At 40.5% G+C, this 55,991-nt stretch carries 64 protein-coding genes and 1 tRNA gene (1 of these 65 running past the window's edge); 54 read left to right on the top strand and 11 right to left on the bottom strand.

Going from position 1 to position 55,991, the window contains the following annotated elements; all coding sequences use genetic code 11:
- The 47 genes from nusG to B4C08_RS01620 form a co-directional block, all read left to right on the top strand.
- Positions 1-327, top strand: the 3' portion of a protein-coding gene (gene nusG, locus B4C08_RS01850) for a transcription termination/antitermination protein NusG (protein WP_296662308.1). It extends 231 nt beyond the left edge of the window; the window shows 327 of its 558 coding nt (coding positions 232-558); the start codon falls outside the window, past its left edge; it ends in the stop codon at positions 325-327.
- Positions 328-523: 196 nt separating this feature from the next.
- Positions 524-958: a 50S ribosomal protein L11 gene (gene rplK / locus B4C08_RS01845; RefSeq protein ID WP_013702578.1), complete on the top strand. Its 435-nt coding sequence runs from the start codon at positions 524-526 to the stop codon at positions 956-958.
- Positions 958-1,635 carry a 50S ribosomal protein L1 gene (gene rplA, locus B4C08_RS01840; RefSeq protein WP_294014553.1) on the top strand — a complete coding sequence of 226 codons (678 nt, stop codon included), beginning with the start codon at positions 958-960 and terminating at the stop codon, positions 1,633-1,635. Before rplK ends, rplA begins: the two co-directional genes overlap by 1 nt.
- Positions 1,635-2,231: a 50S ribosomal protein L10 gene (gene rplJ, locus B4C08_RS01835; protein ID WP_273353404.1), complete on the top strand. Its 597-nt coding sequence runs from the start codon at positions 1,635-1,637 to the stop codon at positions 2,229-2,231. Before rplA ends, rplJ begins: the two co-directional genes overlap by 1 nt.
- A 166-nt stretch (positions 2,232-2,397) precedes the next feature.
- Positions 2,398-2,772 (top strand): 50S ribosomal protein L7/L12, encoded by a 375-nt coding sequence (gene rplL, locus B4C08_RS01830; RefSeq protein ID WP_013702575.1) that lies wholly within the window; start codon positions 2,398-2,400, stop codon positions 2,770-2,772.
- 240 nt (positions 2,773-3,012) lie between these two features.
- On the top strand, positions 3,013-6,570 hold the full coding sequence (gene rpoB / locus B4C08_RS01825) for a DNA-directed RNA polymerase subunit beta (RefSeq protein WP_296662305.1): 3,558 nt from the start codon (positions 3,013-3,015) through the stop codon (positions 6,568-6,570).
- Positions 6,563-11,047: a DNA-directed RNA polymerase subunit beta' gene (gene rpoC / locus B4C08_RS01820; protein ID WP_296662303.1), complete on the top strand. Its 4,485-nt coding sequence runs from the start codon at positions 6,563-6,565 to the stop codon at positions 11,045-11,047. Before rpoB ends, rpoC begins: the two co-directional genes overlap by 8 nt.
- Positions 11,048-11,195: 148 nt before the next feature.
- On the top strand, positions 11,196-11,570 hold the full coding sequence (gene rpsL, locus B4C08_RS01815; RefSeq protein WP_013702572.1) for a 30S ribosomal protein S12: 375 nt from the start codon (positions 11,196-11,198) through the stop codon (positions 11,568-11,570).
- A 15-nt stretch (positions 11,571-11,585) separates the two neighbouring features.
- Complete coding sequence (gene rpsG, locus B4C08_RS01810) at positions 11,586-12,056, top strand: 30S ribosomal protein S7 (protein ID WP_277299596.1); 471 nt, start codon at positions 11,586-11,588, stop codon at positions 12,054-12,056.
- Positions 12,057-12,715: 659 nt separating this feature from the next.
- Positions 12,716-13,903, top strand: a complete 1,188-nt coding sequence (gene tuf / locus B4C08_RS01805) for an elongation factor Tu (RefSeq protein WP_013702570.1) — start codon at positions 12,716-12,718, stop codon at positions 13,901-13,903.
- A gap of 48 nt (positions 13,904-13,951) precedes the next feature.
- Positions 13,952-14,260, top strand: coding sequence for a 30S ribosomal protein S10 (rpsJ, locus tag B4C08_RS01800; RefSeq protein ID WP_013702569.1), 309 nt, complete (start codon positions 13,952-13,954; stop codon positions 14,258-14,260).
- Positions 14,261-14,341: 81 nt separating this feature from the next.
- The gene (gene rplC / locus B4C08_RS01795) at positions 14,342-14,962 is read left to right on the top strand and encodes a 50S ribosomal protein L3 (RefSeq protein ID WP_013702568.1); all 621 of its coding nucleotides are present in this window, start codon (positions 14,342-14,344) and stop codon (positions 14,960-14,962) included.
- A gap of 14 nt (positions 14,963-14,976) precedes the next feature.
- Positions 14,977-15,615, top strand: a complete 639-nt coding sequence (gene rplD, locus B4C08_RS01790) for a 50S ribosomal protein L4 (RefSeq protein WP_277078684.1) — start codon at positions 14,977-14,979, stop codon at positions 15,613-15,615.
- Positions 15,615-15,899 (top strand): 50S ribosomal protein L23, encoded by a 285-nt coding sequence (locus B4C08_RS01785; protein ID WP_013702566.1) that lies wholly within the window; start codon positions 15,615-15,617, stop codon positions 15,897-15,899. The genes rplD and B4C08_RS01785 overlap by 1 nt, the downstream gene beginning before the upstream one ends.
- A gap of 29 nt (positions 15,900-15,928) precedes the next feature.
- Complete coding sequence (rplB, locus tag B4C08_RS01780) at positions 15,929-16,753, top strand: 50S ribosomal protein L2 (protein ID WP_013702565.1); 825 nt, start codon at positions 15,929-15,931, stop codon at positions 16,751-16,753.
- Positions 16,754-16,767: 14 nt separating this feature from the next.
- Complete coding sequence (rpsS, locus tag B4C08_RS01775; protein WP_013702564.1) at positions 16,768-17,052, top strand: 30S ribosomal protein S19; 285 nt, start codon at positions 16,768-16,770, stop codon at positions 17,050-17,052.
- A gap of 14 nt (positions 17,053-17,066) precedes the next feature.
- Positions 17,067-17,423, top strand: coding sequence for a 50S ribosomal protein L22 (gene rplV / locus B4C08_RS01770; RefSeq protein WP_013702563.1), 357 nt, complete (start codon positions 17,067-17,069; stop codon positions 17,421-17,423).
- 1 nt (position 17,424) lies between these two features.
- Entirely contained in the window at positions 17,425-18,177 is a 753-nt protein-coding gene (gene rpsC, locus B4C08_RS01765; RefSeq protein WP_013702562.1) for a 30S ribosomal protein S3, read from the top strand.
- Positions 18,170-18,586: a 50S ribosomal protein L16 gene (gene rplP, locus B4C08_RS01760; RefSeq protein WP_013702561.1), complete on the top strand. Its 417-nt coding sequence runs from the start codon at positions 18,170-18,172 to the stop codon at positions 18,584-18,586. The genes rpsC and rplP overlap by 8 nt, the downstream gene beginning before the upstream one ends.
- Before the next feature lie 10 nt (positions 18,587-18,596).
- Complete coding sequence (gene rpmC, locus B4C08_RS01755) at positions 18,597-18,839, top strand: 50S ribosomal protein L29 (protein ID WP_013702560.1); 243 nt, start codon at positions 18,597-18,599, stop codon at positions 18,837-18,839.
- Between the two features lie 10 nt (positions 18,840-18,849).
- Positions 18,850-19,122, top strand: coding sequence for a 30S ribosomal protein S17 (rpsQ, locus tag B4C08_RS01750; RefSeq protein WP_013702559.1), 273 nt, complete (start codon positions 18,850-18,852; stop codon positions 19,120-19,122).
- 15 nt (positions 19,123-19,137) lie between these two features.
- On the top strand, positions 19,138-19,506 hold the full coding sequence (rplN, locus tag B4C08_RS01745; RefSeq protein ID WP_294014536.1) for a 50S ribosomal protein L14: 369 nt from the start codon (positions 19,138-19,140) through the stop codon (positions 19,504-19,506).
- 14 nt (positions 19,507-19,520) lie between these two features.
- Complete coding sequence (rplX, locus tag B4C08_RS01740) at positions 19,521-19,844, top strand: 50S ribosomal protein L24 (protein WP_013702557.1); 324 nt, start codon at positions 19,521-19,523, stop codon at positions 19,842-19,844.
- Complete coding sequence (gene rplE / locus B4C08_RS01735) at positions 19,844-20,395, top strand: 50S ribosomal protein L5 (protein WP_013702556.1); 552 nt, start codon at positions 19,844-19,846, stop codon at positions 20,393-20,395. The genes rplX and rplE overlap by 1 nt, the downstream gene beginning before the upstream one ends.
- Positions 20,396-20,406: 11 nt before the next feature.
- Complete coding sequence (locus B4C08_RS01730; protein ID WP_294014533.1) at positions 20,407-20,592, top strand: type Z 30S ribosomal protein S14; 186 nt, start codon at positions 20,407-20,409, stop codon at positions 20,590-20,592.
- A gap of 18 nt (positions 20,593-20,610) precedes the next feature.
- Positions 20,611-21,012 (top strand): 30S ribosomal protein S8, encoded by a 402-nt coding sequence (gene rpsH, locus B4C08_RS01725; RefSeq protein WP_295795674.1) that lies wholly within the window; start codon positions 20,611-20,613, stop codon positions 21,010-21,012.
- 12 nt (positions 21,013-21,024) lie between these two features.
- Positions 21,025-21,567: a 50S ribosomal protein L6 gene (gene rplF, locus B4C08_RS01720; protein ID WP_296662299.1), complete on the top strand. Its 543-nt coding sequence runs from the start codon at positions 21,025-21,027 to the stop codon at positions 21,565-21,567.
- An 11-nt stretch (positions 21,568-21,578) separates the two neighbouring features.
- Positions 21,579-21,941 (top strand): 50S ribosomal protein L18, encoded by a 363-nt coding sequence (gene rplR / locus B4C08_RS01715; RefSeq protein ID WP_013702552.1) that lies wholly within the window; start codon positions 21,579-21,581, stop codon positions 21,939-21,941.
- An 8-nt stretch (positions 21,942-21,949) separates the two neighbouring features.
- Positions 21,950-22,462 carry a 30S ribosomal protein S5 gene (gene rpsE, locus B4C08_RS01710; protein WP_013702551.1) on the top strand — a complete coding sequence of 171 codons (513 nt, stop codon included), beginning with the start codon at positions 21,950-21,952 and terminating at the stop codon, positions 22,460-22,462.
- A gap of 2 nt (positions 22,463-22,464) precedes the next feature.
- Positions 22,465-22,647, top strand: a complete 183-nt coding sequence (gene rpmD, locus B4C08_RS01705) for a 50S ribosomal protein L30 (RefSeq protein WP_013702550.1) — start codon at positions 22,465-22,467, stop codon at positions 22,645-22,647.
- Entirely contained in the window at positions 22,647-23,120 is a 474-nt protein-coding gene (rplO, locus tag B4C08_RS01700) for a 50S ribosomal protein L15 (protein ID WP_294014524.1), read from the top strand. The genes rpmD and rplO overlap by 1 nt, the downstream gene beginning before the upstream one ends.
- A gap of 15 nt (positions 23,121-23,135) precedes the next feature.
- On the top strand, positions 23,136-24,470 hold the full coding sequence (gene secY / locus B4C08_RS01695; protein ID WP_013702548.1) for a preprotein translocase subunit SecY: 1,335 nt from the start codon (positions 23,136-23,138) through the stop codon (positions 24,468-24,470).
- A gap of 156 nt (positions 24,471-24,626) precedes the next feature.
- Positions 24,627-24,740 carry a 50S ribosomal protein L36 gene (gene rpmJ, locus B4C08_RS01690; protein ID WP_013702547.1) on the top strand — a complete coding sequence of 38 codons (114 nt, stop codon included), beginning with the start codon at positions 24,627-24,629 and terminating at the stop codon, positions 24,738-24,740.
- 10 nt (positions 24,741-24,750) lie between these two features.
- The gene (rpsM, locus tag B4C08_RS01685) at positions 24,751-25,119 is read left to right on the top strand and encodes a 30S ribosomal protein S13 (RefSeq protein WP_013702546.1); all 369 of its coding nucleotides are present in this window, start codon (positions 24,751-24,753) and stop codon (positions 25,117-25,119) included.
- A 12-nt stretch (positions 25,120-25,131) separates the two neighbouring features.
- Entirely contained in the window at positions 25,132-25,515 is a 384-nt protein-coding gene (gene rpsK, locus B4C08_RS01680) for a 30S ribosomal protein S11 (protein WP_013702545.1), read from the top strand.
- Between the two features lie 92 nt (positions 25,516-25,607).
- The gene (locus tag B4C08_RS01675; protein ID WP_013702544.1) at positions 25,608-26,654 is read left to right on the top strand and encodes a DNA-directed RNA polymerase subunit alpha; all 1,047 of its coding nucleotides are present in this window, start codon (positions 25,608-25,610) and stop codon (positions 26,652-26,654) included.
- On the top strand, positions 26,651-27,082 hold the full coding sequence (gene rplQ, locus B4C08_RS01670) for a 50S ribosomal protein L17 (RefSeq protein WP_273353425.1): 432 nt from the start codon (positions 26,651-26,653) through the stop codon (positions 27,080-27,082). The genes B4C08_RS01675 and rplQ overlap by 4 nt, the downstream gene beginning before the upstream one ends.
- Before the next feature lie 10 nt (positions 27,083-27,092).
- Complete coding sequence (locus tag B4C08_RS01665) at positions 27,093-27,341, top strand: hypothetical protein (RefSeq protein ID WP_295795683.1); 249 nt, start codon at positions 27,093-27,095, stop codon at positions 27,339-27,341.
- A 170-nt stretch (positions 27,342-27,511) separates the two neighbouring features.
- Complete coding sequence (locus B4C08_RS01660) at positions 27,512-28,654, top strand: ABC transporter substrate-binding protein (protein WP_296662296.1); 1,143 nt, start codon at positions 27,512-27,514, stop codon at positions 28,652-28,654.
- Between the two features lie 121 nt (positions 28,655-28,775).
- Positions 28,776-29,666: a branched-chain amino acid ABC transporter permease gene (locus B4C08_RS01655; RefSeq protein ID WP_296091785.1), complete on the top strand. Its 891-nt coding sequence runs from the start codon at positions 28,776-28,778 to the stop codon at positions 29,664-29,666.
- A gap of 10 nt (positions 29,667-29,676) precedes the next feature.
- Entirely contained in the window at positions 29,677-30,693 is a 1,017-nt protein-coding gene (locus B4C08_RS01650; protein ID WP_296091788.1) for a branched-chain amino acid ABC transporter permease, read from the top strand.
- Positions 30,690-31,526 (top strand): ABC transporter ATP-binding protein, encoded by an 837-nt coding sequence (locus B4C08_RS01645; protein WP_296662295.1) that lies wholly within the window; start codon positions 30,690-30,692, stop codon positions 31,524-31,526. Before B4C08_RS01650 ends, B4C08_RS01645 begins: the two co-directional genes overlap by 4 nt.
- A complete protein-coding gene (locus B4C08_RS01640) occupies positions 31,513-32,223 on the top strand; it encodes an ABC transporter ATP-binding protein (RefSeq protein ID WP_349675597.1) in 711 nt (236 codons plus the stop codon). The genes B4C08_RS01645 and B4C08_RS01640 overlap by 14 nt, the downstream gene beginning before the upstream one ends.
- Before the next feature lie 2 nt (positions 32,224-32,225).
- The gene (locus B4C08_RS01635) at positions 32,226-32,870 is read left to right on the top strand and encodes a CBS and ACT domain-containing protein (protein ID WP_296662294.1); all 645 of its coding nucleotides are present in this window, start codon (positions 32,226-32,228) and stop codon (positions 32,868-32,870) included.
- Positions 32,871-32,985: 115 nt separating this feature from the next.
- A tRNA-Ala gene (locus B4C08_RS01630) sits at positions 32,986-33,059 on the top strand.
- 164 nt (positions 33,060-33,223) lie between these two features.
- Positions 33,224-33,769 carry a flavin reductase family protein gene (locus tag B4C08_RS01625; RefSeq protein WP_296662293.1) on the top strand — a complete coding sequence of 182 codons (546 nt, stop codon included), beginning with the start codon at positions 33,224-33,226 and terminating at the stop codon, positions 33,767-33,769.
- Positions 33,770-33,785: 16 nt separating this feature from the next.
- Entirely contained in the window at positions 33,786-34,568 is a 783-nt protein-coding gene (locus B4C08_RS01620; protein WP_296030759.1) for a hypothetical protein, read from the top strand.
- 1 nt (position 34,569) lies between these two features.
- Here the strand turns inward: B4C08_RS01620 and B4C08_RS01615 are convergent, their stop codons facing one another.
- The gene (locus B4C08_RS01615; RefSeq protein WP_296662292.1) at positions 34,570-35,148 is read right to left on the bottom strand and encodes a DJ-1 family glyoxalase III; all 579 of its coding nucleotides are present in this window, start codon (positions 35,146-35,148) and stop codon (positions 34,570-34,572) included.
- Positions 35,149-35,239: 91 nt separating this feature from the next.
- Here B4C08_RS01615 and B4C08_RS01610 point away from each other — a divergent pair, with 91 nt between their 5' ends.
- Together B4C08_RS01610 and B4C08_RS01605 are read left to right on the top strand one after the other, a co-directional pair.
- The gene (locus B4C08_RS01610) at positions 35,240-36,475 is read left to right on the top strand and encodes a response regulator (RefSeq protein ID WP_296662291.1); all 1,236 of its coding nucleotides are present in this window, start codon (positions 35,240-35,242) and stop codon (positions 36,473-36,475) included.
- A gap of 17 nt (positions 36,476-36,492) precedes the next feature.
- Entirely contained in the window at positions 36,493-37,335 is an 843-nt protein-coding gene (locus B4C08_RS01605; RefSeq protein WP_296662290.1) for a histidinol-phosphatase, read from the top strand.
- Here B4C08_RS01605 and B4C08_RS01600 read toward each other — a convergent pair.
- A complete protein-coding gene (locus B4C08_RS01600) occupies positions 37,332-37,688 on the bottom strand; it encodes a TraR/DksA family transcriptional regulator (RefSeq protein ID WP_013702529.1) in 357 nt (118 codons plus the stop codon). The two genes, B4C08_RS01605 and B4C08_RS01600, sit on opposite strands and share 4 nt — an antisense overlap.
- A gap of 122 nt (positions 37,689-37,810) precedes the next feature.
- Between B4C08_RS01600 and infA the strand changes: the two genes are divergently transcribed.
- A complete protein-coding gene (gene infA, locus B4C08_RS01595; protein WP_013702528.1) occupies positions 37,811-38,032 on the top strand; it encodes a translation initiation factor IF-1 in 222 nt (73 codons plus the stop codon).
- 105 nt (positions 38,033-38,137) lie between these two features.
- Here infA and ppk1 read toward each other — a convergent pair whose 3' ends face one another.
- The 4 genes from ppk1 to B4C08_RS01575 form a co-directional block, all read right to left on the bottom strand.
- Complete coding sequence (ppk1, locus tag B4C08_RS01590) at positions 38,138-40,267, bottom strand: polyphosphate kinase 1 (protein ID WP_296091797.1); 2,130 nt, start codon at positions 40,265-40,267, stop codon at positions 38,138-38,140.
- A 3-nt stretch (positions 40,268-40,270) separates the two neighbouring features.
- The gene (locus tag B4C08_RS01585; protein WP_296662289.1) at positions 40,271-41,809 is read right to left on the bottom strand and encodes an HD domain-containing protein; all 1,539 of its coding nucleotides are present in this window, start codon (positions 41,807-41,809) and stop codon (positions 40,271-40,273) included.
- A 126-nt stretch (positions 41,810-41,935) separates the two neighbouring features.
- Positions 41,936-43,366: an MGH1-like glycoside hydrolase domain-containing protein gene (locus tag B4C08_RS01580; protein WP_296662288.1), complete on the bottom strand. Its 1,431-nt coding sequence runs from the start codon at positions 43,364-43,366 to the stop codon at positions 41,936-41,938.
- A 146-nt stretch (positions 43,367-43,512) separates the two neighbouring features.
- Positions 43,513-45,408, bottom strand: coding sequence for a hypothetical protein (locus B4C08_RS01575; RefSeq protein WP_296662287.1), 1,896 nt, complete (start codon positions 45,406-45,408; stop codon positions 43,513-43,515).
- A gap of 63 nt (positions 45,409-45,471) precedes the next feature.
- On the opposite strand from B4C08_RS01575, the gene B4C08_RS01570 reads away from it, so the two are divergent.
- The 4 genes from B4C08_RS01570 to B4C08_RS01555 are packed head-to-tail and all read left to right on the top strand — an operon-like array spanning position 45,472 to position 49,434.
- Positions 45,472-46,932: a tetratricopeptide repeat protein gene (locus tag B4C08_RS01570; RefSeq protein ID WP_296662286.1), complete on the top strand. Its 1,461-nt coding sequence runs from the start codon at positions 45,472-45,474 to the stop codon at positions 46,930-46,932.
- A gap of 6 nt (positions 46,933-46,938) precedes the next feature.
- Positions 46,939-48,126, top strand: coding sequence for a TraB/GumN family protein (locus tag B4C08_RS01565; RefSeq protein ID WP_296091802.1), 1,188 nt, complete (start codon positions 46,939-46,941; stop codon positions 48,124-48,126).
- Positions 48,127-48,132: 6 nt separating this feature from the next.
- Positions 48,133-48,855, top strand: coding sequence for an SAM-dependent methyltransferase (locus B4C08_RS01560; protein ID WP_296662285.1), 723 nt, complete (start codon positions 48,133-48,135; stop codon positions 48,853-48,855).
- A 3-nt stretch (positions 48,856-48,858) separates the two neighbouring features.
- Entirely contained in the window at positions 48,859-49,434 is a 576-nt protein-coding gene (locus B4C08_RS01555) for a shikimate kinase (protein ID WP_296662284.1), read from the top strand.
- Here B4C08_RS01555 and B4C08_RS01550 read toward each other — a convergent pair.
- The 5 genes from B4C08_RS01550 to B4C08_RS01530 all read right to left on the bottom strand — a co-directional run bounded on the left by B4C08_RS01550 (position 49,431) and on the right by B4C08_RS01530 (position 55,825).
- Entirely contained in the window at positions 49,431-49,976 is a 546-nt protein-coding gene (locus B4C08_RS01550; protein ID WP_296662283.1) for an FKBP-type peptidyl-prolyl cis-trans isomerase, read from the bottom strand. The two genes, B4C08_RS01555 and B4C08_RS01550, sit on opposite strands and share 4 nt — an antisense overlap.
- Before the next feature lie 3 nt (positions 49,977-49,979).
- Positions 49,980-50,216: a NifU family protein gene (locus B4C08_RS01545; protein WP_273353452.1), complete on the bottom strand. Its 237-nt coding sequence runs from the start codon at positions 50,214-50,216 to the stop codon at positions 49,980-49,982.
- A gap of 73 nt (positions 50,217-50,289) precedes the next feature.
- A complete protein-coding gene (locus tag B4C08_RS01540; protein ID WP_296662282.1) occupies positions 50,290-52,020 on the bottom strand; it encodes a cation:proton antiporter in 1,731 nt (576 codons plus the stop codon).
- 76 nt (positions 52,021-52,096) lie between these two features.
- Positions 52,097-54,133, bottom strand: coding sequence for a flagellar assembly lytic transglycosylase (locus B4C08_RS01535; RefSeq protein WP_296662281.1), 2,037 nt, complete (start codon positions 54,131-54,133; stop codon positions 52,097-52,099).
- A 30-nt stretch (positions 54,134-54,163) separates the two neighbouring features.
- Entirely contained in the window at positions 54,164-55,825 is a 1,662-nt protein-coding gene (locus B4C08_RS01530) for an Hsp70 family protein (RefSeq protein WP_296662280.1), read from the bottom strand.
- Positions 55,826-55,991: the final 166 nt, after the last annotated feature.

Below are 55,991 nucleotides of genomic sequence, written 5' to 3'. Positions count from 1 at the left end.
AAGAACACCTGCTCTTTAATTCGCCGCGTTCAGGGTGTAACAGGTTTTGTTGGTGTTAAGCCTTCTGAAAAACCGCGTCCAATTTCCACAGAAGAAGCAAAAAATATCTTGCAGATGGCTGGCGAGCTTAAAGGTGAAAAACAGGTTCGCATTAAGCAGAATTTTGAAGTCGGCGAGACTGTAAAAATCACAGAAGGTCCTTTTGCAACTTTCAGCGGAGCTATCGAAGACATAAATACAGAAAAGAACAAGCTTCGTGTTAATGTTCAGATTTTTGGAAGAGCAACTCCTGTTGAAGTTGATGTTCTTCAAGTTGAAAAAATATAAGCTGCTCTTTTCAGTTAAGCAGTTTTATGCCAGTTTTAAGCAGCATTTTTAAAGCTGGCTCTGATGTTTGATAGAATTTTGCATTCGCAATGAATGCTTTTTTCTTAATTTGGGAGAAGTGCAAGTCCGTTGGACATAGGCATTTCGCTAGGGGTCAGAAAATCTGATGCCCACCACCAATGTAAGGAGATACATTATGGCCACAAAGAAGGTTACAGCTGTTATTAAACTTCAGTGCCCTGCCGGCGCTGCTACACCAGCTCCACCTATTGGACCGGCTCTTGGACCTCACGGAGTTTCTGCGCCTAAGTTCGTTCAGGAATTCAATGACCGCACAAAGAGCATGGAAAAGGGACTTATTATCCCTGTAGTCATCACTGTCTATCAGGACAAATCTTACACATTTATTCTCAAGACTCCTCCTGCAGCTGTTCTTATTAAGAAGGCTGTTGGAATCCAGAAAGGCTCTGGAAACCCGCTTCGTAACAAGGTTGGAAAACTTTCAAAGGCGTCTCTTGAAGAAATTGCAAAACAGAAACTTCCTGATCTTAATGCAAACGACATTGAGGCTGCTAAGAAAATCATCGCTGGTACTGCTCGCAGTATGGGCGTAGAAGTGGAGGCTGAATAATGAAGCACGGAAAGAAATACCGCGAATCATTGAAGAAATATGATCCGGCAAAGGCTTATGGAATTTCAGAAGCTTGCCAGCTTGTAAAAGATCTTCACTATGTAAAGTTCGATGAAACAGTTGAGCTTTCAGTTTCCCTTAAACTGGAAAAAAACCAGACTGTACGCGATACTCTTGTATTCCCGCATCAGTTTACTGCTGAAAAACGCGTTCTTGTTTTCTGTAAAGATGACCGTGTAAAAGAAGCTCTTGATGCAGGTGCAACTTATGCAGGTACAGAGTACATTGAGAAAGTAAAGGGCGGCTGGCTTGATTTTGATGTTGCTGTTGCTACTCCAGACATGATGAAAGACGTTGGTCGTCTTGGTATGGTTTTGGGACGCAAAGGTCTTATGCCTAACCCTAAGACAGGAACTGTAACACCAAACATTGCGCAGGCTGTCGCTGAACTTAAAAAAGGACGTACAGAATTCCGCGCAGACAAGACTGGTGTTGTTCATATTCCTGTTGGAAAAGTTTCTATGGATTCAAAAGACACAGCTGAAAACGTAAAAGTTTTCCTCACAGAACTTGAGCGCAAAAAGCCAGCTGATGCAAAAATTGGATTTGTACGTTCTGTTTCAATCAGTTCTTCAATGGGACCTGGCGTTTGGATTGACTTTAAGGAGGCAGAATAATGGCTATTTTGGCAAAAAAGATTCAGCCTAGCAAAGCACAGGCTATTGAAGAAGCAAAGAAAGTTCTTAGTGAATATAAAGATTTTATCTTTGTTGAATACAGAGGACTTACTGTTGAGCAGATTTCAAAGCTCCGCCATTCTTTGCGCGAAAAGAATTCACAGTTCAAGGTTATCAAGAATAACTTTGCGCGTGTAGCTTTTGACGAAATGAAGAATGATGCAGTTGCTCAGTATCTTTCTGGACCAACGGCTATTGCCATGATCAAGGAAGAGGCTAATGAATCTGCAAAAGTTTTGTTTGACTTTGCAAAAGAAGCTCCAGCTCTCGTTGTAAAAGGCGCATGGGTAGAAGACGAGCTTTATGATGCTGCAAAAATCGAGGCGTTTGCAAAACTCCCTGGAAAGAAACAGCTTATCGCAATGCTTATGTCTGCAATCAATGGACCTGCAAGAAAACTTGCCGGAACATTGCAAGCATATGTTGAAAAACTGGAAAAAGAAGGTCCGGCTTCTGCAGCTCCAAAAGCGGAAGAGGCAGCTCCTGCGGCAGAGGCTCCAGCAGCCGAAGCGGCTCCAGCTCCAGCAGCTGAGTAAATTCAGTAGGGCAAATGCTTTTTGCGATGCCCAGAGCGGAATTTTTCCCTGCGGTCAGGCTTCATAGCTGTCGACTGTCCGCAGACAAACCGATGCAGGGTTTAGAAACAGTTTGTTTTTATCTGCACGGAAATTACTAATCATATTTGATTACGGAGAAGACAATATGGCAGCTCTTACAAATGATGAAATTCTTGAAGCAATTGCAAACATGACAGTTCAGCAGGCAGCTGATCTCGTAAAAGCAATGGAAGAAAAATTCGGTGTTTCTGCAGCAGCACCTGTAGCAGTAGCAGCAGGTCCAGCAGCGGCAGCTGAAGAAGAGCAGACAGAATTTACTGTTACTCTTGAATCTATTGATCCAGCAAAGAAGATGGATGTTATTAAGGCTGTTAAGGCTGCAACAGGTCTTGGTCTTAAAGAAGCAATGGCAATCGTTACTGGTGCTCCACAGGTTGTTAAAGAGGGAGTATCTAAGGCTGATGCTGACAAGCTTATCGCAGACATCACTGCTGCTGGTGGAAAAGTTAGCAAGAAATAATCTGGCAGATGCTTGATTGTTTTTCTTCAAGATATTTATAAAACTTGAACTCTAGCTTCAGGGAAAGGTTTTCCTTTTCCTGAGGCTTTTGTTGTCAAAAGAGCCTGCAGGTTGGCTTGAAAATAAAAACAAATCTGCCGGGACAGAGATTTCCGATAGGGCGCTTTTTCTCGTGCTGAGCAAAGTCTTTGCTTGTAGCGGTTTGGGCGTACCAGTTCATAACCCCTAAAGAGGTATTTGATGTTCGCAAAGAGCAAGAAAATTGTTCGCCAGTACATAGGAAAAGACATCCAGGATTTCATGGAGCTTCCTAATCTTATCGACATTCAGCTTTCTTCCTATGAAGAATTCATTCAAAAAGACAGAATTGAAAAAGGTGAGCCGCTTTTAAATCAAGGACTTCAGGAAGTTTTCACTTCAACTTTCCCTATTGAAAGTCCGGCTGGTGATATGTCGCTTGAATATGAATTTTATGAGCTTGACTACGATGGCATGAAATTCACTGAACAGGAATGCAAGAAAAAAGGTGTTTCTTATGCAGTTCCTTTAAAAGCCCGCATCAATCTTAATTTTAAAGAAACTGGAGCTATTCTCCAAAAAGATATTTACATGGGCGATGTTCCTCTTATGACAGACAGGGGAACTTTCGTTATCAATGGAGCAGAACGCGTTGTTGTAAGCCAGATTCACCGTTCGCCTGGAGTTATTTTTCAGCGCGACAAGGGCGTTTTGTCTAGCCGCATAATTCCTTACCGCGGTTCTTGGCTTGAATTTGAAATCGACCAGAAAAAAGAACTTATTTACGCAAAAATTGACCGCAAGAAAAAAATCTTGGGAACAATTTTTCTCCGCGCGCTTGGATATTCGACACGTGAAGAAATTATAAATTGCTTCTATGTTACGGAAGATGTAAAAATTCCTTCAGATGCAGAAAAACGTGACGAGCTTTCAGGAAGAGTTCTTGGAAAACCAGTAATCATAAAAGATGAAGAAACCGGTGAAGAAAAAAAGTTGTTCCGAGCAGGAGACAAGCTTCATCCGCATGATATTGATGACCTTGTTGCAAACGGAATCAAGGAAATAAATGTAATAAAGTTCAACATGAAAAAACGCCCTGACGACAAAGAGGAAAAAAATCCCTCTTTGGACAGCGAAATGATTGTGAACTGCTTTGAGCGTGAAGAAATTGTATTCTCCAAGGAAGGTTCTTCTACAGCGGATGAGCCTACAAAGGAAGAGTGCCTTTCAAAAGTTTACGCTGTATTGATGCCGGGCGAGCCGATTACTGTTGAGGCTGCAGAACGCGACCTTACAACTATGTTCTTTAGTGTCCGCCGCTACGACTTGGGACGTGTTGGACGCTACAAGCTTAATAAAAAATTTGACTATAAAGAGCCAGTTGAAGATGTAACTCTTACAAAGGAAGACATCATCAACACAATGAAGCATCTTATAGAAGTTTACATTGGCGATGAACCTCTCGATGATATTGACCACTTGGGACGCCGCCGTGTTCGTTCTGTTGGCGAGCTTCTTACAAACCAGTTCAAGACAGCTTTTGCACGCATGGAGCGTATTGCAAAGGACCGCATGAACTTAAAGGAAACAGAAACTCTTAAGCCAGGCGACTTGATTTCTATAAAGCCGATCATTTCTTCTATCCGTGAGTTTTTTGGTTCAAGCCAGCTTTCTCAGTTCATGGATCAGTGTAATCCGCTTGCAGAACTTACTCATAAACGCCGTCTTAACGCATTGGGACCGGGCGGTCTTTCACGTGACAGAGCAGGCTTTGAAGTTCGCGACGTTCACTATACTCATTATGGACGAATGTGTCCTATTGAAACTCCTGAAGGTCCGAATATCGGTCTTATTGTTTCTCTTGCTATTTTTACCCGCGTAAATGAATATGGATTCCTTGAAGAGCCTTACCGCAAAGTTGTAAATGGAAAGGCGACTAATGAAGTTGAATATCTTGATCCAATGGATGAAGATAAATACTATGTTGGTCAGGTTACAGAAGGAATGAAGGCTGACGGTTCGTTCCCTACAGACTTGGTTTCTTGCCGCCACCGTGGAGATTACACAAGCCGTTCTCCAAAAGACATTCAGTATATGGACGTTTCACCGCGCCAGGTAATTTCTGTTTCAGCTTCTCTTGTTCCGTTCCTTGAGCATGACGATGCTAACCGCGCGTTGATGGGTTGTAACATGCAGCGTCAGGCTGTTCCGCTTTTGTTCCCGGAGCCTCCTCATGTTGGTACTGGAATGGAGCAGAAGACAGCTTACGATTCTGGAGTTCTTACAAAAGCCCGCCGTGCTGGAACTGTAAAATGGGTTGAAAGCGATCTTATTAAAATTAAGCCGGATGGAGTCAAAGGCGATGTATTTGATGAATATCCGTTGCTCAAATATCAGAAGACAAACAGCGATACTGTAAATCATCAGCGTCCTACAGTTCAGGTTGGCGAGCACGTTGAAGTTGGCGGAGTCATCGCAGACGGTCCTGCTACTTTCAACGGCGAGCTTGCATTGGGACGCAATATTCTTGTTGGATTTGTTCCGTGGAATGGATACAACTACGAGGATGCTGTTTTGATCAGTCAGCGCGTTGTAAAAGAGGATATGTATACTTCTGTTCATATCCACGAGTTCCAGACTGAAATCCGCGAAACAAAACTTGGACCAGAGCGCATTACACGCGACATTCCAAACACTTCAGAAAAGATTCTTGACAATCTCGACTCTGAAGGAATTGTCCGCATCGGCGCAAAAGTCCGCTCCGGAGATATTCTTGTTGGAAAAGTTACTCCAAAAAGCGAAACTGAAACTACACCGGAATTCAAGCTTTTGAATTCTATTTTCGGTGAAAAGGCAAAAGAAGTCCGCGACTCTTCACTTAAACTTCCTCATGGAGTTCAGGGCGTTGTAATTGACATTCAGCGTCTTAAGAGAAGTGAAGGCGATGAGCTTCAGCCTGGCGTAGATGAGCAGGTAAAAGTTATTATCGCAGACAAACGCAAGCTTGTTGTTGGTGATAAGATGGCCGGACGCCACGGAAACAAAGGTGTTGTTGCACGCATTCTTCCTGTTGAGGATATGCCTTACCTTGAGGATGGAACTCCGCTCGATGTTTGCTTGAACCCTCTTGGTGTTCCTTCGCGCATGAATATTGGACAGATTATGGAATCTGAGCTTGGAAGAGCCGGTCTTGTTTTGAATGAATGGTACAATTCGCCTGCGTTCCAGACACCTAGTCAGGAGCAGATTGCAGAAAAACTTGTTCAGGCTGGACTTTCGCCGGACTGTAAGCAGATTGTGCACGACGGATTTACAGGCGAGCCTTTCCTGAACCCAATCTTCGTTGGTGTTATATACTTTATGAAGCTTCACCACTTGGTTGACGACAAGATGCACGCTCGTTCAACAGGTCCTTATTCTCTTGTTACACAGCAGCCATTGGGAGGAAAAGCCCAGTTTGGTGGTCAGCGTCTTGGAGAAATGGAAGTTTGGGCACTTGAGGCTTATGGCGCTGCAAATACATTGCAGGAAATGATGACAATCAAATCTGATGATATGAACGGACGTTCTAAAGTTTATGAGTCGATTGTCAAGGGTGAGCCAACTGCTCCAATTGGAGTGCCGGAATCATTCAATGTTTTGGTTCAGGAACTTCGTGGACTTGCGTTGGACTTTACTATTTATGATGACAAAGGCAAGCAGATTGCCCTTACTGAACGTGATCAGGAGCTTATTGACAAAGTAGGCGCTGGTTTTGACAAGGAGAACGAAAATGCGTGATATTCAGGATTTCACAAGCCTTAAAATTAAACTTGCTTCCCCGGAAAATATCCGTTCATGGTCTTACGGTGAAGTAAAAAAGCCGGAAACTATAAATTACCGCACTCTTCGCCCGGAGAGGGACGGTCTTTTCTGCGAGCGTATCTTTGGTACAACAAAAGAATGGGAATGCTACTGCGGAAAATTCAAGTCAATCCGCTATAAAGGCGTTGTCTGCGACCGCTGTGGAGTTGAAGTTACACACTTTAAAGTCCGCCGTGAGCGCACTGGACACATTGACTTGGCGGCTCCTGTTAGCCACATTTGGTATTATCATTCAGTTCCTAGCCGCATGGGACTTTTGCTTGATTTGCAGGTGGCAGCTCTCCGCTCAATTCTTTACTATGAAAAGTACATTGTAATTGAGCCGGGCGACACGGATTTAAAGAAAAATCAGCTTTTGACAGAAGATGAATATCTTGAAGCGCAGGAACGTTATGGCGGCGCATTTACAGCAGGAATGGGAGCAGAGGCAATAAAGACTTTACTTGAAAACCTTGACCTTGACGCTCTTGCTGCTGAACTTCGTGCAAAAATGATTGAAAAAGGTCCAAAGAGCGATAAGCGTCTTTTGAAGAGAATTGAAATTGTAGAGAATTTCCGCACTTCAGAAAACAAAGCGTCTTGGATGATTTTGGATGTTATTCCGGTTATTCCGCCGGATTTGCGTCCTATGGTTCAGCTTGACGGAGGACGCTTTGCAACTTCCGACTTGAATGACCTTTATCGCCGTGTTATTAACCGCAACAACCGTTTAAAGAAGCTTCAGTCTTTGTCTGCGCCGGACATTATTATCCGCAACGAAAAACGCATGCTTCAGGAAGCGGTTGATTCATTGTTTGACAATTCTAAGCGCAAACAGCGTGTTCTAAAAGGCGCCGCAAACCGTCCGCTTAAATCAATCAGCGATATGCTTAAAGGAAAGCAGGGACGTTTCCGCCAGAATTTGCTTGGAAAACGTGTTGATTACTCTGGACGTTCTGTAATTGTTGTTGGACCTGAGCTTAAGCTTTGGCAGTGCGGTCTTCCTGAAAAAATGGCATTGGAACTTTTCAAGCCGTTTATAATGAAGAAACTTGTTGACAAGGGCGTTGTATTTAATATTAAAAAGGCTCGTTCACTTGTAGAAAGTGAATCCACAGAAGTTTTTGCAATTCTTGATGAAGTAGTCCGTGAGCATCCTGTAATGCTTAACCGTGCTCCTACTTTGCACCGTTTGGGAATTCAGGCATTTGAACCAGTCCTTGTTCCTGGAAAAGCATTGAAGCTTCATCCTTTGGCTTGTAAAGCATTTAACGCCGACTTCGATGGAGACCAGATGGCAATCCACGTGCCTCTTACTCAGGCAGCTCAAATGGAATGCTGGACACTTATGCTTTCTGCCCGCAACCTTCTTGACCCGGCAAACGGAAACACTATTGTAGCTCCTTCTCAGGACATGGTTTTGGGAATTTACTACATGACTTCTATAAAGCCGAATGCAAAGGGCACAGGAAAATTCTTCTCTAGCGCAGATGAAGTTCGTCTTGCGGCTTCTAGCGGAGCAATTGAATGGCAAGCGGAAATCAAGGTTCACAAAAATATTCTCAATAAGTGCGTAAACAACGACAAAGAGCCTGACAGCAAGTACATTCTTACATCAGCAGGCCGCATGGCTTTCAATGAGTCAATGCCGGACGAAGTTGACTTTTACAACGAGCAGCTCGGCGACAAAAAACTCAAGAAGATGATTGAAAGCGTTTACCACAACGAGCAGACAAGCGACAAGCGTATAAAGAGTCTTATTGAAGAAAAATATCAGTTTGAAACTTTTGATGCGGAAACATTGGATAAAGTTATTGAAGACGCTTCCCTCAGAAAACAGATTGATAAAATCTACAATAGAGAAACTCCGCTTGAAGAATACAAGCTCAGAAAAATTCTTCCGAGTCTTTACGCTATTGACCGTGGCTGGCTTACAATTCAGATGCTTGATGCAATCAAGGCTTGCGGATACAAAAACGCTACATTCTATGGCGCAACTCTTTCAATGGACGACATTCTTGTTCCGGAAGAAAAAGAGGCTATGGTTGCAGAAGCAAACAAGGAAGTTGAAAAAATTGTTGGACAGTGGAACAGCGGTGCTATTACAGCCGATGAACGCTACAACAAGTCTGTTACAGTTTGGGAAAACACAAACGAAAAGCTTACAAACCTCATGATGGACAACCTTGCAAAGCATAAAGACGGATTCAATACTATCTATATGATGGCTACATCCGGTGCCCGTGGTTCTAAAAAGCAGATTTCCCAGCTTGCGGCAATGCGTGGACTTATGCAGAAGCCTAACGGAGACATCATTGAGCTTCCAATCCGTGCAAACTTTAAGGAAGGACTTTCAGTTATTGAGTTCTTTATTTCAACAAACGGTGCGCGCAAAGGTTTGTCTGATACAGCTTTGAAGACTGCTGATGCCGGTTACATGACACGCCGCCTTGTAGATGTTGCCCAGGATGTTGTTGTAAATGAAGAAGACTGCGGAACAATCAACGGAATTGACTATTCTGCAATAAAGGACGGAGACACTGTTACAGTTCCTTTGGCAAAACGCATTGCAGGCCATTATACAATCGAGCGCGTAATCGACCCTGTTTCCGGCGAGCTTCTTTGCGATGTAAACCAGTATATAGATGAAAGTCTTGCTGAAAAAATTGACAAGGCTGGAGTTGAAAAAGTTAAGCTGCGCACAGTTCTCACTTGTGAAAGCAAACACGGAATTTGTGTAAAATGCTACGGAAAAGACCTTGCCCGCAACAAGATTGTTGAAATCGGTGAAGCAGTTGGAACTATTGCGGCTCAGTCAATTGGTCAGCCTGGTACACAGCTTACACTTCGTACATTCCATACCGGTGGTGCTGCGGAAGGTGGACAGAAAGATAACCACATCGCAATGAAATACGATGTTTATATCAAAAGCCTTGAAGGAACTCATGTTGTTGCAAAAAATGGCGACTGGCTCTTTACACGCCGTGGCTCAATGATTGTTACAAAGCTGTTCAAGTCCTATGCTTTTGATTCTTCCGATGAAGTTCTTGTTGAAGACGGCGCTTATGTCCGCAAGGATAATCCGATTTTGAAACACAAAGGACAGGAAGTTCTTGCTTCTGATTCTGGCCGCATTATCATAAGAGACAATGTTGTTTATCTTACAAGCAATGACCAGAAAGTTGAAATTTCCAACGGTTCGACTGTATATGCAAAATTCACAGAAGCTTCGTGCATTGCAAAAGCTGGCGAGCCTGTAGGAGAGTTCGATCCTTATAGCGAGCCGATTATTGCGGAAGTTTCTGGCTACATTCATTATGAAGACATCATTGACGGCGTAACTCTTGAAACAAAGACTGATATTCAGACTGGAGCTGTTGAACGCCGTATTTCTGATCTTCATCTTGATGTAAAGCAGCCTCGTATTATTATTACGGATGAAGATGGAAACGAGCTTGGAAGTTACCACATGCCGGTTGGAGCTATTTTGAGCAACGACATCAAGGACAAGGGAAAGGTTGAAGCTGGAACAACTCTTGCAAAAATGGCTAAAGACGCTGCAAAGGCAAACGACATTACTCTTGGTCTTCCTCGCGTTTCTGAGCTTTTCGAAGCACGCAAACCAAAGAATCCTGCTGTAATAGCAAAGATTACTGGAACTGTAAAATTTGACAAGATTGTAAAAGGAAAAAGAACAGTTATCGTTGTTGACGAATACGGAAAGGAGCACAGCCACCTTGTTCCTATGGTTAAGCGTCTCCTTGTTCGTGATGGCGATAAGGTTGAAGCCGGAGAAAAACTTTGCGATGGAGCAGTAGACGCACACGATGTTCTTTCTGTTCTTGGCGAAGACCGTCTTCAGAACTTCCTTATGGATGAAATTCAGTCTGTTTACCGCGCTCAGGGCGTAGATATTAACGATAAGCACATCGGAACTATTATCCGCCAGATGCTTAAAAAAGTCGAAATCATCAAAGTTGGCGACACAAGATTTATCTACGGTCAGCAGGTTGACAAGTACACATTCCGTGAAGAAAACGACAGAGTTGTTGCGGAAGGCGGACAGCCAGCTGTTGCGTGCCCTATGTTCCAGGGAATTACAAAAGCCGCTCTTGCTGCTGATTCATTCATTTCGGCTTGTTCGTTCCAGGAAACAACCCGTGTTCTTACAAACGCTGCAATTGCAGGTTCTGTGGATAATCTTCATGGTCTTAAGGAAAATATTATTATCGGACACAGAATTCCTGCTGGTACAGGAATCCGCCAGTACAACAATGTAAAACTTTCAGACAATTCAAGTGCTGACTTGGATGCCAAGGTGAAGGAAATTCTTGAGCAGCGTATGCTTGAAATGAAGGAAGCCGAAGAAGCTGCTGTTGTTCCGGCTATGGATTCCGCATCGGACGAGGATTAAAAATTGCCAGTCGCTAGGAAAATTCAACTTTTTCTGGCGGCTTTGGCAAAATTCCCTTGACGAAAATAGTTTGAATTCTGTAGAATTAGATACTTATTTTGTTATTCTGTCCGAGGTGCTGCTCGGCAATAATATAGGAGAATAGGCGATGCCTACAATAAACCAATTAATTCGTAAAGGACGTCAGTCTTCTGCAAAAAGAACTAAGGCCCCCGCACTTCAGTCTTGCCCGCAGAAACGCGGTGTTTGCACACGTGTTATGACAATGACTCCAAAAAAACCGAACTCGGCTCTTCGTAAGATTGCCCGTGTTCGCTTGAGCAACGGAATCGAAGTTACTGCATATATTCCAGGAATTGGACATAACTTGCAGGAACACTCAGTTGTACTTGTTCGCGGTGGACGTGTAAAGGATCTTCCTGGTGTACGCTACCACATTATCCGCGGTACAAAAGATACTCTTGGTGTTGATGGACGCAAAAGAGCCCGTTCAAAATACGGTGCTAAAAAACCAAAGGCATAATAGGAGGTTAATACTATGGGAAGACATAAGAAATCAGTTAACCGTCCGGTTATGCCAGACGAAAGATACAACAGCGTAGTTATTTCAAAATTCGTAACACGCATGATGCTTGATGGAAAAAAACAGATTTGTCAGAAAATCGTTTATGATGCTTTGGACAAATTGAAGACAAAGACTGACAAGGATCCACTTGAAGTATTCCTTAAGGCTTTGGAAAATGTAAAGCCAATGGTGGAAGTAAAAAGCCGCCGCGTTGGTGGAGCTACATATCAGGTTCCTATTGAAATTCGTGACGCACGCCGCGAAGCTCTTGGAATGAGATGGATGATTAACGCTGCCCGTTCACGCAACGGACACGGAATGGCAGAAACTCTTGCCGCTGAAATCTTTGATGCTTTCAACAACACAGGTTCTGCTTATAAGAAGAAGGAAGATACACACAAAATGGCAGAAGCAAACAAGGCTTTTGCTCATTACCGCTGGTAGTTCTTGCTTGTTCAGAACAGCCGCTTTGGTTTTCCAAGGCGGTTTTTTTATATATTTATAAAAGTGACAAAATTACGATTTTTATTGAAATTCGTCTTAAATCAGATATTTTCAATTATTTTCTAAATAAAAGTTTTTAGCCTCTTGATTTTTTTTTGAAAAAAGTATATAAATACAGAACATTTATGCCTTTATAAGGCGTATTCTGCATTTTTGCAGACAGAGTGTTTGATAGTCGGACGGACAGTTAAAACTGTCTGGTGAAAATCGTAAAACTTCCGCAGTGCGGCTGTAGAGTTTCACACCCTGAATGTGCAGAAAGTTTCGTTGAAACTTTCTATACAAATGGTTGCGTGTTCAGGCTTCTGACTGGCTGAAAGAATTGCTCCCGCAGTTTTGTTTCAGCTAAAAAAGGTTCTGAATTCCAAACCAATCGTCAGCCCGGATGATGCTAGGTGGAAAAGGCCAGCTGCTTCGAATAGATGAAACAGAATTTTTGATGTTGTCCATTCACGTATAGAATCGTCCTAGTTAAATTGGTCAAGTGTGTATGCGAAAATATTGTCTGCTTTTTAAGAGGCATATTTTCTGGCTTAAAGTGCAACACATAAAATACAACATAATGCCGCAGTAAAACACTGCAAGGCAAGGAGAAAATCATGGCAAAGGAAGAGTTCAACAGAACTAAACCTCACATGAACGTTGGTACTATCGGTCACGTTGACCATGGTAAGACTACACTTTCTGCTGCTATCACTGCTTATTGTGCAAAAAAATACGGTGATAAGCTCTTGAAGTACGATGAAATCGACAATGCGCCAGAGGAAAAGGCTCGTGGTATCACTATCAACAGCCGCCACCTTGAGTATCAGTCTGACAAGCGTCACTATGCACATATTGACTGCCCAGGACATGCTGACTACATCAAGAACATGATTACTGGTGCTGCTCAGATGGATGGAGCTATCCTCGTTGTTTCTGCTCCAGATTCAGTTATGCCACAGACAAAAGAGCACCTTCTTCTTGCTCGTCAGGTTGGCGTACCAAAGATTATTGTATTTCTTAACAAAGTTGACCTTGTTGATGATCCAGATCTTCTTATGCTCGTTGTTGATGAAGTAAAAGAAACTCTCAAAGGATACGGCTTCTCTGAGGATACACCAATTATCCAGGGATCTGCATTCAAGGCTTTGAATGAATCTGACAATCCAGAAAACACAAAATGCATTGAAGAGCTTCTTACAGCTATGGACACATGGTTTGATGATCCAGTTCGCGATGATCAGAAGCCATTCCTTATGCCAATTGAAGATATCTTCACAATCACAGGACGTGGTACTGTTGTTACTGGTCGTATCGAGCGTGGTGTTATCCACATGGGTGACGCTGTTGAAATCGTTGGTATCCGCCCAACACAGTCTTCTACTGTAACTGGAATCGAAATGTTCAACAAGACTCTTAACGAAGGTATGGCTGGTGACAATGCTGGTATTCTTCTTCGTGGTGTTGAAAAGAAAGATGTTATTCGTGGACAGGTTCTTGCTGCTCCAGGAAGCATTCACCCACACACAAAGTTCGAGGCTCAGATTTACGTTCTTTCAAAGGAAGAAGGTGGACGCCACAGCCCGTTCTTTACAGGTTATCGCCCACAGTTCTACTTCAGAACAACAGACATTACTGGTACTGTTGAGCTTGAACCAGGAACAGACATGGTAAAACCTGGCGACAATGTTAAGATTATCGGTGAACTTATTCACCCAATCGCTATGGATGAAGGTCTTAAGCTTGCTATCCGTGAAGGTGGACGCACAATCGCTTCTGGACAGGTAACAAAGATTATCGAATAGTTATTGAAGGGCAGAAGGCTTAGCTTTCTGCCCTATTTGGAGAATATCATGGCAAATGGCAAGATTCGTGTAAGACTTCGTGCTTTTGACGTAGCTCTTATCGATCAGAGCGCAAAAGACATCGTGCAGCAGGTTCAGAAGGCAGGAGCAAAGGTTTCAGGACCAATTCCGCTTCCAACAAGAATCAATAAAGTTACAGTTCTCCGTTCACCTTTCGTTAACAAGAAGTCACGTGAACAGTTTGAAATGAGAACTCACAAACGCCTTATTGACATTTTTGAACCGAGTTCAGAAGTAATGGATTCTTTGATGAAACTTGAACTTCCAGCAGGTGTTGATGTAGAAATTAAGCAGTAATCGGAATAGAATTCGGTTTCTGTAAAATAAAGGTAACGGTCCCCTTGGATCGGGGATGGCGGCCAAGTTTAGGAGATTCAGATGAAAGGTCTGATAGCAAAAAAAGTAGGAATGACACAGGTTTTCGATGAAAACGGCAATCTGACACCAGTAACCGTGATCCGCGTCGAGCCAAACACTGTTGTTGCTACAAAGACACAGGAAAAGTGCGGCTATGAAGCTGTTGTCCTTGGACTTGAGGATTTGAAGCCTCACAAGATTACAAAGCCATACGCAAAGCAGTTTCCAGAGAACATTACACCAAAGCGTCATCTTAAAGAATTCAGAGACTTTGAAGGTGAAGTTAAAGTTGGCGACCAGATTGGTGTAGAATTGTTTGAAAAGGTTCGTTTCATCGACGTAACTGCTACCTCAAAGGGTAAAGGTTTTCAGGGTGTAATGAAGAGATGGGGCTTCCACGGCGGACGTGCTACACACGGTTCAAAATTCCATCGTGAAGCTGGCGGCACTGGATGCTGTACAACTCCGGGACATTGTCTTAAAAATGTTAAGATGCCTGGCCGCATGGGGTTTGATCGCGTTACAGTACAAAACCTCAAGGTTGTGAAAGTTGACCCTGAGCTCAATGTTTTGATGGTTCGTGGTGCAGTTCCTGGTGTAAGAAACTGTACTCTTATCGTTAAGGCTGCGGTTAAGAAATAAGGTCGAGGAATAGTATGGAAAAGAAAGTCTATTCAATCGATGGCAAAGAACTCAGGACTATCAATCTTGATGACAAAATTTTCGGACTTCCAATTAACGAAGATGTTATTTACTATGCCATCACTAACGAATTAGCAAATAAACGTGTTGGAACAGCATGTACAAAAACACGTGCAGAAGTTCATGGCAGCAATGCTAAGCCTTACAAGCAGAAGGGAACTGGTAATGCACGTCGTGGTGATAAAAAATCTCCAATTACAGTTGGCGGTGGTACAATTTTTGGACCGAAACCACGTGATTACAGCTATGCAATTCCAAAGAAAGAAAAACGTCTCGCAATGAAGTCTATCTTGAGTCTTCAGGCTCAGGCAGACAGACTTACTGTTGTTGAAGATTTTACTATTGAAAGCGGAAAGACAAAGGACTTGGTAAAAATCCTTAAGAATTTTGTAAAAGACGAGCGCACTGTTATTCTCCTTAAAGATGACGATGCAAAAATCAAGCAGGCAGGAAGAAACCTTCCGAATGTTTATTTCCTCTCTTACAACCGTCTTCGTGCGCATGATCTCTTCTACGGAAGAAAAATCATCATGCTTGAAGGTGCTGCAAAAAATCTTTCTGATTTCTATGCTGAAGACAAGGAGGCAAAATAATGACATTCAATGATGTTCTTATTAAACCTGTTCTTTCTGAAAAAGCAACAGCACTCCGTGAACAGAATAAATATACTTTTATTGTTGATCCTGCAGCTACAAAGTTTCAGATTAAAGAAGCTGTACGCAAGCTTTTTAATGTAAATGTTGAAGACTGCAAAACTATCAATGTAAAAGGAAAAATCAAGCGTCTTCGCGGAAGACCTGGAAGAACTGCTGGCTACAAAAAAGCAATCGTAAAGCTTGCCGCTGGCGAAACAATCAAGGTGTTTGAAGGTGTTTAAGCCTTTGAACTGTAAGTAAGGGGAACCATATGGCTCTTAAGATATACAAGCCTTATTCAAAAGGTACACGCGGCCGTGTTGACTTGGTTCGCGAAGAATTGACAGCCGATAAACCCGAAAAGAGCTTGACTCATGGCCGCAAATCAAAAGCTGGTCGTGGCGCAGGCGGACGTATTTCTGTACGTCATCAGGGCGGCGGTCATAAAAGAAAATACCGTGAAATCGATTTTAGACGCGATAAGCATGGTATTCCTGGAACTGTAAAGACAATTGAATATGATCCATTCCGCAGTGCAAACATTGCTTTGATTGCTTATGCTGATGGTGAAAAACGCTACATCATTGCTCCAAAAGGTCTTACAGTTGGACAGAAAATTATGTCTGGTGAAAATGCAGCTCCTACTGTAGCTAATGCTCTTCCACTGGATGTTATTCCAATCGGATTCACTGTACACAATATTGAGCTTACTCTTGGCCGTGGCGGACAGCTTGTTCGTTCAGCTGGAACAGGAGCTCTTGTTGCTGCAAAAGAAGGTGATTACGTAACTATAAAGCTTCCTTCAGGAGAGCTTCGCCGTATTCACAGAAAGTGCTATGCAACAATCGGTATTGTTGGAAATGAAGACCGCATGAATACTAAGCTTGGTAAAGCTGGACGCAACAGATGGCGTGGTATTCGCCCGACTGTACGTGGTATGGCAATGAACCCTGTTGATCATCCGCTTGGTGGTGGTGAAGGCGCTGGAAAAGGACATCAGCCTGTTACTCCTTGGGGACAGCCTTGCCGTGGTTATAAAACACGCAATAAGAGAAAGACTTCTAGTCGTTTCATTATTAGTCGCCGCAAGAAGTAGGGTAGGAGTTAATCGTGTCAAGATCAGTTAAGAAAGGACCTTTTATAGAGAAATCTCTTTACAAAAAGGTTTTAGAAATGAACAAAGCATCAGCAGCTGATAAGAAAATGATTAAAACTTATTCCCGCTGCTCAACAATCATCCCTGAAATGGTAGGAAATACTATTTCAGTGCACAACGGTAAGTCATGGATTCCTGTGTACATTACAGAAAACTTGGTAGGCCACAAGCTTGGCGAGTTTGCTGCAACACGCACATTCAAGGGACATGGCGGTTCAGACAAATCAGCTGGTAAATAATAGGAGTGGATATTATGGCTGAAAAGAAAGGTTATGTAGCCACAACTAAATTTCTCATTGCATCTCCTACAAAGGTTCGTCCTGTAGCTAATGTTGTAAAGACAAAGTCTTGCTCTGAAGCTATGGCTATTCTTGATGTAATGCCGCAGAAAGGCGCTCGTCTTATCAGCGGAACATTAAAATCTGCAGTAGCGAATGCTCTCAATAAGAATAAGCAACTTGATGAAGATATGCTCTACATTAAGGAAATTCGTATTGACGAAGGTCCAAGACTTAAAAGAGTATGGTTCCGTGGACGCGGACGTGCTGATCAGCTCTTGAAGCGGATGTGTCATATCACTGTTGTAGTTGACGAAAAGGCGGGAAAATAAAGTGGGTCAGAAAGTTAATCCTATCGGTTTACGCCTTGGTGTAAACAAAACTTGGCAGTCTCGTTGGTATGCAGATTCTCGTGAATATGCAGACTTGTTCTTGGAAGATATGAAAATCCGCAAGCTTGTTGGATCTCTTCCTGAATGCAAGAACGCAGATATTGCTGAAATTGAAATTGTTCGTCATCCGCAGCGTGTTACTATTGTAATTCACACAGCACGCCCGGGTGTTATTATTGGTGTTAAAGGCGCTACTATTGAAAAAATCAGCGCAGATATTCAGAAGCAGCTGACAAAGAAAGTTCAGATTAAGATTAAGGAAATCAAACGTCCTGAAATCAACGCTTCTCTTATTGCGCAGAATGTAGGCCGTCAGCTTGCTGGCCGTGGTTCTTTCCGCAAGGCTCTCAAGCAGTCTGCTTCAAATGCTATGAAGGGCGGAGCTCAGGGTATAAAAATCCGTATCTCTGGCCGTCTTGGCGGAGCTGACATGACACGTTCAGAAGAGCTTAAGGAAGGACGCGTTCCTCTTCATACTCTTCGTGCTGACATCGATTATGGTACTTATGAAGCTCTTACTACTTATGGTAAGATCGGCATTAAAGTATGGGTCTACAACGGAATGAATTACGGACGTGAGCAGAATGAAGATGCAGGTGATATTGTAAGAAAGCCTCGTCGTGACCGCTCTAATGGCGACCGTAAGTCTGCTCGTTCCCCAAAAGCTGAGGGAGGAAAAGTAGAAAATGCTTAGTCCTAAAAGAGTTGCGCACCGCAAAGTTCAGCGTGGTCGTCCAACAGGCAATGCTACACGCACTAACTATGTTGACTTTGGTGATATAGCGCTTGTTGCAATGGAGCCGGTTTGGTTGAATGCAAAACATATTGAAGCTGCTCGTGTTGCCATTAACCGTTGCATTAACCGTCAGGGTAACCTTTGGACACGCGTTTTCCCAGACAAGCCTGTTTCAAAGAAGCCGGCTGATACTCGTATGGGAAAAGGTAAGGGCGCGCCTGAATTCTGGGCCGCTGTTATTAAACCAGGTATGATTTTATTTGAAGTTGGCGGAGTAGACAAAAAGCTTGCTGAAAAAGCAATGCATCTTGCTGCAAGCAAACTTCCAATTAAAACAAAAGTGGCATTCCGCCCAACAGTCGAGTAAGGAGTAAGAAATGGCTGATTCGAAGAAAAAAAAGGATAAAGATCTTTCTTATGATGAACTCGTTGCAAAGCGCAATGAACTTAAAAAACAGTACATGGACTTTCGCTTTCAGAGCGTAATTGGACATGTAGATAATCCAATGCAGAAGCGTACAATGCGCCATGAAATTGCGCGCCTTAATACGCTTATTCATCAGCAGGATCTGGCAAAATTCAGAGCGGCTGCTGCTGAAGCTATTGCTGCAAAAAACTAGGAGCTGACCCGTGGAAGAACAGAATGTGCAGAAAAAAGGTGCAAAACGTTCATTCGTAGGTATCGTCACTAGCGACAAGATGGATAAGACTATCGTTGTTTCTATTGATAAGAAAAAGATGGACCGCCTTTACAAAAAATATGTTACACGGACCAAGAAATGCAAGGCCCACGATGAAAAGAACGAGGCTCATATTGGAGATACAGTTCGCATCGTAGAATGCAGTCCGATCAGCAAAGAAAAATGCTGGCGTCTCGATACAATAATCGAGAGAGCCAAATAAGGCAGGAGTAAGACTATGCTTCAGATGCAATCAAAAATGGTTGTTGCCGATAACTCCGGAGCTAAATTGGTTCAGTGCATTAAGGTTTTAGGTGGCTCACACCGCCGCTATGCAGGTATTGGTGACATTGTTGTGGTAGCTGTAAAGGAAGCGATTCCTACATCTACAATTAAAGAAGGTTCAGTACAGAAGGCTGTAATTGTCCGTGTGGCAAAAGAATACCGCCGTCCAGATGGAACATATATCCGCTTTGATGACAACGCTTGCGTTCTTATCGATGCGGACAAGAATCCAAAGGGAAAACGTATTTTTGGACCTGTGGCTCGCGAGCTTCGTGATATGGACTTTATGAAGATCATATCCCTTGCTCCGGAAGTTCTCTAAGGAGCTTGGACAGTATGCAGCATAAATACAAGATCCATAAGAATGATAACGTTGAAATCATTGCTGGAAAAGACAAAGGCAAGCGCGGAACAATCGTCCGTGTATTTGAAAAGAATAACAAAGGACGTGTTATTGTAAGCGGTTGCAATATTGTAAAGAAAGCAATAAAGAGGAAGTCCCAGCAGGATGCAGGCGGAATCGCTGAAATCGAAGCACCTCTGGACATATCAAATGTAGCGCTCGTATGTAAAAAATGCGGACGCCCTGTCAGAGCAGGATATAAACTTGATGGCGACAAGAAAACTCGTGTTTGCCGCAAGTGTGGAGAAGCACTGTAATGGAAAATTACGTACCACGGCTTAAGAAAGTCTATAAGGAAAAAATCGCTCCAGAGCTCTTCAAGGAGCTCGGATACACATCCGTAATGCAGATTCCGGCAGTAAAAAAAGTTGTCGTAAGCATGGGTGTTGGCGAAGCTCTCACGAATAAGAAACTTCTTGATGCTGCAGTTACAGATCTCACTCAGATTACCGGCCAGAAAGCTGTTAAAACAAGAGCTAAGAAAAGTATTGCAAACTTCAAACTTCGTGAAGGCAATGAAGTAGGAGCAATGGTAACACTTCGTGGAAATATCATGTATGAATTCCTCGATCGTCTTATCAATGTTGCTCTTCCTCGTGTAAAGGATTTCCGCGGAATCAAAGCTACTGGTTTTGATGGACATGGAAATTTCTCTCTTGGTATTACAGAACAGATTATCTTCCCGGAAATTGATTTCGATAAAATCGTTAAGATTGCCGGTATGAACATCAGCATTGTTACAAGCGCACGCACAGACAATGAGGCCCGCGCACTGTTGACCAAGTTTGGAATGCCGTTTAGGAAATAAGGAAGAAGTTCATGGCTAAGAAATCAATGATTATCAAGGCAAGTCGTACACCAAAATATGCTACTCGTAGATATAATAGGTGTCAGATTTGCGGTCGTCCACATGGATATTTGCGTAAGTTTAAGATTTGTCGTATCTGCTTCCGCAAATTAGCAAGTGAAGGCCTTTTACCAGGCGTCACAAAATCATCTTGGTAGTGACAGGAGATTATAGAAATGGCAGCTTCAGACCCAATAGCAGATATGCTTGCAAAAGTCCAGAACGCGGCAAGAGCCGGTCATGAAAAAGTAGATGTTCCTACTTCTAAGATGAAACTGGAAATTGTAAAAATCCTTAAAACAGAAGGATATATCAAGAATTTCAAGAAAGTTCAGGATGACAACGGACACACAATTATCCGTATCTTCTTGAAATATGACGACTTCAACAAGTCAGTTATTCACGGCATGAAGAAAATTTCTACACCAGGCCGCCGTGCTTATTCTGGCTACAGAGAATTGCCTAGCGTTTACAACGGATACGGCACTTTAATCGTTTCAACATCAAGCGGTGTTACAACTGGCAAAAAGGCTTCTGAAAAGATGGTCGGCGGCGAGTTGATTTGCAAAGTATGGTAATAGGAGGAAGAAATGGCATCTAAGATTGGAAAACTTCCTGTTGCTATTCCAGCAGGCGTTACTGTTACTGTTGCTCCTAATTTGGTTACTGTAAAAGGTCCAAAGGGCGAGCTTAAGCAGGATATTAACGGTCTTGTAAATGTTGAAGTAAAAGGCGCCGAAGTTATTGTTAATCCTGTAAATGAGACAAAGGCTGCAAGCGCATGCCACGGTTTGTACCGCAATCTCATTCACAACATGGTTGTGGGAGTAACACAGGGCTTCTCTAAGACACTTATAATTACAGGTGTTGGTTATCGTGCTGAAATTCAGGGAAAAACAATTATAATGAACCTCGGATATTCTTCTGAGTTCGTTGCTGTTATTCCTGAAGGACTTACTGTAACTGCTGACAAAGACGGAAAACTTACAATTTCTGGAATTGACAAGCAGCAGGTTGGTGAATTCAGCGCACAGATTCGCAAATTGCGCAAGCCTGAGCCTTACAAAGGAAAAGGTATACGCTATGACAACGAAGTTATCAGACGTAAAGTCGGTAAGACCGGCGTAAAATAAGGTGAATTGATATGTTCAAGAAACTTAGTGATAAAAACAGAAAGCGCCTGCATAGAAAGATTCACATTCGTAAGTCTGTTTACGGAACTGCAGAACGCCCTCGCTTGACAGTGTATAAAAGCGGCCGTAACCTTTATGCACAGGTAATTAATGATGATGAAGGCAGAACTCTTGCCGCCATCTCAACTCTTGAAAAGGATTTTATTACGCTCAAGGCAAATGTCGAAAGCGCAACAAAACTTGGAGAAGCTTTGGGTTCACGCCTCAAGGAAAAGAACATTACAAAAGTAGTGTTTGACCGTAACGGTTACCTTTATCATGGTGTTGTAAAAGCCCTTGCTGACGCTACCCGCTCTGCCGGGATTGTATTCTAGGAGAGGCTATGGAACACCAGAAAAACTATGAAAAAAAGCCTGCTGACGAATTTGTAGAAAAACTTGTAAAGCTTAACCGCACTGCAAAAACTGTAAAAGGTGGACGCAGAATGTCTTTTTCGGCATTGACTGTAGTTGGCGACAAGAAAGGACGCATCGGCTTTGGATTTGGTAAGGCTAACGATGTTACCGAAGCTATCAGAAAGAGCCTTGAAAAAGCAAGAGCAAATCTTATTACTCTTCCGCTCAAGAACGGAACAATTCCGCATGAGATGATTGGAAAGTACAAGAGTTCTGCTGTATTGCTTAAGCCGGCTTGTCCAGGTACTGGTATTATTGCCGGTGGTCCTGTCCGTGCAGTTTTGGATGCGGCTGGAGTAACTGATGTTATTTCAAAATCTCAGGGTTCTCGCACATCTGTAAATGTTGTTCGTGCCACATTTGACGCTGTTGCAAATCTTATGGACGCACGTGCTGTAGCACAGAGCCGTGGAAAGACTCTCAAGGAAATGTGGGGCTGATTATGGCAAAGATACGTATTACCCTTGTTAGAAGTGTTATTGGACAGAAGCCTGCAAAAAGAGCGACTGTTCGTAGCCTTGGCCTTAAAAAAATCAATTCCAGTGTGGAACATGAAGACACTGCTTCTATAAGAGGCATGGCTGCTGCAGTTTCTCACTTGGTAAAAGTAGAGGAAATTAACTAATGGCTGACTTTACTTTAAGAGCACCAGAGGGTGCAAATAAAAAACCTAAGCGTGTAGGTCGCGGATCTTCTTCTGGTCTTGGAACAACAGCTGGAAAAGGAAACAAAGGTCAGCAGTCACGCTCAGGAAAAGGAACACCATACGTTGGATTCGAGGGCGGACAGATGCCTTTGTATCGTCGTATTGCTCAGCGCGGATTTTCAAATTCACCTTTTAAAAAGGAATTTGCAATCATCAATTTGGTTGACCTTGAGGCAAAATTTGCTGACGGCGAAACTGTGAACCGCACATCTTTGAAGGAAAAAGGTTTGGTTGGAAAAATCGTTGACGGAATTAAAGTTCTCGGAAACGGTGAAATTTCCAAGAAACTCACTGTAGAAGTTGAAAAAATTTCTGCAAGCGCCAAAGAAAAGATTGAAAAAGCTGGCGGATCAGTAAAGGTGATTGCTGAAAAGTCTGCGAAAGCAAAATAAACGTGGAGTGACTAAATGGCAAACAATCCAGTTGTAAATATGTTCAAAGTAAAAGAATTGCGTTCAAAGCTTCTTTTTACATTGCTCATTCTTGCTGTTTTCCGCTTGGGAAGTGTTCTTACTATTCCAGGCATCAATGCCACATTGCTTTTGCAGTATTTTGACAATCTTGCTAGTGGCGCAGAAAGTGCGTTTGCCAGTTACATGGACTTTTTTGCGGGTGGTGCATTTGAAAGATTTTCTGTGTTCATGCTTGGTGTAATGCCTTACATTTCTACACAGATTATCATGCAGCTCGCACTTGTTATTTTTCCATCGCTCAAGAGAATTGCGCAGGAAGAAGGCGGTCAGCAGAAAGTGCAGGGCTGGACTCGTGTCGGAACAATAATTGTTTGTCTGATTCAGTCTATGGCCATTACAGTTTATGCTGATTCCATCAACCAGCAGATTCCTGGAGCGATTATTTTCGATAACAAGGTCTATTTTAATCTTCTTGCTATTCTTACTGTAACCACAGGTTCTATGATTACAGTTTGGATGGGCAACCAGATTACTGCGCGTGGTATTGGCAATGGTATTTCAATGATTATCTTTGCTGGTATCGTCGCACGTCTTCCAAGTGCTGTCTATGAATTGATTAGAGGTGTACGCAATGAAGACATAAATGTTGTTTTCGTTGTTGTTGCAGTGTTCCTGTTTCTTGCTATTATCGGACTTGTTGTTTTTGAGCAGTCTGGTGAACGCAAAATTCCTGTTCATTACGCAAAGCGTGTTGTTGGACGCAAAATGTATGGCGGACAGAGCACTTACATTCCTTTTAAAATCAATCCGTCGGGAGTCATTCCAATCATTTTTGCTTCTGCATTCTTGACTTTCCCTCTTCAGATTGCAAACAGTCTTTCAACAAAAGCTACATGGCTTATGAAGGTTGCGGCAGTTTTGAATCCACTTGGTTTTTGGTATAATTTCATCGAAGTGTTGTTGATTGTATTCTTTGCATACTTCTACACTCAGGTAACCCTGAACCCCACTGAAATCGCTAAGAATATCCGTGAAAACGGCGGTTCCATTCCTGGAATCAGAACTGACAAGACTGAGGAATATCTTCAGAAGGTTTTGAACCGTCTGATTCTTCCTGGTTCACTGTATCTTGCTGCAATTGCTTTGCTTCCTACATTGATTCAAATTTTATTTAAGTTCCCTGCGTCAATTTCTATGTTGATGGGCGGTACTTCGTTGCTGATTTTGGTCGGTGTTGATATTGATACTATGGCTCAGGTTGAGGCTCTTCTTAAAATGCATCACCATGACGGACTTACAAAGAAGGGATTGAAATCGCGTAATTTGTAAAATTTCGTGATTAGGACTAGATTAAGTTAGGAAAATTATGTTATATTATTGCACTGCTGTTTTTTACAGCGGTGCATCGGATTGTAATCCATGGTGTAGAAATTTCACTTCGGATTGCCATGATTCGATGTATACATGTTTTCCAAGGGGACTTTTATGAAAGTACGAACCAGCGTAAAGCCCATCTGCGACAAATGCAAGGTAATCAAGAGAAACGGAATTATCCGCATTATCTGCGAAAACCCAAAGCATAAACAGAGACAGGGCTGAGGAGTAACTGATGGCACGTATTGCGGGTGTTGATCTCCCAAACAAACATGTCAATATCGCATTGACATACGTATATGGTATTGGCCGTTCATCAGCTAATAAGATTTGCGAAGCGACAAATGTAGATCCACATGCACATTTGAATGATCTTTCAGAAGATGATCTTACAAAGCTCCGTAAATATATTGATGAGAATTTTAAGACTGAAGGACGTCTTCGCTCTGAAATCGGTCTTAACATTAAACGTCTTATGGATATTGGAAGCTATCGTGGACTTCGCCACCGTAAGGGTCTTCCTTGCCGCGGTCAGCGCACACGCACCAATTCTCGTACACGCAAAGGTAAGAAAAAGACCGTTGCTAACAAGAAGAAGGCTTAAGCGAGGTAACAGATGGCAACAACTGTAAAAAAGAGAAAAGAGAAAAAAAGCGTTTTTGAAGGTAATATCTATATTCAGGCTACTTTCAACAACACTATTGTTACAATCACAGACTTAAGAGGAAACGCAATCGCTTGGGCTTCTTCTGGCGGTTTGGGATTCAGAGGAGCAAAAAAATCTACTCCATTTGCAGCACAGTCTGTAGCAGAAACTGCTGTTCAGCGTGCGGCAAGCTATGGTTTGCGTGAAGTTCATGTATTTGTAAAAGGACCTGGAATGGGCCGCGAAAACGCAATACGTGTTCTTGGTACATTGGGACTCAAGGTAAAATCAATTTCTGATATTACTCCGATTCCTCATAACGGATGCCGTCCGCGCAAGACACGCCGCATGTAATGACGATAACCGGTTCTTTAAGTTCCGGTTAATGATAATGCAAGCCCGGAATTCTGTTTTTTCAGTTTTTCGGGATAAATAAGGAGTTCAGATTGGCTCGCAAAAATCTGCTTAAGGGTTTTAAGAAACCGAAGGGAATTATATTTGAACATCTGGAGAACAATCCGAATTACGGAAAGTTCACTGCGTATCCATTTGAGCCAGGATTTGGTACAACAGTCGGAAACACACTCCGCCGTGTACTTCTTTCTTCTATTCAGGGATATGCAATTTCTTCAGTTCGTATTACTTCTTATGATGCAGACGGTGTTCCTCATGTAATTTCCAGCGAGTTCGAGACAATTCCAAATATTTCAGAAGATACTTTGGAAGTTTTGAACAGTTTGAAACAGATTCGTTTGCGCCTGCCGCGGGACGTTGAGCAGGAAACTTTCTTCTATGAATTCAAAGGACCTGGCACTGTAAAAAGTGATGACTTGGCGAAAGAAGGTCAGCTTGAAATTATGTCTAAAGATCTTGAAATCTTTACCATGATGGAAGGCGCGCATCTTGAGATTGAGTTCCAGGTTGACCTTGGAAGAGGTTATGTTCCTGCTGAAGTAAACGAACATTACATTGAAATTGTTGGTACAATTGCAATGGACTGTATCTTTACGCCTGTGCCAAAGGTTAAGTATTCAATTGAACCTTGCCGTGTAGGACAGCGAAACGACTATGATAAACTGATTCTTGAGATTTGGACTGATGGTTCAATTACTCCAGAAGATGCGCTTGCTGAAGCTGCAAAAATTGCTAAAGATTATTTTGCTATTTTTGTCAACTTTAATGAAAGTGAGTATTCTGGCAGCGATGAGCTTGATGAAGGGGACGAAAAGATTCGCCAGCTTCTTAATACTTCGGTAGAAGAGCTTGAGCTTTCTGTTCGCAGTTCAAACTGTCTTAAGAATGCAAACATTAGAACAATTGGTGAGTTGACCAAGAAAACTGAAGACGACATTACAAAAACTCGTAACTTCGGAAAAAAGAGCCTTGAAGAAATCAAAGCAAAACTTGAAGAGCATGGCTTGACTCTTGGAATGACTGATTATAGCCACCTTAAAGATGTTGACTTAGGTAAACATAAGGACGAAAACGAATGAACCACAGAAATGGATTTAATCCGCTTTCACGTACAACAGCCCATCGCCGCGCAATGACTCGCAACATGGTAACTTCGCTTTTTAGATATGAGCGCATTACTACAACAGAAGCTAAGGCTAAAGAAGTACGCAAAGCCGCAGAAAAATTAATTACACGTGCAAAAGTTGATTCTGTTCACAACAGAAGAACTGTTGCTAAATTTATTGCTGATGAGAAGATTCTGAACAAGCTTTTTACAGAAATCGGACCTCGCATGAAGGAACGCAACGGCGGTTACACACGCATCCTTAAACTTGGATTCCGCCAGGGTGATGCGGCAGACACTGTAATTTTTGAATTGGTTGACTACAAGCTGCCTGATTCTTCAGCTGAAGAAGAAAAAGCCGCTAAAAAGTCTGCAAAAAAAGCTGAAAAAGCTGACGCATAAGGAGTAAGCAATGTCTAAAGCTCATCGTGGAACTGGAATCCGTAAAGATCCTAATCATGGTCGCGGAGTTTGCCCTGTTTGTGGAAAACAGCAGATTAAGACTTTGTACGATCAGGAAATAGACGGAAAAAAAGTTAAGATTTGCAAGTTCTGTAAGGCTGCTCTTAAAAACAAAGCTCAGGTAGAAGCAAAACTTGCTAAAAAAGCCGCTGCTGAAGCTGCTCCTGCCGCTGAAACAGAAGCACCTGCTGAAGCATAATTCTATTTGTATTCAGCTTCAAAGCCGTCCTTTTTTTAAGGGCGGCTGTATTTTTTTAAATATATTTAAAATTCTTGTTTACTAAATTTCAACAATTGTATAAAATTGCCTCATAAATTATAGATGTGGGAAGTTGCATTTTTATTTGCAAAAATTCCGCAGGAGGATTTATGAGTAAATTTTCAAAAGCATTAGTTTTAGGCGCAATGGCTTTTTCTGCTGTTGCATTTGCCGCACCAAAGGGAAAAACTGTTAAAATCGGCGGAGTTGCACCTCTTTCTGGTGCAGTGGCAGTTTATGGAGTTGAATGTAAAAACGGAATTGACCTTGCCGTTTCTGAAATCAATGCGGCTGGAGGAATTAACGGCCAGCAAGTTCAGTTTATCTGCGAAGATGATGAAGGCGACGCTGCAAAATCAGTAAACGCATATAAAAAGCTTGTTACAAGAGACAGAGCTCGCATTATAATCGGTTCTCTTACTTCTGGATGTACAATTGCTATTACAAAGCAGGCTCAGGCTCAGAAAGTGCTTCAGATTGCTCCTGCCGCAACAGCTCCTGCAATAACTGACGCGGGAAACTACATTTTCCGCACTTGTTTTATCGATCCGTTCCAGGGAAAAGTCGGCGGAAAATTTGCATTTTCAAATCTTAATACAAAAAATGCGGCTGTTCTTTATGATATTGGAAACGACTATTCTGTAGGTCTTATGGAAAACTTTGTTGCTGAGTATACTTCTTTGGGCGGAAAGGTTGTTGCAAAGGAATCTTATAATACTGGCGACAAGGATTTTAATGCTCAGCTTACAAAAATAAAATCAGCAAAACCTGATGTAGTTTATCTTCCTGATTATTATGGAACTGTTGCTCTTATTGCAAAACAGCTTCGTGCCCAGGGAATAAACACTCCAATCGTAGGCGCAGACGGATGGGATGGACTTACTGGAAATGCTGGTGATGAAGTTCTTAACGGATATTATTCAAATCACTATGCGGAAGATTCAGACAGTCCTGCTGTTCAGAAATTCGTAAATTCTTTCAAGGCAAAATACGGAAAATCTCCTAACTCTTTTGCTGCTCTTGGATATGACAGTGTTTATATGCTCAAGGACGCAATGGAAAAATCTGGAACAACTACAGATACTGCAAAAATCCGTGACGCATTTGAAAAGACTAACGGAAACTACGTAACAGGACACATTGTATTTGATGAAAAACGAAATCCTGTAAAATCGGCTGTAATGATTAAGCTTGTAAAGGAAAACGGAAAACTTTCTACAGCTTATGCGGCTACAGTTGATATTAGCAAATAGTGAATAAAATCAGTTTTTAACATTCTGACACAATGGGGTGTTCTTCTTAATTGAGGAACGCCCCTTTTTATTTTTATGAATTTATAGTAAAATCAGTAGGATTTTTTTCTTGGAGGATACGTTGGATACTTTTTTTAAGCAACTTGTCAACGGGCTTTCTTTGGGCAGCATATATGCCTTGATTGCTCTTGGGTATACAATGGTATATGGAATAGTAAAGCTCATTAACTTTGCTCATGGCGATGTTATGATGATTGGAGCTTATACAGGATACTTTGTTTTGACTGCGACAGGTCCGACTCCGCTTGGGCTTGTTCTTGCATTTTTGGGCGCAATGATTGTCTGCGCGGTTTTAAGTCTTGCTATTGAGCGTTGTGCCTACAGACCTTTGAGAAATGCGCCACGTTTAAATTCTCTTATTACGGCGATCGCGGTTGAACTTATTCTTCAGAATGCTATGCGTGTTCTTCCTTTTGTAGGACCGAACCCACGTCAATTCCCTACAATGGAAACAAAATTTTTTACATTTGGTTCAGTGCAGATAAGCAATATTCAGCTGATTGTAATTATTTCTTCAGCAGTTCTTATGGTAATTTTGAATTACATAATCAATTACACAAAAACAGGACGTGCCATGCGCGCTGTAAGCTATGACCTTGGAGCCGCAAGTCTTATGGGTGTAAACGTAAATAAAACGATTGCAATTACATTTGTAATAGGTTCAGTTCTTGCTGGAGCGGGCGGAGTTTTGTATGCAACTGCTTATCCGCAAGTTGATCCGTTCATGGGATATATTCCTGGACTCAAAGCATTTGTTGCGGCTGTTTTAGGCGGAATTGGTTCTATTCCTGGCGCAATGGTTGGCGGTGTTATTCTTGGAATTGCGGAAACTATGACCAAGGCTTATATTTCTTCACAGTATGCCGATGCCATTTCTTACTGCATTTTAATTGTAATTCTTCTTGTTAAGCCAGCAGGTTTGCTTGGTAAAAAAGAAGTTGTAAAAGTTTAGGAGCGGCGGAATGAAAGACAAGTTTACTAGAAATACAATAATTCTTTTTGTTATCGCCTTTGTCTGCATTGCAGTTCCTGCGGTTCTTATGGATTTGCCGCTTGGAATGCCTCTGATAGATGCTTACACTGCTCAGATTATAACTCTTGGCGGTGTAAATGCAATCATGGCAATCAGTGTAAATGTTATCTGTGGAATTACAGGACAGCTTTCTTTGGGACAGGCCGGATTTCAGGCGCTTGGAGCATATTCAGTTATTATTCTTACAGAAGCCGGAATTCCTTTGCCTGTGAGCATTTTGCTTGGCGGTCTTATTGCGGCATTCTTGGGGTTCTTGATTGGATTTCCAACACTTAAACTTGAAGGCGATTATCTTGCGATTGTAACGCTTGCCTTTGGTGAAATTATCAGAGTTTGCCTTATAAATTTAAAGTCTATAACAGGCGGCCCGAATGGAAAACAATTCAGCACGATTTTTACAACTTCACTTGACCACAGCGCATCAATTTCTTATCTTGCGGTGATTGGCTCGCTTGTTGTGATTGTTGTTCTTCTTCAGAATTTTTTGCGTTCAACTTACGGAAGGGCGATTCTTGCAGTGCGTGAAGATGAAGTTGCGGCAAACAGCAATGGAATCGGAGTTTTCCGCTATAAAATGACAGGTTTCGTAATCGCTTCATTTATTGCTGGAATTGGAGGTGCTCTTTATGCTCCGTTTATTGGATTCATAAAACCTGATTTGGCTTCTTTTAATAACTCAATTAATGATTTGATTTTCGTTGTTTTGGGCGGAATGGGAAGCATAACCGGTGGAATTCTTGCGGCTTTTGTTCTTACAATTCTTCAGGAAGCTCTTAGATTCTTGCGCGATTATCGTTTGCTTATTTATCCAGTTGTTCTGATTTTTGTAATGCTTTTCCGTCCGCAGGGGCTTCTTGGAACAAAAGAATTGAGCTTTATAAAAATATACGATGGAATTCCTGGATTTTTTGCCAGATTGTTTAAAAAGCAAGGAGGAAGAAAATGAGCGCAGTTTCTACAGAAAAAAAAGAGCTTCTTCTTCGTGCAAAAGATATTTCGATTGTTTTTGGCGGTTTGCGCGCCGTAAGTGATTTTGACCTTGAGCTTTATCAGGGCGAATTGATTGGACTTATTGGTCCGAACGGAGCTGGAAAAACAACAGTTTTCAATATGCTTTCGGGAATTTATAAGCCGACTTCTGGAACAATTACATTTGTTGGACGCGACGGAAATATTCAGGTTGTAAGCGGAAAGTCGCCTGCCCAGTTAAATAGAATAGGCATAGCCCGCACATTTCAGAATATCAGGCTTTTTGGTCATTTGACTGCCGCTGAAAACATAAAAATTGCACTTCACCAAACTAGAACTGTTACGCCGCTTGATGTTTTGCTCAGAACCAAAAAATTCCGCAATGACGAAAAAATCATGCAGGAAAAAACGGATCTTTTACTTTCTATTTTTCATCTTGATTCCAAGAAAAATGAGCTTGCGCACAACTTGCCTTATGGAGAACAGCGCAAACTTGAAATTTGCCGTGCTCTTGCTTCCAATCCAAAGCTTCTTTTGCTTGATGAGCCGGCTGCTGGAATGAACGGTCAGGAAACAGAAGAGCTTATGGAACTGATTTCGTTTATCCGCAAAAAATTTAATCTCACAGTTCTTTTGATTGAGCACGACATGAAGCTTGTAATGGGAATTTGCGAGAGACTCATGGTTTTAAACTACGGACGTGTAATTGCTTCTGGGCTTCCTGCTGAAATTCAGTCAAATGAAGAAGTTATAAAAGCATATCTTGGTTCTGGCTATGAAGATGTTGGAGGAAAAAATGAGCATGCTTGAAGTTGAAAATCTTGTTGTTTCTTATGGAGCAATCAAGGCATTAAAAGGAATTTCTTTCAATGTTGAAAAAGGCGAAGTCATTACACTCATAGGTTCAAACGGAGCTGGAAAAACCACAACGCTTCATTCAATCAGCAACCTTGTAAAAAAGTCAAGCGGAACAATAAAATTTGAAGGAAAAGACATAACGAATATGAGCGCGGACAAAATTGTTCAGCTTGGGCTTATTCAAGTTCCGGAAGGCCGCAGGGTTTTTGCAAATATGAGCGTAAAAGAAAACCTTGAAATGGGTGCTTATTCACGCAAGGACAAAGACGCAGTCAAAACTGACATGGAATGGTGCTTTGAGCTTTTTCCGCGTTTAAAAGAGAGAATAGGACAAATTTCAGGAACACTTTCCGGCGGTGAACAGCAGATGCTTGCAATGGCCCGCGCGCTTATGTCAAAACCGTCGCTTCTTTTGCTTGATGAGCCAAGCATGGGACTTGCCCCAATCCTTGTTGATGAAATTTTCAACATAATTGAAAAAATCAGCTCGGCAGGAACAACAATTCTTTTGGTTGAGCAGAATGCATACAAAGCGTTGTCAATTGCCAACCGTGCATATATACTTGAAACAGGCGTGATTTCAAAAAGTGGAAACGCTCAAGACTTGATAAAAGACAGTGCAGTAAAATCTGCATATTTAGGAGGCTGATTATGCTAGTAAAAGATGTTATGACTGAAAATCCTATAACAATCGAACCAGAAGCTTCTGTTCTTGAAGCAAAAGAAACTATGAGCAGAAACAAAATAAAAAAGCTTCCTGTTGTTGACAGAAGCGGCGCACTCGTTGGAATTATTACAAATACTGATTTGGCGAAAGCTTCTCCTAGCGCGGCAACAAGCCTTGATATGTTTGAACTTGGATATTTGCTAAGCAAGCTTTCAGTTGAAAAAACAATGGTAAAATCTGTAAAGACAACAACAGCAAACCAAACTGTTGAAGAAGCCGCCCGTCTTATGAATGACTACGGAATCAGTTGTCTTCCAGTTGTAAAGGAAAATCTTCTTGTTGGTGTTGTAACTGAATCCGATTTGTTTGCGACATTTATCGATATGTTCAACACAAGAACTCCTGGCGTGCGAGCAGTTGCAGTTGTCAATGAAATCCCTGGCGAACTTGCAAAACTTGCTGCGGCTATTGCGGAAAAAAATGGAAACATTGTTTCACTTGTAACTTCTGATGCCAGCGATTCCAAGCACAGAACTGTTACTGTAAAAGTTTCAAATATTTCCGAAGTGGAATTAAAATCTTTGCTTGAATCCAATAACGCTGAAATAAAGGACATCAGATCAGTTTAGAAATTCGCTGTTAACAAGGAAGTTTCCCAAAGATTCTAGGCAAAACCTTTGGGAATAACTTTTTTTGATGTATTGACCTTGTTATTATTTTTTGGTAAAATTTAAAAATATTTAAGGGGGTGTAGCTCACCTGGCTAGAGCGCTTGCATGGCATGCAAGAGGTAACCGGTTCAAGTCCGGTCATCTCCAAATTTGAGTGGAAGTCGGTTTGATAAGTTCAGACCGGCTTTTTTTATTTATGGGTTTATCCAAACCGTAAAAACGGGTGAGTCAAGTCCTTGAGAATAAGCGTGTCTTGCCCAAACGTATTTTAAAACTGAAAGTCGAATTTTTTTAAAAGGAGTGGAAAATTTATGTTGAAAGTTATAAAGCCAGAGGCGATTTTAGATAATCCGTTCAAGCTGATTGGAAAAGACCAGATGCTTATTACAGCTTGCACAAAAAAAATTTCAGATGACGGAAATATTATTACAGGGCGTCCGAATACAATGACAGCGAACTGGGGCGGTTTGGGTGTTCTTTGGAACAAAAATGTGGCGACGGTTTACATTCGTCCTTCAAGATATACAAAGGAAATTATAGACGAAACAGATACTTTTTCATTGAGTTTTCTTCCTGAAAAATACAAAACTGCCCTTGATTACTGTGGCTGCCATTCAGGACGCAACGAAGATAAATTCCGCGCGACGAAACTCGATGTTGAATATATGAATGGAACTCCCTGGATAAAGCAGGCTCGGCTTGTCTTGTTTTGCCAAAAACTTTATTCGCAGGAGTTAGATCCATTTAAATTTGTGGAAGAGAAATTTTGTAATCAGTATTATAGAAAAAATGATTTTCATACAATTTATATAGGAGAGATTGCAAAAGTCTTGGCGGAATCAAGGGACTTAAAATGAATCCGCAGAAACAAAAATGGATTTTGACGAAAAAAAATTATGGGAAATTTTAGGTCGGATTGGAGCTACAATTACAGCGTTTTGTCTGATTGTAAGTTTGTTTCAGTTTTTTACTGACGATTCACAAAATCTTGACGATATAAGAAAGTTTATTAGAATCGCTATAAATATTTCTGCATTTCTTCTTTTTTTGCGTCTTTGTTTTGACCCTTTAGATTTTCGCTGCTATTCAGTTCTTTTTTATTGCTACGGAATAGGAAATTTTTTTGATAACGGAAATATTCTTGGTGTTTTGTGCCTTGGACTTTCGTTTTTGTTTTTGAACTTTTCTAATTTTTTCAAAAGTTACAGAAGCATTAAGACTTGTGTTTTTATGATTCTTCCTGTGGTTTCTTTGACAACACAATTTTTTAGATCAGGCTCGCTTGTTTTTTTACTTTCGCTTGCGCATATTGCCGGGGCTGTTTATATGGGCTTTGTTGCTTTTGCAGTTCTTTATCCGATTTTTAAAAAGGCGGAATCAGTAAAGCGAATAAAAATTCTTGATAGCTCAGAATGTTCTTCTCGCGACATTGAATTTTTGTCTTCTGTTTTAGAAGGAAAAAAATACAGCAAAATCGCCTTGCTTCATGGTGTTTCTGAAAGCACTATAAAAGCCCGCATGGTTGAGCTTTACAAAATGCTCGATGTTAAAACCCGCACAGAATTTCTTACAACGTACAATGGATTTTCGTTCAAGTTGAATTCAAGTGGAAATCTTAACAGCGGCACTTTTCAAACACATAAAAGAGAAAACTAGACTAGCATTTTCTTTGGACAGAGGATTCCATAATTTTTTCTTTTGTTTCTTCGCCAAATAAAATTCTTACAATTTCCATTGAAAATTGTTCCGCAGTTCCAGGACCTCTTCCTGTTACTAAATTTTCATCTGTAACAACCGGCTGAATTTTGTGATTTTTTTGAATTTCTTTTGAGAGGCTTTTTTCCATTTCCGGGTAGCAAGTCCAGTTTTTTCCGTTGAGAATTTCAGTTTTGCCAAGAACGACTGCTGGAGAAGCGCAAATTGCAGCCACAAGTTTTTTTGCCTTGAACATTTGGTTTATAAATTCCATTGCTTTTGCGCATTCGCTTATATTTTTTGCCCCGGGCATTCCGCCTGGAATAACGACTGCGTCAGGCAGTTCTTTTTCAGTTGAAAAATATGTGTCCAGCGTCATGTCGGCAGTTACAAGAATTTTATGCGCGCCTTCAACATTTCTGGAAGAAGTTCCGGTTGCTGCGATTATAACTTCAGCCCCTGCCCTGCGAAGATAGTCTGCCGGTGAAAGAGCTTCTATTTCTTCAAATCCGTTTGCCAAAAGAATTACTGCTTTTTTCATTTTTCCTCCGTGAGTTGAACTGCATTTGTGCAAGTGGTTCAGACTGTGTTTATAATTGAAATTATACAATTTATGAAGTATTATGTATATTATGAAATCGGTACTTCTTATAGACTGCTCTTCTTTATTCGGCGGTTTTTTGCATGACAAATTTTCAACTGAGCAAATTTCGCTTGAGTCAGTTTCTAGTAGAGAAGCCTATACAAAAATGATAACTCTGCTTCCTAATTTGATAATCATTGAGGCGGAAGACGGACTTTCAGAAGATGTAATGCACCTTTTGGAAAAAAAGAGTGTTGATCCAAATGCGCGCAAAATTCCCATAATAATTACGGGTCCTGTAATTGAACGCTCAAAAATTGCAAATCTTGTTGAATACAATGTAGTAAAATATTTTTCCAGGCCGGTTAAGTTTGATGTCTTTTTTGAGGCTGTGGGAAAAATTCTTCAGATTGAATTTTCAATGGACAAAACGTCTTGCATTCTTGATGTCCATTTGAACGGAAGTCTGATTTTTATTGAAGTTGCGTTTGGGCTTAACCGTGAAAAACTCATGCTTCTAAAATACAGGCTTGCGGAACTTATTGACCATTACAAAATAAATGTTCCCAAGGTTATCCTGATGCTGACAAATATTCAGCTTAGCTTTGTTGACGGCATGAACCTTGAGCTTTTGATTGACAATATTTCCGCGGAAGGAAGAATCCCGAACAAATATATAAAAATTCTGACAAATGATGTTTTTACAAAAGAGCTTGTAAAAGGGCATCCTGAATATTTTGGAATTCAAGTTTCCAGTGACATTGAATCTATTGTTGGATTTATGGTTGACCAAGATTCAAATTATAATATCAAGGAATTTGTTTGTGATAAAGTTTTGACTTCTGACAAGACTGCAGAAGAATCTGTTTTGGGATTTATTGATTCTAAAAGCAATCTCGAAGGAAATTTTGGAAGCATGATGCGCATTGCAGTTATTGACGATGACATTGTTGTGCGCAAGCTTTTGCAAAATACATTTTCTTCTGTAAGCGGTGAAACTGACCTTTTTGAAACAGCCGCTGCTTTTTTTGATTCGCTTTCAACTGAAAAAGAATACGACGCTGTTATTATGGATTTGTATTTGCCGGATATGGACGGAATCAATGTTCTTAAGAATTTTCAGCGGAAAGGCTTGCAGATTCCTGTTATTGTATATTCAAAGGCTGCAGCAAAAGAAGTTGTAATGCAGGCGCTTTCTTTGGGCGCAAGAAGCTACCTTGTTAAGCCACAAAAACCGTCTGTAGTTTTGGGCAAAGTTATAGAAATCTTGCATTCCAATTCCTAAAAAAAACGGAATATTTTATGATAAAATCAAATTTTCACACGCATTCAACTTTTTGCGACGGAAAAAATACGCCTGAAGAAATGGTTGAATCCGCAATCGAAAAGAAAATAGGCATCTTGGGATTTTCAAGCCATTCAATGTATCCGTTTTCAAGCGACTGGCACATTCCGTCCAATTCCCACGAAGAATATATAAAAGAAATTTTGCGTCTGAAGAAAAAATATTCCGGCAGAATAAAAATTTATGCAGGATTTGAGGCTGACTATATTGCGGGAGTTTGCAGTCCGGATTTCAAGAACTATGAAAAATTTAATCCTGACTTTCTGATTGGCTCTGTTCATTTTGTTCTCGGAAAAAAAGGATTTTTTGAAGCTGACGGAAATCAAGATTCAGTTTGCGAAAAAATAAAAGAATGTTTTGGTGGAAACGTAAAAAAAGCTGTTCAGGAATATTTTTCTTTAGAACGCGAAATGCTTGAAAAATCTTCATTTACTTTTTTAGGTCATGCGGACTTGATTAGAAAGCAAAATTTAGGTGGAAGAAATCTTTTTGACGAAAATTCGCAGTGGTATAAAAACGAGCTTAAAGAAGTTGCAAAAGTTGTTGCAAAGGCTGAAGTTTGCGTTGAAGTGAATACCGGCGGAATTTTAAGAAGCGGAATGCAACTTCCTTATCCGTCGCCATATTTTTTGTCGCTTTTAAAAGAAAAAAATGTTCCTGTTACGATAACTTCTGATGCGCATTCTGCTTCTGGAATTGACTGGTGGTTTGATGAGGCTATTGAATACGTAAAAAAATCCGGCTACACAGAACTTTCGTACTATGAAGACGGATCTTTAAAAACTCAAGAAATTTGCTAGCGGTTTTTGCGCTCTTCTTTTGCCTGGCATTCTACGCAAAGAACTGCATACGGAAGAGCTTCAAGGCGAGCTTCTGGAATTTGTTTTCCGCATGACAAGCACTGTCCGTAAGTTTCCTGGCGGATTCTATCCAATGCCCTGTCAATCATTGTAAGCCTGCGCTGGTCAGCTTCTCCAAGCGAGTTAAGAAGTGTTCTATCAATTGTGTCAGATGCAATGTCTACATCATCGCCGGATTCCAATGTGTCAACAAGCTTTGTAAGCTGCTCATTGCGTCCTGCCAGTGAATCAAGGATTTCATTTCTTTCTGCGATTAACTTTTTTTTCTGTTTATCTACAAATTCTTTTTTCATTTGAGCCTTCCCCTGTAAAACTGTCTTTGATTTCAGTGTTTGATGTTGACAGTCTTAAATGTTTTGTTCATAATAGTATACGAATATTTTGTCAAAAAGGCAAACATTTTTTTGGAGGAATTGTGGCTAGTAAAGACGAGGCTATAGAAGTTGAAGGAATTGTAAAAGAAGCATTGCCTAACACAATGTTCCGTGTTGAATTAAAAAATGGCCATATTATTTTGGGACATCTTAGTGGAAAAATGCGCAAGCACTATATTCGTATTGTTCCTGGCGACAGTGTAAAAGTAGAGCTTTCGCCTTATGATTTGAACCGCGGTCGTATTATTTTCCGCGAAAGATAAAAAAGAAAAGTTTATTTAAAATGAAAAAACTGTCCAAAAATCTGGACAGTTTTTTTTGTTTGCATACAGCAAGAAATTTCCGTATCAAGTGCAGGAATGACAGTTTTATTTGCGACGTACAATAAATTCTGCACGTGGCGTATTCTTTTTTATATCAGCTTTTTTCTTATATTTTTTATAAAGGACTTCCTGAACTCGGACTGCCTGCTCATTTTTTTCTGGAGAAAGTTGTTTCCAAAGTCCTGTTTTTTGCAAAATGTGGCTGTGCGTGTTGTCTTGGAAATACAAAAACAAAATTTCTTTGACTGTTTTGAATACTTTTTTGTCAGAAATAGGGAACATGAGTTCAATACGCTTGTCAAGGTTTCTTTCCATCCAGTCTGCACTGCTTAAATAGATTTCTTCAGAGCCGCCGTTTTGGAAATAAAAAATTCTTGAATGCTCAAGGTATCTGTCCACAATGCTTACAACTTTTATGTTTTCACTCATGCCTTTTACACCGGGAACTAATGTGCAGATTCCGCGGATGTTAAGCTCTATTTTTACGCCTGCATTGCTTGCTTTATAAAGCGCTTCAATTATCTGCGGATGGCAAAGGCTGTTCATTTTTGCAACAATATGCCCTGGAGTTTCTTTTGTACTTTGCTGAATTTCCCGTTCGATAAGCTCAAGAAGACGACTTTTTAAAGTTACAGGCGCCATGTAAAGATGATGCATTGTCTGAAGCGCGCTGTATCCAGAGATTACATTAAAGAATAAAGTTGCATCGTTTACAAGCTCGTGGTTTGTTGTAAAAACTGACAAGTCTTGATAAAGCTTTGCAGTTTTTGGGTTGTAGTTTCCTGTTCCTATGTGCGCATAACGTCGGATTCCGTCGCTTTCACGTCTTACAACAAGACATATTTTTGCATGGACTTTTAAATTTACAATTCCGTAGACAACAATCGCACCTGCTTTTTCAAGTTCTTCTGCCCAGGAAATGTTCCGTTTTTCATCAAAACGGGCTTTAAGTTCAACAAAAACTGTAACTTGCTTTCCGTTTTGAGCCGCTTCTTTTAACGCTTTTACAATCGGGCTATTGCTTCCTGTTCTGTACAAAGTCATTTTTATTGCAAGAACCTGCTCGTCGTGCGCCGCTTGATGTATAAAATTTACAACCGGATCATAGCTTTCGTAAGGAACATTTAAAAGAATATCCTGCTGCCTGAAAACGTTCCAGTAAGTTCCTTCTTCTGGAAGCGAATTTGGAAAGAAATGCTCCCATTCAGGATAAATGTATTTTTCCGCACCTTCAATATTAAAAAGATCGTCCAAAGATGAAGGATCAAGAATTCCGCAGGCTTCGTAAACATCTTCATTTGAAAGCTTAAGCTGTTGCTTTAAAAATTTTAGAAGCTTTTCACTTGCAAAATCGTAAGTCATTCTTACTGCGAATGAAGACTGACGTTTTTCAAGAACTTCTTCCATTGCCTGAATAAAATGTTCTCCGGAATCTTCATTTACTGCAAAATCCGCATCTCGTGCTATTTTAAACAGCATTGTTTCCTGAACTTTGTAGCCCGGAAAAAGTTTTGTTCCGTAAAGCCGGATTATGTCGTCAATAAGCGCGAACTGCTTTGTTCCTCCTGAAGACGGAAGCCACACAATTCTGTTGATTGCAGATGGAATTTGAACCAGCGCAACAATATCTGATTCCTGCGAAGTTGAAAGCGCATTTTTGATTTTTCTTACGCCTTCCATTGGCTCAAGAAGAAATGCCGCGGTCAGGCAAAGCGCGCCTACGTGAGGAAAAACATCTGTGTCAGTTCTTAATGGCGTTAAAAGCGGAAAAATTTCATGCTTGAAAAGATTTTCTGCAAATGCTTCCTGCGCCTGCGTGTAGTTTTTTGAAGGAACGTAAACAAAGCCTTCATTTGCAAGAGACGGCAAGACATCGTTCATAAGCGTTGAATATTGCAGTTTTATAAGCGCGCGTGTTTTTTCTGAAATTTTTTTGAGCACAGCGGAATCAGTCAGTCCGCTTGAGTCAGCAAAATTTTTTCCTTGGGAATTTTGAAGGCGGCGTTTTATACTTGCGACTCTTACTTGAAAAAATTCGTCAAAGTTGCTTTCTGTTATTGCAAGAAATCGAAGGCGCTCCAAAAGCGGAACTTCTTTTCTTAATGACTCATTTAGAACTCTTGCGTTGAATTCAATCCAGCTTAATTCTCTGTTAAAAAATTTTGTTTTTGCCATAAGCTATACCAATACTATTTTGTAGCCAAAAATATTTTCAAACAAGTCGCCTTTTTCTGAAACGGCAAGTTTTTCCAAGGAAAGATTGTTATGTCCTTTTGTTCTGAATGTTATGCTGTCTTTTGCAAAAGAAATGTTGAAGTTGTACAAATGCTGTTTATGCGTTCTGTCCAAAGCGTCTGCTACACGGAGAATTGCGCTTAGCTTTAAAACGGTCATTCTTCTGCTTCTGGATAAAAGCCTGAACTCCTCGTCTTCCTGCGGCATTTTGCTTCCGCGGTGAAAACTTATTATCTGCGCAACAATGGATTTGTCGTCGCGGTTCAGTCCGAAAATTTCACTATTGTTTACAATGTATTTTCCGTGGATATTGTGATCTTCTGCCCTGATAAACATTCCAACATCGTGAAGAATCGCGCTTATTTCAAGAAGCACACGGACATGGGAATCAAAGCCAAGTTCCTTTTGGAGCGCATCATAAATTTCAAGGCTGGTTTTGCGAACATATTCAGCGTGGTTTTCGTCGCCCTGATATTTTTTCAAAATCGCCCTTGCGCCTGCTAAAATTTGCTGAGTAAAGTCGTTTTGAATTTCAGGATTGGAAAGTTGATTCCGGCTTAAAAGAATTCCTTCGCGGATTGAAGTATCTGGAACAATAAATTTTGTTACATTTGTAAGCTGAATGAAAAGTTTGTAGGCAACCAAAGAAATTTGAAATGTCTGAGCTTCATTGTAGCTCATTTTGAATTTTGCAATGCATTCTTCAGGCGTGTAATGCTGAACTTCATCCACGAAATTTTCAAATGCTCCGCGCTCAACTTCCCACAAAAAAGGTGAAATTGGCTTTCCGACAAAAAGTGAAACAATTTTCATGTCGTTGCCCAGAACAATAAACTGCTGGATTTTGTCCAAATTTATTTCTGCGTTCAGCGTGTTTTTTGTATTACGTATAAATTCTGAAATGAATCTTCGGGCATCGTCAAGGTTTCCCATCATGGAATGAATCATCTGTTCAATGATTACAGTTCCAAGCCTCATGCTGTGCGCTCCGATTATTCTGCCTTTTTCCATGAGCATCATTTCTGTTGCGCCGCCGGAAATGTCTAGGAAAATAGAGTCGTTTTGCCGTATTGCAACGCTTCCTTCTTTTATGCATTCGCTTACGGCAAGGTACATGAGCCTGTTTTCTTCAATTCCGTCGATTACGTGGATAATAAAGCCTGTTTTTACTTTTATTCGGTCAACAAATGGATCTCTGTTTTCTGCCTCGCGGACTGCGCTTGTGGCAATTACAATTGTTTCTTCCCGGCTGATTCCCCAGGCTGCCAGTTGCTCTGCGTAACGTTCAAGAATATGAAGGCATATTAAAAGAGTTTCGCGGCTTATTGAGCGTGTGGTAAAAACATCGCGTCCCAAATTTACAGGCTGATCGCTTCGGTCGAGAATGTTAAATTTTTTTTGCGATTGGACTTCAACTGGTTCTGCAACAAGAAGCCTTATTCCTGTTGAGCCAATCTCAATTACAGCTTGAGGTGTGTTCATTTAAAAATTACCTTATTCCATTAATTTTCAGAAACGCTTTGATTTGTGTTAATTTAATGTTAAATTCAGCGTTTTCTAAAAACTATTTTGCATTTTTAGCTCTAAAAACATTCAGAGCGGAATATGTTACAGTTTGTCGATAAGCATCGAACATTTTCCGCTTGGAATAGGAAGCGTTTTTTTCTTTTGATCCAAAATATTGATTGTAAAATAGTAAAGTTTTTCGCTTTCCATCTGAATTTCCCAGCCGCGTTTGCTTTTGTTGCTGAGAATTGTGATAAGGTTTCGTTTTAATGAAAGCTTTTCAATTCCCATGATTTCAAGATTTGGAATAATCCAGTCTACAGTTTTTCTAGGAAGGCTTATGTTCAGTCCGATTACGTTTTCAATCATGAGAGCAACTGTTGAAAGTCCGGTAAAATGCAAAAAACGTTTGCGTGGAAAATCTTTTTCGCTTCGGCAGGTTGCAGGACCTTCTTGGCATGGAAGATATGCTTCGTACAAGTCGCCTTTCCGCTTTGAATCCGCTGGACTTAATGCTTCGAGAATATAATACAAATGCCGGATTGAACATTCGCGTGCAAATGCGTAACGCTGGTATTTTTCAAGGCCCTTTATAACCATAAAATTGAATGGAGCCAAAACAGAGCCTTTGAATCCTTCTCCGTTTTCTTTAAAATCAGGACTATCTGCGCTTAAAGTAGGAAATGGATGGTCTGTGCCGAATGTCTTTGGATTGTTCAAATGCGCAATAAGAGTGTCCGCTCTGTCCGCATTAGGAAGTTCCGCAAGCAAAGGCCAGAATCCGGCTATAGTTTTTTGCGAAAGACGCTGTTCATTTTTGTCCAAATCGTAGTAAAAACCGCTTTCTACATCCCACATAAGGCTGTTTATTCTGGTTTTTAGGCTGAAATACATTTTTTTATACTGAAAGCTCAAGTCCTTGTCATTCAGAATATCGCCAAGAGCTGACATGTGCGCCATATTGATTGCCATGCAGCTGTTGAAGTCGACCGGATAAAATGCGCCTTTCCGCGGAGAATTGAACATTGTTGAACATTCGTGAGGAACTGAATAAAGTCCGTTTGGCTGTTTGAAAGTTCTGTCAATCCATTCCATGTATTTTTGCAGTACCGGCATTACTTCTTTTATGCGGCGTTTGTTTGCGCTTTTGTGATACAAATTGAATTCAGCCCAGGCAAAAAGCGGAAGTCCTATTCCCTCTGGATTTTTTTTGTCAATAATGGGACTGTTTGTAGCCGCGTCATATTTCCATCTGATTGCTCCGTTTTCTTCTTGGCGCGCGTAAAAATAATCTATGTTTTTACTTGCCGGATAATTTCTATTTGAGTAAACGAGGAAAAACGATGAAAAAATTGTTTCAAGCTGATCTAATATATATTTTCCATTTACAGGATAAACAAAAAGCCCTTCGCTGTCTTGTTCGCCTGTTTCTGTGTTAATCCAATATTCAGAAAGCCAGTTCCAAGTTTTATCATAAATATCTACAAAATCCTGATCATAAAAATGGATTTTAGGGAAATCACGTTTGTTCACAATTGCTCCTGCTGCTTTTTTTCAAAAAGTTGATATAACGGCATTTTGGGTAATTATAGCACATATTTCTTTAAAATGACAAAAAATAGTGAAAAAATTTATTTTTTTTCGCTTCAGTTTCGAGGATTTAGATTGGCAAAGAATTTTTACTGTTCTTCGGAAATTAAATTCGCCGCGTTGCTTTCAGAATTTGAAAGTTCCGGTGGATTTTCTTCTGCGGAAACTGGATTTTGTGCTTGTGGCTCTGCTTTTTTAGGCTCTGGTGCTGGCGGTTTTGGCAGCTGTGGAACTTTTGACAAATCTGCGGTTGTCTCAAAAGTTCTTGGGACATCATAGAAAAGCCTTATAAGTTCCATTTTTGACTTATGGCGCGATTTTATAAATAGCGAGCGTGAAGAATTCTGGTAAACATAGCCAGATGAATTGTAAGTTTCAAAACGCGGGTCAGTTCTGAACATTTGGCTTTGGATTTCAATTTTTCCGTGGAAATTAGGAATTCCATTCAGCATAATGTAATGCGTTAGCGACAACGGGAAGTCTATAAAAATATTTGCTGTGTTTGCCGGTTCCTGCGTGTAAAAAATCGATTTCGCGCAAGTCCATGCCCAAACACAAGTGTTTCCGTACCAGCCAAGAATTTCTGTGTGCGGATAAAAATAATTATTTTTTACTATAATAGGATAAATATTTGCGATTGTCCTTATGCTTGCGTCTGCTCCAGAAAGGCTTGAATAAATCATTAAATTTCCGGCTTGAACCAGAACTTTGTTTTTCTGCAAGTTTCCAAGTTTTTGCAAAGCGTCTCCAGTAAAGACCGTTTCATAAATATCCATTGAATTTTCTGCATCTTTTTGAATTTTTATAATTCCATTTTCAATTTTGCAGTTTTCCTGAATTGAATTTACGCAGTTTTCTAGTACGGCTTCAAGCGGCTGAACGAGCGCGGAGTCTTTGTTTTTGAGGTTTGCATAGACACTTATAATTCCGGCTGCCTGAAACGGAGAAAATTCGCTTGCCTTTGAAACAGTTTCTATGAGATTTTTTATTGCTAGAGATTTTTTTTCGCGCAAAATATAATCGGAAATTCCTTCGACTGTAAAAACTTCCGCCGAATTCGACTGCACAAGAGACGCATATTTTTCAGTTTGAACTGAAAGGCTTCTGCTCATTGAAACGAGATTGTCAAAATACGGAGAAGAAATGTAAGTGCGTTTGTTTCCCTTTTTGAACGAGTCTGGAATTGAATCGATTGCCTGATTGTATTTTCCTTGTGAAGCAAGTTCCGCAACATAAGCCGTTATGTCTATTTCCGAAAGCGAGTCGATTTTTGCCTGCGCCAATGCAGACTGAATTTTTTCAACAAGGCTGTAGCGGATTTTTGTTGTAAGCTCCTTGATTTCGCTGTCGTTGGTTCCTTTAAGGTCGGCAACAAGATCAAATGTGAATTTTTTTGTAGGATTGTAATGCGAATATTGCGCCGCGGAATCTTTTTTTGTAAATGCAATTTTTTCCGCGCTGAATCCGTGGGAGGTAAAACTGAAAATTCCGTCTTTTGAAGTAACAAGAATGTTTGTCGGCGAAACATTTTCTGTGCTGTAAGTTTGCGCAATTTTATATGGAAGGAAAATTTCCGTGCAGTTTTCAGGCGGAACTGCAAGAATCGAAAGCGCAGCTGAATTTTCTTCATCCTGAATTTGGCGGAACATTATGTGCGCGCCTCCGTTAAACGAAAATTCCACGGAATCAGCCAGCTCTTCATAGGATTCAAGGAAAAGAGGCCTTAAGTTTCCGTTAGAATCTTTTGCAGTCACCGGATTTTTGTCGTCTGCTGAAAATGTGATGCCTTTAAAAGATACTTTTATTTGATTTTTTAAACTTGTCCCGTTGTTTTCTGTTTGAATCTGGGAAATTGAAAAATTCAAGTCTCCCAAAGATTTGGAAAATACAGAGTTGGACTTAAATTGAATAACAAAAATGCCGACAATAATAGCTGAATAAAGGAGTGTAAGTCCAAAAAACTTTCTTACAGGATGTTTACGCATAACTTTGCTATTTTATATTTAAAAAGTGTAAAAGGCAATAAGCATTCTGGAATATGAGGAATTATGAAAAGTTCGGTAAAAACTACATTGACGGAGCTTTTGGCTGCGGTTGTTCTTGTTGTGGCAGTTGCTGTTATTTTGAGCATGGGGCTTTCTTCTTGCGCTTCAACTGAAAAACCTGTAGAGCCGGCTCAAGCTGCTGAAACTGAAAAAAAATCAGAAACAAAGAAAAAAGCTGAATATTCAAAAACTGATTTTATGGAAGATTTGCAGTCGGTTTTGAACAAAGACGGACCAGAAGCGGCTCTTTCCCTTTATGAAACCAAGCTTCCGGCGAAATATGCGGATGATTTTGATTTGCTTTTTTTAAAGGCTGCGATAAATGTGAGCGCGGAAAATCTTGATGAGGCTCAGGCTCTTTGCAATGAACTTTCACAACGTGATCCACAGAATGATGATGTTGCGTCTCTTGCGGTTGCAATTGCAAAAATGAAAGGCGACAATGCCGAGCGTGCAAAACAAGTCAATTCGCTTTTGGCAAAAGACAAGCTGAATTCCGCCGCAAATGTGGAGCTTGGCGAAGATATGTTTTTAAAGAAAAACTACAAGCAGGCAAAAATTTATTATAAAAGAGCTTTAGTCCGCGAGCCTGAAAATATTGATGCTTTGCGCGGTGCTGGACAATGCGACTATTATCTTGAAAATGATGATGAAGCTGAAAAAACTTTCAAAAAAATTCTTGAGATTGACCCGAAAAACACTCAGGCTTTTTTGTATTTAGGAAAACTTGCATACGCTGCAAATGAATATAAAATCGCTTCTGATTATGCAAAGCAGGCTCTCGATACAGATTCTGAAAACTATGAATGCAACATGGATTACGGAATGTACGAGCGTTATCTTGGGCACTATAAAAATGCTGAAGCTGCCTGGACAAAGGCAATCGAAATTGAACCGGATTATTTTTTAGCTTACGCATACAGAGCGGGGCTTTATGATGAGCAGGATATTTTTGCAAAGGCAATGGCAGACTACAAAAAAGTCATTGAGTTGAATCCAAATTATTACTACGCTTACGAAAGCCTTGGAATTCTTGCCCTTCACGAAGAAAATTGGACAACTGCGCGCGAAGCTTTTATGAAGTGCTATGATTCCAACAAGAATAATATTTCTTATCCGCTAATGATTACTTACTGCTATTACAAAGAAGGCAACGGAACTGAAGCAAAAAATTTCAGCAATCAGGTTCTTAGAAAAATGGACAGAAATTCGATTGAATATTCTATGCTCCGGGTTTTCCATGATAGGGCTGGAGAGCGTCCTTTGCCGCAGAGAATTTCAGCAATGACGAATAGAAATTTGCAGGGAAAAATGTACTATTATCTTGCGCTTTTTTATGATATGTTTGGTGGAACAGAACTTGCCAATGAATATTATGCAAAGGTTGTCAGCATGAACAGCCCAATGTTTTTTGAATTTCGTTTGGCAGAATGGAGAACAAAAGGAAAAGTTCCTTTAAAATAATTTTTTATGGAAGAAAACAAGTCAACACAAAAAATTCTTGAGCTTAATGGAAGAAAATTTATTCTCATTGGCACAGCGCACGTTTCAAAAGCTAGTATTTCAGAAGTTGAAAAAGCTATTGAAGAGCAGAAGCCGGATTCTGTTGCAATTGAGCTTGACGAAAACCGCTTGAAAAACATGGAGGATAAAGAGTCCTGGAAAAAAATGGACATAATTGAAATTCTCAAGAAAAAACAAGGATTTCTTTTGCTTGCAAACATTGTCCTTTCAGCTTATCAGAAACGAATGGGAGAAGACGCTGGAATAAAGCCCGGAGACGAAATGGCGGCCGCAATCAAAAAAGCTAAGGAGCTTGGAATTCCGCAAATAATGGTTGACCGTCCTGTAACAGTTACGTTGCGCCGTGCCTGGGCAAAAAATTCTTTTATGGGAAAATGCAAACTGCTTTCTCTGCTTATTGCCACTGCTTTTTCCAAGGAAGAAGTTTCAGAAACTGAAATTGAAAATTTAAAGCAGTCCAGCGAAATGGATACAATGATGCAGGAACTTTCGTCTTATCTTCCGGCTGTAAAAGAAGTTCTGATTGACGAACGTGATTTTTATCTTGCTTCAAAAATTTGGTCTTGTCCCCAAAAAAATATTCTTGCGGTTTTAGGAGCAGGACATTTGCCTGGAGTTTCTTCTCATCTTGAAAAAATTGCGGCTGGAAAAGAAATTCCTGATGTAAGTGCAATTGAGAAAGTTCCAGAAAAATCAGCTGGAGCAAAAGTTGCTTCTTGGATAATTCCGATTTTGATTTTGGGACTTATTGCTGCTGGCTTTATTGTAGGCGGAATTGAAAAAGGCGCGGATTTGATTGGAAGCTGGGTTTTGTGGAATGGAATTCTTGCGGCTATTGGAGCTGCTGTTGCAGGCGGACACATTCTTGCAATTTTAGCTTCTGCTGTTGGAGCGCCGTTTACTTCGCTTTGTCCGTTTATTGGAATTGGATTTGTTTCTGGAATTGTTCAGGCTCTTGTAAAAAAGCCGGCGGTTGAAGACATGGAAAATTTGCAGGCTGATGCTTCGAGTTTAAAAGGCTTTTATAAAAATAGAATTCTTCGCGTTCTGCTTGTTTTCTTTTTGTCTTCAATTGGAAGCAGCATTGGAACTTTTATTGGCGGCGCAAGTTTTATTTCAATTTTTACACGGTGATTTGCAATGGAAAAAATTGAGCCTGCACTTTATCTTATTCCTGTAACTTTGGGTGAAACTGAATACCAAAAAGTTCTTCCTGAATATAACAGAAAAATTATCCTCGGAATAAAAAATTTCATTGTTGAAAACCGGCGTTCTGCAATCCGTTTTTTAAAGCTTAGTGATTCATCTATTGATATTGATTCGCTGGAATTTCTTGAACTAAACGAGCATTCAGACCTTGCAAAAATTTCAAATTATCTTGATCCGCTTTTAAAGAGAAAACTGCCGATGGGAATTATTTCAGAGGCTGGATGTCCTGCTGTTGCCGATCCGGGAGCTACTGTTGTTGAAATTGCGCAGAAAAAAGGCTTGAAAGTTGTTCCGCTTTCCGGTCCGTCTTCGATGATTATGGCTGTAATGGCAAGCGGACTGAATGGACAGAGTTTTGCTTTTAACGGCTATCTTCCTGTTAAGCCGAATGAACGTGCTGCAAAAATAAGGCAGCTTGAAAACCGCGCTTGGAATGAAAAACAGACTCAGCTTTTTATAGAGGCTCCGTATAGAAATTTAAAGATGCTGGAATCCATTTTAAATTCTTGCCGGAATGAAACCCGGGTTTGTGTCGCCGCCGGTCTTACAACTGAGCAGGAATTTATCAGGACGCTTTCTGTTGCTGAATGGAAAAAAACAAATGAGCCGCCTATAAACAAAGTCCCAGCAATTTTTTTAATTTACCGGGGATAAAAATTGAGCATAATTTTAATGGGCATTAAGCATTGCGGAAAATCAACTCAAGGTCGCATAATAAGCAAAAAACTCTCAGTGCCATTTTTTGACACAGACGATGTGATTTTTGAAATGACAGGAAAAACTCCTAGGCAAATTTATACAGAACTTGGAAATGAAGGTTTTCAGGAAGCTGAACAAAAAGCTTGCTTGCTTTTGCAGGAAAAAATAAATTCTTCCGCTAAAAAAAATGCAGTTATAGCGACTGGCGGTGGAATTTGCACAAATAAAAAAGCTCTCGATATTTTAAAAAAAATAGGAACTTTTGTTTTTTTAAAGACTCCAGAAAGAATTGCTAGTTTTCGTGTTTTAAGGGAAATTTCTGTTGCTCAAGACGGAATGCTTTTAAATGTTCCTGCTTTTATAGCAAAAAAAAATCCACGTTCAATAGTCGATGCAAAAAAAATTTTCCATGACTTTTTTATTGAACGTGAACTTATTTACGAACAGCTAGCTGATGTTGTTATTGATATGTCCGGCTCTTCAAAAGAAGCGAACGCTGCAAAAATAATCGAAACTGTTTCTGCTAAATTTTAATTTTCGCAGCCGCAGTTTCCATCGCAGCCGCCACATCCTCCGTCAGAACATTCGCCTCCACAGCCGCCACCGCAATTTCCGCCGCAACCGCAAGATGGTGGATTCAGTTCTTCTTCTGTTGCGTTGCGCACGTCTGCAATTTCAACTTCAAAATGAAGCCGTGTTCCAGCAAGCTCGTGGTTTGCGTCAACTGTTATTTTGTCATCACTGATTTTTGTAACATGCACAATCTGCGGTCCGGAAGCAGTCATTGCCTGAAAAGCCATTCCAACTTCTATAGGAACTCCGTCTTCAAAATTTGAACGGTCAACATCTGTAACAAGTTCTTTCCTGTATTCTCCGTAGCCGTCTTTTGGTTCAAGAACTACGCTGAATTTATCTCCGGGATTTTTTCCTGTTAACTGCTCTTCTAGCTTAGGCAGAAGGTATCCGCGTCCGTGAACATAATCCAAAGTTTTTTCAGTGGAAGAATCTAGGACTGCTCCTTCATCATTTTTCAATACATAATGGATAGAAACATATTTGTCATTTTCAACTGTCATTGCTTAGTCCTGTACAACTTCGGAAATTTCGGGGCAGGTTTCTTTTAAGTAGCGTTCAATTCCCATTTTAAGAGTCATTGTTGCCATTGGACATGATCCGCAGGCTCCAGTGAGTTTTAGATGAACTTTATTTTCATCATCGATATTTATAAATTCCATGTCGCCACCGTCTGCATTAAGTTGCGGGCGGAATGCTTCCAAAGTTTCTTTTACTTTTGCAATGAGAGCTTCGTCTGCCATTTCTACCTCTAAAATTTTATTTTTCTAAAGATACAAAATTTGGCAGATTTATGCAATGATTCGTTTTTTTTGCTTATGCCATGTTTTCGAGCTTGCGGTTTATTTCAAGAATTCTTGTGTGAAGATAATGATCAGCGGCGAATTTTTCCATAATGCCAAGAGGCTTTCCATCGTTGTCTACAATTGGCATTGATTCTGTGTCTGCGTCGCTGAATTTTTTATAGACATCAGGAAGTGAATCTTCAGGGCTGCAAGTGCAAATCGGCTTATCCATAATATCAATGGCAAGAAGCGTGTCTGCAAATTCTCCAATCATTAGAGTTTCTTTTAAATGCTCAAGCGTGATTATACCTGAAAGTTTTCCAGTTTCACTTGAAGCGACTGCAAATGACTGATTGTGGTGAGTTTCAAAATTTTTAAGAATATGGCAAATTTTTTCTGTTTCACTGACAATTGCATGGCTGTCGGCGCAACATATTTTTTCACTTCCCCAAGTAACATCTTTTACTTTTGAGGATTTTAAAATGTCGTCTTCTGTTATGGCAAGACCAACTTCGCCGGCTTTTGTAACTCCATGTTTTACACAGACTGGACCAATTAGCTGTACGATAAAAGTTGTCGCCGTGATTATCAATATTACGGACGGACCAATTGAATTTTCAAAATCGTTGCTTGCTGCAATACTGAGTCCGATTGCAACTCCGGCTTGGCTTAGAAGACACCATGGCAAAAAATCGTGGACTGTCTGAGGAGCTTTTGTTATCTTTGCACCAAGACGTGCGCCTATTGATTTTCCTAAAGTTCTTCCTGCAACATAGACAATTGCAAGAATTCCCAAGACCGGCGTAACAACCCAAATATTCAGTTTTGCGCCCACAAGCACAAAAAATAAGACGTAAATCGGAGGCGTGAATTTTTCAACTAGGCTGAATATCGGGCGTGTTTTTGCAGGTGCGAAATTTACCATAAAAAATCCCAAGGACATTGCAGCAAGAATATTGTCAAGCCCTAAAATTATGCAGATTCCTGTGGAAAGAAAAAGTCCTCCAAGCCCGAATGAAAGAACTCTGCCTTCATCTTTCATAAGGTTTTTTACAACAAAAGTTACAAGCGCGCCAAAAATGCTTCCGGCTATGATAGAACCAAAAATATCTTTTGCAATATTCAGCATCTGCATTCCAAACGATTGTCCTTGTCCGCCAAGCAAGGGCGAAACAACCGTAGATGCGACTGCGTACAAAATCAGTGCGACTGCGTCATCCATTGCAACAATTCCAAGAGTCGTTGTAGTTAAAGGTCCGCGCGTTCTGTATTCCTTTAAAACATCAGTTGTTGCGGCTGGAGCTGTAGCGGCGCATATTGCACCAAGAATCAGTCCGAAAGAAACAGCGGTCTTGAAATCTTTCATAAAAATGTATGCGACCAACGTGACGAAAATTCCAACTACAAAAAATGGAGTTACAGATTCGCCGATTAAAATTCCAATGAACTGTTTGCCGTATTTTTTTATTACATCGATTTTTAACTCCGCACCGATTAAAAATCCTATTAGAGAAAGCGCGATTGTATTTACGGGATTCAATGCGATTATTGTTTCAAGACGCAAAATTTGAAAGCCAGAAGAGCCGATTAAAATTCCGATTACAATATATCCTACGACTTGCGGAATTTTCAGCTTTTGAAAAATGCGTCCGCCGAGCGCGCCAAAAAACATGATGATTCCGAGCAAAAGAACAAACTGCGTTCCTTGCAAATGTGAAAAATGAAATGCCTGAGGCAGAACTTGTGCAAACGGGTCAGTCATAATTTTGTCTCCGTTTATAAAATTAAAAAGAATAAAAATATTTTTAGAGCTTTTTAAAGCGCAATGTATTCTAGTTTCATTTCATAATTTCTTCAACAACTTGCGATGTGCTTAGTCCGTAATAAAGATAGCCGTACATCGCCGCCGCGGAAACAACTTTGCGTCCGTATTCTCTTGTTTCAGAAAATGGAATCGCTTCTAAAAATAAATCCTTTGGCAAATTTGAAGTTCCGAATTCAAGGTTCGCGCTTTTTACCCAGGAACGCACTCTTGAAATTCCGCCGTTGTAAGAAAAAGTTGCAAGTATGGAAGAGCCGTCAAGCCTGCGCCTGAGTTCTTCAAGATAAAATGAGCCGAATCTTATATTTGTCTCGCTGTCTGTTAAATCAAATTGCGCTACTTTAAGTTTTCGTGCAACGTCTGCGGCGGTTCCTTCCATAAGCTGAGTAAGTCCTTTTGCGCCGGCGTTGCTTTTTGCATTTGGATTAAAAAAACTTTCGCTTCTGATTAATCCGTAAAGAAGATATTCCGGCTGCGAAAAATCCTGACAAGATTTTTGAACGCTCTCTTTAAAATACTGCGGAAATGAAAGTTCCAGAAGTTTTTTTTGAAAAGGCTGATCTTTTGAAAATAATCGTCTGGAAGCAATTCGGATGCTTTCTTGTCCTTTTCCGCACTGACTTAGAAATTCTGCAATTTTTTCTGCGCATTCGATTCCGATTTTATCTTGAAGTTTTTGGTATTCAGGATAAATAAATTCTTTAAGTCCGAAGTCTGCATATCCAAGCAAAAGTTTTTCAGCTTGAATGTCCGGCTGAATTTCTTTTTTGTTTCCTACTGAAAAAATAATTTCTTCTGCTTTTGTTTTGTCCAACTCCAATTTTTCTATTGCAAGAAATCTGTAGTATAAATCGCTTCCGCTTTGAAGTGCCTGCGAAAAAAGCCTATGTTCTTCTTCTGATTTTTCTTTTGAAGGCTTGATAAAATTTTCCTGAATGAGCCGGGCAGAAATATATGAATACTTTGCAGAAATTTCCGGGCTTGCTTTTCCATAAATTAGATCTGCAGTTTTAAAAAAATCATTCCAAGCATGAAGCGAAAGAAGCCTCACAGAAAGTGTCTCAAAAAAATCATCAAAGTAAGATGGGGTTTTCCATTCATCTTTGTATTGAGAAATCGCATCGATTGTTTTTGGAACTGAAATTCTTAAAAGGCAATTTAAATAATACCAAAGCGCATTGTCAAAATTTGCGTCCGACAAAGACTCTTGCATTGCAAGAACAAATCTGTTTAAAGCTCTTGTTTTGTAGGCATCTGCTTTGTCATAAAGCCGCCCTGAATAAAAGTCTGCGTAGAATTTGCAATCGTCAGGCAAACTGTTTTTTATGGAATCAAGATAAATCGCATTTGAAAAAAAACTGTTTGAGCCGTATAAAAATGATTTTCCTGCATCGCTTAAAATTTGCGGAAAAAGAAATTTTTTATTTTCAAGAAGTGATTTTGCATTTGAATATGCGGCGACATAATTTTTTGTAAAGACATCGGCACGCAGCTGGATAACTTTTGATTCTTCCGTTTCTTCGGATTTGAATGTTTCGCAAAAAAGCTTGTAATGCAAATCTGTAAATGTTCTTGATACGCACCATTCAAAAAATTCCTTGCTGAATCTTGAGTCGCTTTTTTTATGCATTGAAGAAAGCCTGTAGTACGCGGTTTCATTCAGGCAATTTTTTAAATCGATTTTTTCTGTAAAGCGGATTACTCTTGCATATTCCTTGTTTTCAAAAAATTCTTTTGCGGCTGCAAGTTTTGTCTCTTCATCTGGAAATTTTTTGTACAAACTGTAGCTTCTGTTTATGCGTTCCTGAACATTTCCAAGCTGCGAAAGTTTTTCCATTGAACGTCTTGCAATTAATGGAGACGCTTTTTTTTCAGCTTGCTTTAAAAGATGTTCCGCCTGACGCTGGTTTCCGTTTTCAAGAGAAAGAAGCGCCATAAAATATGCGGAATCTTGTCCATATTTTTTTTGCAGAGAATTATTTTGTGCGCATCCAAATCCTGTAAAGCTCACCAAGACAATCAGGCAGGAAATAAATACACGTACTTTTTTCATCAATAATATAAAAAACTAAATGCCAAAAAATTACTCCGCCGGAATAAGAATCCAATGCCCGGAAATAATGTGGTCAGGATTTTTTATGCCGTTATAATTTGCAATTCGCTTGTATTTCCAAGGAGTTTTATAGTAGGCATTTGAAATGTCCCACAAAGTGTCTCCCCAGACAATTTTGTAGCGAATGTCTTCAATTGGTTCTGGAGCCGGTTCTGGCGGTTCTGGCACAACAGCTTCTGGAATTTCTGCAATTACAATTTCATCTTCTTTCGCAGGAATTGGCTCTGGTTCAGGCGGAAGCTCTGCAATTTCTGTTTGCTGATTAATTTCTTCAGAAGGAAGATTTGTTACTTGTTCCTGTTCTGAAATTTTTTCAGTGTGCTTTCCAAAAATATTCAGCTTGGATGGAATTACAAAAAGCACAAGTAGTGCCGCAATCACGCAAATTATTGCGCAGACCACGCAGATTATTACAGGCGCTTTTGTTTTCCTTTTTATTTCGTCTTCCTCGCTATATGAAGATGACGAGCCTTGCATTGTTTCTTTGTCATAAAGATTGCTGAACATATTTGTGTTTGGCTGAAACGTTGGATCTTTTGGCTGCTCTTCGTTTTCTTGCGGAAGTTCTGACTCATCGTCAAATTCCGGCGGAAGAGAAAAATCCTCATCGGAAAGAGACTCTTCTGTTTTTTCATCCTCAAAATCTGGAAGTGAAAATTCTGTGTCATCAAAATCAGGCAGCTCATTGCTTTCTTCTGAAAGTTGAGTTTCATTTTCTTTCGGTTCTTCATCTTCAACTGATTCTGTGCTGTCAAAATCCGGAAGGTCGTTTATTTCTGTCTGGTCATCTGGAAGTTCAACTTCCGTGTGGTCAACGTCAATCACATTGTCTTCTGAAGGAGCTTCTGAAATTTCCTGCTCTGGAATTTCTTGTTCTTCTGCTTCAATTGGCTCGTCTGTGAATTCTTCTTGAATGCTTGTGTCCGGCTCTTCAAAAACTTCTGTGTCGAAATTTTCTATTTCCTCAATTTCAGGATGAAGCTTTGTGTTGTCCGGCACAAAAGTTTTGTCGTCCTCTTCATCAAGAAATGAATCCGCAGAAATTTCTTCATTTGCATCTGAAGGAAACTCTGGAAGGTCCAAACTGTCCTTGCCAAAAATTTCTTCGTCCGCAGAAGATTCTGGTGAAGTTTGCGGCTCAGAATTATTCAGGTCGTCAAAGTGAAAGTCGTCGTCATTTGTTTTTTTTGCCTGCTCTGCAACAAAATCTGCAAGTCCGGCATTTGCAAGATCGCTGTCAGAAATTGTAACTGGCGCATCTTCTTCCTGGGAAATTTTTTCTATCTGGTTTGCCTCTGAATGAGTGCGGGATGCGAGGGTAACTTGGATTTCGCTTTTCTTTCCAGTTTCAAGGTCACGGATTTCTGCGGAAAGCTCGTTGTTTTTGTCCACGTCGATTGCAAGGCACAAAGTCGGCTCTCCGTTTTGATGCGGATTCAAATTTGTAATTTCAAGTGTGTCCACATATTCTGCGCCTTCGAGCGTTCCAGTTTCTGTTCTATATACGTCAACCTGAACTTTTGTTTGGTTGTCCATGACCGTCGTTAGGTCAATAGTTTTCTTTTCTGGATTTCCTTCTTCCAAAAGCGGATAGAAAGTTCCGTCTGCGAGTTTTATTCCAATAGACTTCATATTGCACCCTCTGAATAAAAAGATTCCCTTGTTCTGATTTTCGGAAAAAATAAAGCGGATGTTTAGGAAAAAAGTTTTGTTTAATGCCAATGAATAAGCAGAAAAAAATTAACAAAAATTTATAAAAGTACTTGACAAATCCCGGGGGGGGGGTACAATAGAGACT

It is taken from the genome of Treponema sp. UBA753 (assembly GCF_002297325.1).
In the GTDB taxonomy this organism is placed as follows: domain Bacteria; phylum Spirochaetota; class Spirochaetia; order Treponematales; family Treponemataceae; genus Treponema_D.
Note: the sequence above shows the minus strand (reverse complement) of the source record. Positions and strands in the feature narration are given on the sequence as shown.

What these genes read in the sequence shown, in the direction of transcription:
- B4C08_RS01665 (WP_295795683.1), top strand. Translation starts at nt 27,093, where the DNA reads ATGTCTAAAGCTCATCGTGGAACTGGAATCCGTAAAGATCCTAATCAT.
- B4C08_RS01730 (WP_294014533.1), top strand. Translation starts at nt 20,407, where the DNA reads ATGGCTAAGAAATCAATGATTATCAAGGCAAGTCGTACACCAAAATAT.
- B4C08_RS01610 (WP_296662291.1), top strand. Translation starts at nt 35,240, where the DNA reads ATGAAATCGGTACTTCTTATAGACTGCTCTTCTTTATTCGGCGGTTTT.
- rplO (WP_294014524.1), top strand. Translation starts at nt 22,647, where the DNA reads ATGGCTGACTTTACTTTAAGAGCACCAGAGGGTGCAAATAAAAAACCT.
- rplC (WP_013702568.1), top strand. Translation starts at nt 14,342, where the DNA reads ATGAAAGGTCTGATAGCAAAAAAAGTAGGAATGACACAGGTTTTCGAT.
- rpoC (WP_296662303.1), top strand. Translation starts at nt 6,563, where the DNA reads ATGCGTGATATTCAGGATTTCACAAGCCTTAAAATTAAACTTGCTTCC.
- rpmD (WP_013702550.1), top strand. Translation starts at nt 22,465, where the DNA reads ATGGCAAAGATACGTATTACCCTTGTTAGAAGTGTTATTGGACAGAAG.
- B4C08_RS01660 (WP_296662296.1), top strand. Translation starts at nt 27,512, where the DNA reads ATGAGTAAATTTTCAAAAGCATTAGTTTTAGGCGCAATGGCTTTTTCT.
- B4C08_RS01600 (WP_013702529.1), bottom strand. Translation starts at nt 37,688, where the DNA reads ATGAAAAAAGAATTTGTAGATAAACAGAAAAAAAAGTTAATCGCAGAA.
- B4C08_RS01620 (WP_296030759.1), top strand. Translation starts at nt 33,786, where the DNA reads ATGGATTTTGACGAAAAAAAATTATGGGAAATTTTAGGTCGGATTGGA.
- rplA (WP_294014553.1), top strand. Translation starts at nt 958, where the DNA reads ATGAAGCACGGAAAGAAATACCGCGAATCATTGAAGAAATATGATCCG.
- rplP (WP_013702561.1), top strand. Translation starts at nt 18,170, where the DNA reads ATGCTTAGTCCTAAAAGAGTTGCGCACCGCAAAGTTCAGCGTGGTCGT.
- rplJ (WP_273353404.1), top strand. Translation starts at nt 1,635, where the DNA reads ATGGCTATTTTGGCAAAAAAGATTCAGCCTAGCAAAGCACAGGCTATT.
- rplQ (WP_273353425.1), top strand. Translation starts at nt 26,651, where the DNA reads ATGAACCACAGAAATGGATTTAATCCGCTTTCACGTACAACAGCCCAT.
- B4C08_RS01650 (WP_296091788.1), top strand. Translation starts at nt 29,677, where the DNA reads ATGAAAGACAAGTTTACTAGAAATACAATAATTCTTTTTGTTATCGCC.
- rpsE (WP_013702551.1), top strand. Translation starts at nt 21,950, where the DNA reads ATGGAACACCAGAAAAACTATGAAAAAAAGCCTGCTGACGAATTTGTA.
- B4C08_RS01565 (WP_296091802.1), top strand. Translation starts at nt 46,939, where the DNA reads ATGGAAGAAAACAAGTCAACACAAAAAATTCTTGAGCTTAATGGAAGA.
- B4C08_RS01625 (WP_296662293.1), top strand. Translation starts at nt 33,224, where the DNA reads ATGTTGAAAGTTATAAAGCCAGAGGCGATTTTAGATAATCCGTTCAAG.
- B4C08_RS01605 (WP_296662290.1), top strand. Translation starts at nt 36,493, where the DNA reads ATGATAAAATCAAATTTTCACACGCATTCAACTTTTTGCGACGGAAAA.
- B4C08_RS01585 (WP_296662289.1), bottom strand. Translation starts at nt 41,809, where the DNA reads ATGAACACACCTCAAGCTGTAATTGAGATTGGCTCAACAGGAATAAGG.
- B4C08_RS01570 (WP_296662286.1), top strand. Translation starts at nt 45,472, where the DNA reads ATGAAAAGTTCGGTAAAAACTACATTGACGGAGCTTTTGGCTGCGGTT.
- rplR (WP_013702552.1), top strand. Translation starts at nt 21,579, where the DNA reads ATGTTCAAGAAACTTAGTGATAAAAACAGAAAGCGCCTGCATAGAAAG.
- rplX (WP_013702557.1), top strand. Translation starts at nt 19,521, where the DNA reads ATGCAGCATAAATACAAGATCCATAAGAATGATAACGTTGAAATCATT.
- B4C08_RS01560 (WP_296662285.1), top strand. Translation starts at nt 48,133, where the DNA reads ATGGAAAAAATTGAGCCTGCACTTTATCTTATTCCTGTAACTTTGGGT.
- B4C08_RS01530 (WP_296662280.1), bottom strand. Translation starts at nt 55,825, where the DNA reads ATGAAGTCTATTGGAATAAAACTCGCAGACGGAACTTTCTATCCGCTT.
- B4C08_RS01550 (WP_296662283.1), bottom strand. Translation starts at nt 49,976, where the DNA reads ATGACAGTTGAAAATGACAAATATGTTTCTATCCATTATGTATTGAAA.
- rpsL (WP_013702572.1), top strand. Translation starts at nt 11,196, where the DNA reads ATGCCTACAATAAACCAATTAATTCGTAAAGGACGTCAGTCTTCTGCA.
- B4C08_RS01540 (WP_296662282.1), bottom strand. Translation starts at nt 52,020, where the DNA reads ATGACTGACCCGTTTGCACAAGTTCTGCCTCAGGCATTTCATTTTTCA.
- rplB (WP_013702565.1), top strand. Translation starts at nt 15,929, where the DNA reads ATGGCTCTTAAGATATACAAGCCTTATTCAAAAGGTACACGCGGCCGT.
- B4C08_RS01785 (WP_013702566.1), top strand. Translation starts at nt 15,615, where the DNA reads ATGACATTCAATGATGTTCTTATTAAACCTGTTCTTTCTGAAAAAGCA.
- B4C08_RS01575 (WP_296662287.1), bottom strand. Translation starts at nt 45,408, where the DNA reads ATGCGTAAACATCCTGTAAGAAAGTTTTTTGGACTTACACTCCTTTAT.
- tuf (WP_013702570.1), top strand. Translation starts at nt 12,716, where the DNA reads ATGGCAAAGGAAGAGTTCAACAGAACTAAACCTCACATGAACGTTGGT.
- B4C08_RS01615 (WP_296662292.1), bottom strand. Translation starts at nt 35,148, where the DNA reads ATGAAAAAAGCAGTAATTCTTTTGGCAAACGGATTTGAAGAAATAGAA.
- B4C08_RS01535 (WP_296662281.1), bottom strand. Translation starts at nt 54,133, where the DNA reads ATGAAAAAAGTACGTGTATTTATTTCCTGCCTGATTGTCTTGGTGAGC.
- rpmJ (WP_013702547.1), top strand. Translation starts at nt 24,627, where the DNA reads ATGAAAGTACGAACCAGCGTAAAGCCCATCTGCGACAAATGCAAGGTA.
- rpsG (WP_277299596.1), top strand. Translation starts at nt 11,586, where the DNA reads ATGGGAAGACATAAGAAATCAGTTAACCGTCCGGTTATGCCAGACGAA.
- secY (WP_013702548.1), top strand. Translation starts at nt 23,136, where the DNA reads ATGGCAAACAATCCAGTTGTAAATATGTTCAAAGTAAAAGAATTGCGT.
- rpsK (WP_013702545.1), top strand. Translation starts at nt 25,132, where the DNA reads ATGGCAACAACTGTAAAAAAGAGAAAAGAGAAAAAAAGCGTTTTTGAA.
- B4C08_RS01640 (WP_349675597.1), top strand. Translation starts at nt 31,513, where the DNA reads ATGAGCATGCTTGAAGTTGAAAATCTTGTTGTTTCTTATGGAGCAATC.
- B4C08_RS01635 (WP_296662294.1), top strand. Translation starts at nt 32,226, where the DNA reads ATGCTAGTAAAAGATGTTATGACTGAAAATCCTATAACAATCGAACCA.
- rplF (WP_296662299.1), top strand. Translation starts at nt 21,025, where the DNA reads ATGGCATCTAAGATTGGAAAACTTCCTGTTGCTATTCCAGCAGGCGTT.
- rpsJ (WP_013702569.1), top strand. Translation starts at nt 13,952, where the DNA reads ATGGCAAATGGCAAGATTCGTGTAAGACTTCGTGCTTTTGACGTAGCT.
- B4C08_RS01545 (WP_273353452.1), bottom strand. Translation starts at nt 50,216, where the DNA reads ATGGCAGACGAAGCTCTCATTGCAAAAGTAAAAGAAACTTTGGAAGCA.
- rplN (WP_294014536.1), top strand. Translation starts at nt 19,138, where the DNA reads ATGCTTCAGATGCAATCAAAAATGGTTGTTGCCGATAACTCCGGAGCT.
- rpsH (WP_295795674.1), top strand. Translation starts at nt 20,611, where the DNA reads ATGGCAGCTTCAGACCCAATAGCAGATATGCTTGCAAAAGTCCAGAAC.
- rplV (WP_013702563.1), top strand. Translation starts at nt 17,067, where the DNA reads ATGGCTGAAAAGAAAGGTTATGTAGCCACAACTAAATTTCTCATTGCA.
- rpoB (WP_296662305.1), top strand. Translation starts at nt 3,013, where the DNA reads ATGTTCGCAAAGAGCAAGAAAATTGTTCGCCAGTACATAGGAAAAGAC.
- rplL (WP_013702575.1), top strand. Translation starts at nt 2,398, where the DNA reads ATGGCAGCTCTTACAAATGATGAAATTCTTGAAGCAATTGCAAACATG.
- rpsM (WP_013702546.1), top strand. Translation starts at nt 24,751, where the DNA reads ATGGCACGTATTGCGGGTGTTGATCTCCCAAACAAACATGTCAATATC.
- ppk1 (WP_296091797.1), bottom strand. Translation starts at nt 40,267, where the DNA reads ATGGCAAAAACAAAATTTTTTAACAGAGAATTAAGCTGGATTGAATTC.
- rplE (WP_013702556.1), top strand. Translation starts at nt 19,844, where the DNA reads ATGGAAAATTACGTACCACGGCTTAAGAAAGTCTATAAGGAAAAAATC.
- rpmC (WP_013702560.1), top strand. Translation starts at nt 18,597, where the DNA reads ATGGCTGATTCGAAGAAAAAAAAGGATAAAGATCTTTCTTATGATGAA.
- rplK (WP_013702578.1), top strand. Translation starts at nt 524, where the DNA reads ATGGCCACAAAGAAGGTTACAGCTGTTATTAAACTTCAGTGCCCTGCC.
- B4C08_RS01645 (WP_296662295.1), top strand. Translation starts at nt 30,690, where the DNA reads ATGAGCGCAGTTTCTACAGAAAAAAAAGAGCTTCTTCTTCGTGCAAAA.
- rplD (WP_277078684.1), top strand. Translation starts at nt 14,977, where the DNA reads ATGGAAAAGAAAGTCTATTCAATCGATGGCAAAGAACTCAGGACTATC.